A 55,460-nucleotide genomic window follows, 5' to 3' on the forward strand; every position below is an offset into this window, starting at 1 on the left:
AAGATCCGAACTTGTGAGAAACTCACTGTGATCATCCATGGAGCTACTCCGTGAGAAAATACATCTCGAACGGACTCGCAGATCACAAACCTACCGGAAAGGTGGGGTCAAAACACCGCTTACGAACCAATTATATCGAGGTTTCTATTGCTATGAAATTTGCAGGGGTTGTCCTCATCAATCAGGATGCCGCATGCCTCTTGATATGTCCAAGCCCCTTTGGTTCCGTCGCCTTCTACGTGGACGTAGGAATAATCTGCTTCCTTGTACTTTGTGGCGTCTAGGTTGATGAACGCACCAGTTGCCGCCAAAATCGCTGTAGGGCCAGTATTGGCGTACACACTGTGATTGTTCAGGCGACTTCGCAATAGTTCAAAGAAAATCTCCGCAGCATGAAGAAAAAATGGATGCTTGGATGCCCCGCCAATGGGGGTACTCAGAATAGTTAACTTGCCTTTGTCGCTTTTTATCCAAAAAGGATAAAGAACTTTCCCCTTTTACTCGAAAAAACCAATTGAACATCGCGGCTTGTGTATCACAATCAAGATACCATCCGCCGAATTGATACAATAAAGCCGGCGCTTGTGGTTCGATTGAGCCGGCATGATGGTCCTCGTGAAATTTGTATAAAGCAGAGCTACCGCTACTATCCGCTGCAGGTCTCAGGCAAGAGGAGTTCCACCATGCGCAAGACGATCATCCCGGATGCACTCCGGGAAGTCCACGACACGTGGCATTTTGCGCCGGCGGTCGTCGCCAGGGGCATGATTTACTGTTCGGGGATCATCGGCACCAGCCCGGACGGCAAGGCGCCTGGCAAAGCGGCTCTCGAGGGCGCGCGCACTACGCTGGATGATGGGGGCGCAAAACCGGTTGCCGCGCTTCAGGCTGTGCGCGATCCGAAAGCGCAGTTCGAGACCGCCTTTGAAGCGCTGGCTTCGATCCTCGGCGAGGCAGGCGCGGGACTGGCGGATATCATTGAACTGACCAGCTACCATGTCGACTTGGACCGGCATATGGAGACATTCGTGGAGGTCAGAGACGCCTATCTGAGTCCGCCTTGGCCGGCCTGGACCGCCATCGGGGTGAAAGATCTGATTGTGCCGGGCGGACTTGTTGAGCTGCGGGCGGTCGCGCTGGCCCCGGATGGCTGAATTCAGGCGCCTCGCGGTCTCAGAAGCGCCGCGGAGCGCCTTCGCACGGTGCGTTCAGCCGGTTTTCTTCAGACCCATGATCTGCAGTTCAGTGAACAAACCGACTGCGGCGGCTTGAGCGACGACGAAGGCTTGACCGAGGGTGGTCGGGTTGGTCCAGCCGGAAAAGAGAAACAGAATGCTCGCCGCAACCCAGGCGATATTGCAGCCGATGATCAGTCGCGCCGCCTGCCTGTCAGGAACCGGAGGTCGGGCCGTCCAACCGACCAGGATGGCGTATGGTAGAAGCAGCAGGCCGATGAACCTCAGGAAAAACGGGTCGAAACCGAGCAGGTTGGAAAGCGGCGCTGCGCCGAAAGCAAGCATCAGCGCCAAGGCGCCGGACGCCGCCGCGTCCAGATAGAGCGCTCTGTGCAGCAGGGCGCTTCGTTTGATGGCAGTCATGTCGGACCTCTTTGGTTCTATCGATGATGGACGCATCCTCTTCCAGGAGCGATCAACTATTCAATTACCTTGCAGGTAATGGTCACGAGAAAGAGCCGGTGCTATCGATAACGTATGGCCAGATCCGAAACACCCGGCGGGTTCATCCGCGAATGGCGCGCGCGGAGGCGCATGAGCCAGTTCGATCTGGCGCTTGCCGCCGGTGTCTCGCAGCGTCACCTGAGTTTTGTCGAAAGCGGCCGGTCGCGACCGAGCCGCGACCTCGTTCTCAATCTCGGCCGTGAGCTGGCGATTCCGCGACGCGAACAGAACCTGATCCTGAACGCCGCAGGGTTCGCGCCCGTTTTCAGCGCCCGGACAATGGACGATCCGGCCATGGAGACCGTACGAAACGCTGTCGAGCAAGTGCTTGCCGCGCACGAACCCTTTCCGGCGCTCGCAGTCGATCGAAAATGGTCGCTCGTGATGGCGAACAGGTCTGCGCTGGCGCTGGTCACGGCGTCCGTATCGCCGCTTCTCCTGAAACCGCCGGTCAATGTGCTTCGCCTCAGTCTGCATCCGGAAGGGCTGGCGCCGGCAGTGCTGAACGCCGGCGAATGGAAAGCGCATGTTCTTTGGCGTCTCAAGGACCAGATCGCGGCGAGCCACGATCCGGACCTTGTCAAGCTTTACGACGAATTGTCGGCCTATCCGCTTCCGGCGTCGGACACCCGCCCGGACGCGCCAAACAATGTCTTTGTGCCGCTGCGCCTGTCGACGCCGGCGGGAGTCCTGTCCTTCATCAGCACCACAACGGTCTTCGGCACGCCGGTGGACATCACCGTGTCTGAACTGGCGATCGAGGCGTTCTTTCCGGCGGACGGGTCGGATCCGGCGGCGGTGGAATGGCTGAAGGGCCTGGCTTCAAGCTGAAGTCAGTTAAAGTTGGATAGAAACTCAACCTCACCATCTTTGTTCGTAGTAGATGATGGTGCGATACCGCATCCGGAGATATTCACACATCGGATAGCTCAATGCTTGTTGATATCGCATTTGTTTGCATGTTTCTCATCGTTCTGTTGTTCGCCATCATGTTCGCTATTGTCAGACGAAACTTTGACAAGGGCAGCCCTCTTTCGGCCGACGACGTCTGGAAGATGATCAAGGTTACTCTGGAAAAGCGAAATGAGACTCCGTGCTTCAGTATCCGCTCAATGGATTCCAGGGAATTTTTCGAACTGAGCAAGCTCGAAAACGATTACTTTATCATGGTGTCTGGTGAGGAAAACGGAGAGGCTGGGGAGATATTCCAGCCGATTCTGGATCAATACGGTATCAAGGATAAAGGCCAGTATTATCAGAGAGATCCAGATACTTTGCTCGAAATGCCGAAGATCTTTTTCAATCGTCTTTCCGAAAAGCGCATCCGGCTTCGGTTCAAGATCGTAATGCCGATCACCAGAAATTGGGTGCTCCAGGACGAAGAATTCATCAAACCTGACGAGAAATTCCCCAGACGGTCGCTCTCTCCACGCAGAAACTGGTCGGCGCTATTTCTCAAATGAACTGACCTTTGGTCTTATGGTCCTTTGGCGTTGGATAGACCTTACAACGTCGTGCTGGACTTTGTTCCTTGGCCGCGTTTGGGCGTCATTATGGAGGATCTGTTTAGCGAGGCGTTATCCTACGATGCGGCTGACGGGCTCATTCTGGGATAATTGATGCGCGGCTTGCATCCATTTGCGTCGGATACGCCAAGATTTTCCCGATTCCCGTCCAATTTTGGAACAAATGTCTTGGCTGCGCCGATAGGTCGCGAGTAGTTTGCGCTGCATCGCACAAGCAATTATGCCAGTAATTACGCCTATCGGTATCGCGCCTTGAAAAAAAGCGCTCGATCGCGTAAATTTGGATTTGTTTGTGTACAAACAATAAGCTTCGCGGGATTAGTGGATATGGAAGCACGGGTTGCAACCGATATGGATCAACAGACGAACGGAACTCTCGGTAGTGGACAGGTGTTCGAATTGCCGAAAAACGTCTTCGCCGAAAAGGTGGTGGAGGTCCAGCACTATACCGATAGGCTTTTCCGGTTCAGGATCACCCGTCCGGCGAGTTTCCGCTTCCGCTCCGGTGAATTCGTGATGATTGGCCTGCCGAACAGCGACAAGCCCGTGTTCCGCGCCTATTCCATCGCCAGCCCTTCCTGGGACGAAGAGCTCGAGTTCTTTTCCATCAAGGTTCCGGATGGTCCGCTTACCGAGCATCTGCAAAGGATCCAGCCAGGCGACACCGTCCTGATGCGCAAGAAGCCGACGGGAACGCTGGTTCTCGATGCGCTGTTACCGGGCAAGCGCTTGTTTCTGCTTTCCACGGGCACCGGTATCGCCCCATTCGCTTCGGTCGTGCGCGATCCGGAAACCTACGAAAAATTTGAAAAGGTCGTCCTCACCCATACGTGTCGCCAGGTCGCCGAACTGCAATATGGCTACGATCTGACGGATATCGCGAAAAACGACCCGCTGGTCGGCGAGGAAGCCAGCGAGAAGCTCGTACACTTCCCGACGACCACGCAGGAAGATAGCCCCGTCATGGGCCGCATCACCACGCTGATCGAAACAGGCGCCATGGCCGCGAAACTGGGCATGGAACAACTCGATCCGGAAACCGATCGCGTGATGCTGTGCGGATCGATGGCGATGATCCAGGATCTGAAGACGATGCTCGATGCGCGCGGCTTCGACGAGGGATCGAACAATCGCCCGTCCAGCTATGTGGTTGAGCGCGCTTTCGTCGACTGATCTGCATTCACGGCCTGATCAGCGCAGGCCGTCCTCGCCCTTCACATCTTCCGCCGCCAGACCGCCCATGCGATTGTGAACGCGCGGTCCCTTGCTCATGGCGAGCGCGAACAGGATCTCGTCGGCCTTGGGCCCGTCCGGCACGCCGACCTCGATCCCGTCGAAATGACTGCGCACATAGGCGGCGTTGATGTGGCCGAGCGGAATATCGAGCCGCGTTCCGACGCCGCCCACCTTTTTGCAGGAAGGCACGATCGCCTTTGAATCGCCAAGGCGCTCGCGCATGGCGTAGCCGCCCGGAACGTGCCAGAGCGCGCCATGTTCGAGTTCGCCGGCTGCACCGACGATGGCGCCCTTGCCGAAACCATCTATCCCGTCCGGACCACCCAAAGCCTCGATCAGCTTGTCTGTGAGCATAAGTCCCAGCGGCTTCAGATCATCCATAGCGCTCTGCAGCTCCTCGTGGTAGCGCCCCGCAAAGGGGTTCTTCACCAGCGCCATGATCGCGCCGCGCTTGCGCGGCGTGGCGGCGATAGGACCGCCATCGTGATTGATCTCCTCGATGAAGATCATGGTCTTGCGGATCTGGAATTCAGGCATGGGTCATTTCCCCCTCGGTGTGAAAAAGCGATTGTCCGGCCTGCGTCATGCGCAACTGTCCGTCGAGGATCAGGATTGCGCCTCCAATGAGGCCTTTGGAAACCAGAATGTCGGCATAGCGAAGCCCGTTGTCGAGAGCTTCAGTTATTTCCGTTTCGTCCAGAGACGCGACGCCGGTGGTGACAAGCCGTTCTCCGAGATCGCTGTCGGGGGACAGCGCGCAAGCCGGCAGTCGCTCGATCTTTGGATTTGCCGGCAGATCGACGCGGTTTGCAATCATCGTGGCGGCGGCGTCGGCGCGCGCCGCATTGGCGGCGACGACGCTGACGCTGTCGGCGATCCCGAGCGAATGGCTGCGGCCGCGCCAGCCGGACGTGGCGACGCCGCGCCAGGGTTGCCCGGCGTCAATCGCGATTCCGGCGGGATGATCGTTTGCGACGGCGGCGCGTATCGTTTCGCCTTCTGTCAGATGGAAGGCCGTGTCGCCGCCATTGTTGACATAGGCCTTGGAGAATTCGCCGCCATCCAGCATTGCGCCGAGGATTTCGTCGGCGACGGCGCCGGCGACCGCCGCCATTGGCGTTATGAACTCCCGAGCGAAAGGGGCGATCGCTTTCTGCATTCTTGCGGCCACTGCTCCACGGAACCGCCGACCGGCATCCGCCTGACGGCGCAGTTCGGTCAATTCGCTCACTAGTTCGTCAAGCACGGTTTCAAACCGCGCCGCAGCCCTCCGATAGGCGGCCTTTTGGTCCCCGCCAAAGGTTTCAACGATCAGGTCGATCGGCCCGTGATGCAGGTGCATGCGCCGGCCATCGGGCAGCATCGCCGCAGACGCGCGCTGCATCTCAGCGCCTCTGTTTGCCGACAGCCCGAAAATCGTCGCCGTATTCGCCGCCCTTTTCGAGCACGTCGGCAAGCGATCGCGCGGCGTCCGTGTGGCCTCCGAGGGACTGGTATTCTTCCCGTCGCATGGTGAACTCGATGGGCGCCACGAGAGCTGGCGTCGGCACGTATCCGAAGGCGTTGTCGGGCGTGTCCATGACATCGACCATGATGGTGATGCCGCCGCCCGGCCAGACATAGGCGTCGGCGCCGCCGCAGGTAATGGTCGTTGCATGGTCATGGACGGATCGGGTGAGCCGCACCGGATTGCGGGTGACGCCGGATCGCAGCGATCCGCCGGCGCCGCCCATGAACAGGACGGTGCAAAGCGATGGCTCGCAATTCTCCTCGATCAGTTTCACGCTCGGTGCAAGCGTATCGGGCAGGGGCTTGCGTTGCGGTATGAGATCGTCGTCGAGGACGTAATATTCGTACTGCTCGCCGGTGGTGGACACCATAAGCAGGGTCAGTCCCGGCCAGGCGCCCTTCTTCGCATTCCAGGGGCCCAGGATCGTCAGCGGGTCCTCGATATTCGTGCCGCCCCAGCCAAGTCCCGGCTCGGCGACCTGGAAATAGCGACCGGGCGTCGATCGCCGACCGAGAATCTTGACGCCGGTGTCGGGCCAGCCGATGACCTTGCCCGCCTGGTGCTCCGAGACGACGCCGGTGATGTGGTCATCGACGATCACCACTTCGTCGACCAGCCCTTTCCACTGCGAGGCGAACATGCCGATCGTCGCCGACCCGCAACCGACCCGCATGCGCACTTCTTCCTTGCCGTCGACAATAGGCGGTCTGCCTGCCTGAACGATGACCGTCGATCCGTCATCGATGGAAAGCTCCACGGGCAGCTTGTTGCAGAGGTCCATCATCGCCTTGCAGGTCGCGCGGCCTTCCGCCTTCGATCCGCCTGTCAGGTGGTCGACGCCGCCAAGCGACAGCATCTGCGAACCGTATTCGCTGGTGATCACCAGGCCGACGGCCTCGCCTTCGGCGCGCACGATCGCCCCTTCCGCGCCAAGATGTCGGTCGGTGTCGATCTTCACCTTGACGCCGCAGTAGGAGAAGATCGCCTCAGACACCACGGTGACGAAATCGGCGCCCTCCACGGCGCGGCTGACGATGAATGGGGCCGGCTTGTAGTCGGGATAGGTTGTGCCGGCGCCCACGGCAGTGACGGCCACTTCCTCGTCATTGAAAAGTATCCCGTCCCACTCCGATTTCAGGAACGGCTTGATCGGGCCTCCCTCGGCGATTCGCTTGTCGAGGATCGTCAAGGGATCACAGCGCACAATCCGGCCATTGTCGTTGGCATAGCGGTCGCAGGCGCCGGTGCGGCCCTCGGCGATGTAACACATCACCGGGCACGCGTCGCAGCGGATCTTTTCCGGACGGGTCTGGTTTTCGACGATGTCGGCGGGAGCGCTCATTGTGTCGCCTCTTTGGCGCGGATGGCCGCCAGAACACGGTGCGGCAGCGCGGGAAGCCGCGTCAGCCGGGCGCCGCAGGCATGCCGGATTGCATTCAGTATGGCTGGCGCCGTCGGTATCAGCGCGTGTTCGCCGAGGCCTTTAGCTCCCGACGGTCCTTCCGGATCGGGCTTTTCGATGAAGATCGTCTCGATCTCCGGCATGTCGCCGATGGTGGGAATGAGGTAGTCGTGCAGATTTGCGGTGCGGCCAGGCAGATATTCTTCCATCAGGGCCATGCCGAGGCCTTGCGCGACGCCGCCCTCGATCTGGCCTTCGGCGAGCATGGGGTTGATGACGCGGCCGAGATCGTGCGCCGCGACAACGCGTCGGACGTAGACGCGACCGAGCGCGGTGTCGACGTCCACAACCGCCATCTGGGCGCCATAGCCGTAAACAGCGTAGGGTATGCCCTGTCCGTTCTCGTCGAGGCCAACCGTCGGCGGATCGTAGGTCTCCTCTGCCGAAAGGCAGTAGCCCAGGTCGTTCGGCTCCATCTCTGAGACCGCGATCAGCGTCGTTTGGTCATCGACAACGCGGATCACGCCGGAACCGGGATCGATCTCGATCTGTGCGTCGCTCGCCCGGTTGCTGAAGCGCAATATCTTTTCGCGCAGAGCCGCCCCCGCCTTTTCAGCCGCCTTGCCGGTGACATAAGTCTGGCGCGAGGCGGACGTCTTGCCGCAGTCAGGCGTCAGCGCGGTGTCGGGGCCAATCAATTCGAACCGGTCGACCGGAACGCCGAGAGCGTCGGCACAGATCTGGGTGATCACCGTATTGGAGCCCTGGCCGATGTCGGTCGCGCCCTGGTGCAGCTTCAGCCGCCCATCAGCCGTAATGCCCAGACGCACTGTCGACGGATTCGGAAGCCCGGTATTGCCACAGCCGTACCAGCAGGACGCCACGCCCACCCCCCGCTTCATCGTGGTCGAAGCGGCGTTGAAGCTTTCGCATTCCTCCAGCGCCTGTCTCCAGTGCGGGACGAGCGCGTCGAGACACTCGGCAATGCCGGCCCCCTTCATCTCCTGTCCGCAGACAGAATGGTCGCCATCCCGCAACGCATTGATTCGACGCAGCTCCAGACGGTCGAAACCGCCGGTCTCGGCGATGTCGTCGTAGAGCAGTTCCTGGATAAGCGCCGCTTGCGGCACGCCGAAACCGCGGAACGCCCCGCTCACCGGTCCGTGTGTGTGCACGGCCCTCGCCACGGCGTGGTAATTCGGCGTTCGATACGGGCCGGAAGCGTGCACCGGAACGCGCACCGCCACGGTCGGTCCCCAGCTGGAATAGGCGCCGGTGTTGAAGTCGCCGTCGAAACGCATGGCCTGGACACGGCCGTCCGCGTCAGCGCCTATAGACGCCGTCATGATCGAAGGATGGCGCTTTGTCGTCGAGGCCATGGATTCCTGCCGCGTGTAGACCATGCGGCACGGACGCCCGGTCTTGAGCGTCACAAGCCCGATCAGCGGCTGCAGGGAAACGTCGAGCTTTGATCCGAATCCGCCTCCGGCTGCGGCCGGAATGATGCGCAGCGCGCCGTCGGGCAAGCCCAGGACGCGGGAGGTGTCCTGCAGATCCATATGCGGCGCCTGGGTGCAGGCGCGGATCGTCAACACGTTGCCGTCCATCCAGGCCGAGCCCGCCTCAGGCTCGATATAGGCGTGTTCGACATAGCCGGTCGAAAATTCGGCGCTGGCCGTGAAGGCGGCGCCAGACATCGCGGCGTCGGCATCGCCGGTCACGACCTTGCCGGCAATAAGGATATTGCCCTCGCGATCGGCATGAATTCGCGCAGCTGCGGCATCGCGCGCTGCCGCCGGTTCCATCAGCGGCGTTAGCGCTTCCCACTCAACGGGGAAGTCTGAAAGATCGAGATTGCGGATGACTTCGGGCTCGCCTGCGACGATCGCCACCGCCTCGCCGGCAAATCGCGCGCAGGTTTCGGCAAGCGCGGGCTGGTCGGCGAAGGCCGGGATCACGCTGTAGCTGTTTTCACCGGGAATGTCGCTGGCAGTGAACACCGCCTCGACGCCGACCTTCCCGGACGTCCACGTATTGATGTCTCCGAATCGGAAATGCGCATGATCGTGCGGCGATCGGATCGCACGCACCAGAAGACTGCCTGCGGGCCAGTCATCCGCGCCATATTTTTCTGTCCCAGCGACCTTGTCGTGACCGTCGAGCCGTTCCATCCGCGATCCGATGGCGGCCCCGGCGGAAGGCGCCGGCGTCTTTTCCTTCAGCGCATGAGCCTCGCAGACCGCGTCGATTATCTTGCTGTATCCGGTGCAACGGCACAGCACTCCGCCCAGAGCATCCTCCACCTCTTTGCGGTCAGGCTCGGGGTGGTCTTCGAGGAGCGCGGTCGCCGCCATCAGCATGCCTGGCGTACAGATCCCGCACTGGGCGGCGCCATGGCGCAGAAACGATTCCTGCAGGGCTGACAGAGTTTCGGTCCGCAGCCCCTCGACGGTTCGCACCGACTTGCCGGTCATCTGCGCGACCGGGGTCAGACAGGAACAGATCGGTTCGTCTTCAACGAGCACCGTGCACGCGCCGCAGTCGCCGGCGTCGCAGCCGCTCTTCGTGCCGGGCAGGCCCAGTTCTTCGCGCAGAACCTCGCTCAGCCGCGTGGCCGGTGACGAATTCAGGGAACGATCCTCGCCATTCACCGTCAGCCTGATTTGCGCGTGGTGAATGTTCATGCAGCCACCTCCCTTCCCGGCGTTGTGATCGCCGCGATTGCCCTTCGCACCAGTTCGGCTGCCGAATGGCTGCGATAGGCGGCGTCGGCCCGCACGTCATCGATCGGCGACAGGGTTTCGGCGACCAACGCATCGGTGGCGAGAGACGCCAGAGCTGCATCAACCGACGTTCCTCTCAGTCGCGATTCCACGGCGTCGAGACGCCGCGCCACAGGGCTGCAAGCGCCGACGGCGATCGCAGCGTCAGAGACCATGCCGGATTCGATGACAAGTCGCGCCGAGACCATGGCGATCGAGATTACTAGGTATTTGCGGGCGCCCAGCTTGAGGAAGGTTGAGACCCCGCGGGCCGCAGTCTTCGGAACGACGATAGCGCTGACAATTTCGTCCGGCCGGAGCGCGGTCCGTCGCGGTCCCAGTATAAATGCGTCGAGCGGCAGGGGACGCACACCTTCAACGGATGCGAGCTCCACCGACGCGTCGAGGCCGAGAAGGCAGGGCGCGCCGTCTGCGGCGGGCGAGGCGTTGCAGAGGTTTCCGGCAATCGTCGCCGCGTTCTGTATCTGTACAGAGCCTACTTCGCGGGCGGCCAGTTTCAGCGCATCGAATGCAGGCGGCAGGGGATGACGGATGATATCTGTCCAGGTCGTGGCGGCGCCGATGCGCCAGGCGTCCGGCTGTTCCGCAATACCGCGCATTTCATTGATCCCGGTAAGATCAAGCACGGGACCGGAAAGACCTGAATTCGGCGTCGCCGCAAGAAGATCGGTGCATCCGGCCGCAATCGTTCGGGCCTGGCCGACATGGGATGCAAGCCAGGAAAGGGCGTCTTCGGTTGTGTCCGGCCGGTAATAGTCCAAAGCCATTTTCTCCGATCGGCTGCGACAAAATTCATTAGTATACAAATAGATTTTGCGCCCACCGCCTTATAGTGTCAATATGGAGCGGACACGCTCGGCGAATACAGACAAATGCGAACGGGGCGATATGAGCGACACACAACAAAATACCCTCCAGCAGGATTATATTCTGGATGAACAGGTAGGATTCATCCTTCGGCGAGCAAGCCAACGCCATCTGGGCATATTCGCCTCCCGCATTCCCGAACTTACGCCGACGCAATTTGCCGCGCTCGCCAAGCTGTGCGAACTGGGCGCCGCCTCACAAAACGAGCTTGGTCGTCGCACGGCCATGGATGCGGCGACGATAAAAGGCGTGATCGACCGGCTGCGCCGGCGCGGACTTGTCGCAACGGTCAAGGACGCCAATGATCAGCGGCGGCTTTTCGTCAAGGCGACTGCGGCGGGCGAGGAATTGTTCGCCAACTGTGTGGAACAGGCCCGAAAGATCACGGATGAAACACTGGCGCCGCTCAGCGAAAAGGAGCGGTTGATGTTTCTTCAGCTTCTGTCAAAACTGCAGTGACAGGCACGGAAGCTATGACCCTCATGATAGACGACACATCCGCACTTTTGATTATTGACGTCCAGAAGGACTTCTGTCCCGGCGGCGCACTGGCGGTTGAACAGGGACACGAGGTCGCGGCGGTAATAAACGGCATACAGGACCGGTTTCCGCTCCGTGTGCTGACGCAGGACTGGCACCCGGCCGACCACATGTCCTTTGCCGACAATCAGGGCGCCGAACCGTTCAGTGTGACCGAGGCTCATTATGGCGAACAGGTGATGTGGCCGCGCCACTGCGTCCAGGGCAGCGAAGGCGCGGCGTTCCACGAGGATCTCGACACCGACAGGGCCGACCTCGTCATCCGGAAGGGCATGCGGCCCGAGATCGACAGTTATTCCGCCTTCTTCGAGAATGACCGGACAACGCGTACGGGCCTGTGCGGTTACCTGAAGGACAGGGCAATAGAGACGGTCTACGTCACGGGGCTCGCAACCGATTTCTGCGTCTACTATTCGGCGATTGACGCGATCAAGGAAGGCTTCTCCGTCGTCCTCGTCACGGACGCCTGTCGCCATATCGATCTGGATGGCTCGCTGGCGGCGGCGATGGCGGACATGAAGGAAAAGGGCGTCAAATTCGTCACGAGCGACGAACTCTAGACACCCACGTAACGCGTCAGCAGCGAATGGTCGCCGGCGAGGACCTTCGCGTCCACGGTATCCTGAATACGGCCATTCTCGATGAAGACGACCCGATCTGCAATCTCGATCACCGCGTCCACGCGCTGCTCGACGAGGACGATCGCCACGCCGTCCTTCTTCTTTTGCACGACCACATTGCGGATCAGTTCGATCATGGAAGGCTGCAGGCCTTCGGTGGGTTCGTCGAGCAGCAGCACCTTCGGTTCGAGACAGAGCGCCCGCGCGGTCGCAAGCATCTGCTGTTCGCCGCCTGAAAGCGTTTCGGCCCTTTGCGCGAGCCGCTCGCGCAGGCGGGGAAACAGATCAAGCACCGCTTCCCGAGTCTGTTTCGAGGAGCCACGGGTCAGCAGCCCGATCTCGATATTTTCGGCGACCGTGAGTTCCGAAAACAACCGTCGTCCCTGCGGAATATAGCCGATGCCGCGCTTCGGGACCTCGTGCGCGGGCAACCGGCTGAAGTCCTCGCCGTCGAGCACGACGGAACCCTCAGACAGCGGCAGCAGCCCCATGATCGCCTGCATGGTCGTTGTCTTGCCGGCGCCATTGCGGCCGAGCAGACAAACGATCTCGCCGGCTTCGGCGTGAAAGGATACGTCTCGCAGGATCCGGGCGGCTCCGTAGCCGGCGTTGACGCTTTTGAGTTCCAGCATCAGCCCGTCCCCAGATAGGCCGCCTGAACGGCCTTGTTCTGCCGGATCTCTTCGGGCTGACCTTCCGCAAGCACCTCGCCGAAGTTCAGCACCGTGATGGCGTCGGCGATTTCCATCACTACATCCATGTTGTGCTCGATCAGCAGAATCGTCGCCTCCGCGTTCAGTTCGCGCACCAGCGCATTGAACTGGCGGATCTCGCTGTCGGCGAGCCCCTGCGTCGGTTCGTCGAGGATCAGCAGCTTCGGATGCTGGGCAATGCCCATGGCGATTTCGAGAAGCCGCTGGTGTCCATAACTCAAATCCTCGGCCGGCTGGTCGGTGCGTTCCGTCAGGCCGACGCGTTCGAGCGCGCTCGCCACTTCCCGGTCAACGTTTGCCCGGTCGGCGCCGATACGGCGTCGCGCCGCAAGGGCGACGTTCTCGTAGAGGCTGAGGCGCGCGAAGACCGAAGTGATCTGAAACGTATAGGCCATGCCGAGCGCAATCCGCTGGTGAGCGGGAAGATGGCTGATGTCCCGGTCCATGAAGCGCACGCTGCCGGACGACGCGGCGATGCGTCCGCACAGCAGTCCGACGAAGGTGGATTTGCCCGCGCCGTTCGGCCCGATCAGCGCCCGGATCTGCCCCGCCGGCAATTCGAAATCCACGTTTTCCACGGCGCGGATACCGCCGAAGGATCGCGACAGGCCTTTCGTTGAAAGCAGGTTTACGGAAGCCATGGCAGGAGCCTCCGTTTCACTTCGCCCGCCAGCCCCTGCGGCGCGAACAAGGTCAAAAGCACGAGCACCACGCCGGCGACTACCATATAGGCGCTGGTCAGACCGCTGGAGAAGTCGATCAGGTAGAACATGAACAGCGTGCCGATGAACGGTCCGATCACGGTGCCGGCGCCGCCGAGAAGCACCCAAAGCAGCGGCAGGATCGAATATTGCACGGTCGCGAAGGTCGCACCGACATAGCCGAAGAGCAGGCCGTAGACGGCGCCGGCCGTGCCCGACAGGGTGCCCGAAATGATGACGGCGATCAGCTTGTGCCGGAAGACGTCGTAGCCCAGCATGCGCGCCCGTTCCTCGTTTTCGCGGATTGCGACGAGCACGCGGCCGAACGACGAATGGACGAGCCTGAGCGTCAGCAGCAGGCAGACCGCCAGCACCAGGAAGGCGGCGAAATAGCGCACGGTCGGATCGGTAAGATCGAGACCGGCGATCGTCCTGAATACCGGCTGGATGACGAAACCCTCGTCGCCGCGCGTATAGGTTCCGAAATAGAGGATCGCCAGGTAACCGGCTTGGGCCAGCATCAGCGTAACAATCATGAAGGCGACGCCGGTTGTCCTCAGCGCCACCGCGCCGACCACCGCCGACAGTACTAAGGCGGATAGGATGCCGACGGCGATAGCGGCAAGGGCCGATACTCCCAGATGCTGCATGGCGAGTCCCATGCCGTACATGCCGGCCGAGAAGAACAGCGCGTGGCCCAGGCTCAGAAGACCGACATAGCCGAACAGCACGTTGTAGCCCATGGCGAAGACGGCGAGCACCATGATCCGCGACAGGTTGCCGTGATGGAAGGGAGAGACGACAAACTGGACGATCACCAGCAACGCAAGCAGGCCCAGATGCAGGGCGAGTGATTTCGTATCGGGTCTCATGCCGCGCGCTTGCCGAACAGGCCCTGCGGGCGGAAGATCAGAATGAAGGCGACAAGCAGCGTTGACAGGATCTTGGCCAGCGTCGGCGAAAAGAACATCGAGATGACGCCGTCGCTCATGCCGATCAGAACGGCTGCGACCACTGTTCCGGACAGCGACCCGAGGCCGCCGATAATCACGACGATAAACGAAAGAAGCAGCGGGTCGCCGCCCATTAGGTAATGCGCCTGCTGGATCGGCACGATCAGCACTGCGCCGAGGGCAGCCAGTCCGGCGCCGAAACCAAAAACGGACACATAGACACGTTCGACATTAATGCCGAAGGCCTGCGCCATCTGCCGATCGAGCTGGGTCGCGCGCATATAAAGCCCGAGCTTCGTTCTCGACATCAGCGCCCATACGGCGAGAAGGATGGCGATCGCGGCGGCGATGACGAACAGCTTGTAGGATGTGGTGCCGAGCCCCCAGGGCCAGATGATTTCGAAGCCGTTCTCGCCGAACTCGAACCAGGGCAGCGCCAGGCGCTGGTTGAAGGGCGGCTGCACCGGGCGGGCCTCCGGTCCGAAGGTCATCAATGTAACCTGCTGGATGATGTAGAGCAGGCCGATCGTGGCGACGATGGTGCGTTCCGGATCATATTCGACCCGTTTCAGCACGATCATGTCGGCGGCGGAGGCGATCAGGCCGACAAGTATCGGCGCAAGAATGAGGGCGAGCACGAAGCCGATCGCCGGATGGCCGACCGCCCAGGAGGCGACCCACCAGGCAAACACGGCGCCGAGCATGAAGAACTCGCCATGGGCGACATTGACCACCCGCATGACGCCGAACACGATGCTGAGGCCGACGGCGGTCAGCGCCAGAACGGCGGCCATGACGGCGCCTTCCAGACTGGCGAGAAGGAGATAGGGCCCGAAATCCATATATTGTCTGTTGAATATGCGGTTATGAAATGGCCCGGACCGCGGCGGCGGTCCGGGCCGTCATGATCAGAATGGCTGTTTCGTGTAGTCGACCTCGTCCGGATAGTATCCGGCCTCGATCGGGGTCGTGTGAACGACGTTCAGCTTCTTGTCCTGGACCTGCGAAATATACTGGTGACCGAAGGCCTGGTGGGTTTTGCCGTTGAATTCCTTCGTCCCCTGCGGGTGGTCGTCGGACGCCGGCATGTCGGTCATGGCTTCCACGGCCTCGATCAGGGCCGGGCGATCGTCCGGCCCGTTGTAGTCGCAGGTTTCCATACCCTTTTTGATGATGTTGAGGGTTTCCCAGCAACCGAACATGTGGGCGTAAGTGGAAACATCGCTCGGATCGGTGACCGACGATCCCTGATCGTTGACGCCGACGGCCTCACGATAGTTCTTGTCGAACGACGTCTGGTCAGCCTGGGCGTAGCGCGGATTGCCTTCCCAGAAATAGGTGCCTTCCAGAAACTCCAGGCCGGGGCTGTTTATGTCGACGGCTTCCAGGCTGTCGATGTAGCCGAATATTTCCGGTTTGTTGGAGCCGAAGAATTCGCCCATTTCCTTGACGAAGGTCAGAACCGCCGGTCCCACCATGACATGGTAGATCACTTCCGTTTCGCGCCGGATCTTCGGGAAGTACTTGGTGAAGGACGTCTCGGTTGGCGGAATGGCGATCATCTCGATGACTTCGCCGCCCTGTTCCTTGATGGCGGCGGAGAAATAGTCGCGATGGTCGTGGCCGAAGGCGAAGTCCGGGAAGATCATGGTGACCTTCTTGCCGAGATTGTTGGCAACGAACGGCGCCATGGCGATCACCTGGCTCCTGACATCGGTGATGCCGGGCTGCAGCGTGTAACGGTTGAGCATGCCGCTGGCCACGTGGTGGCCTTCCGAAACCACGAAGTAAGGTAGCTTCAGTTCACCCGCCGTCGGCGCCGAGCCGATGACGACGTGGCTGAAAAGCGTGCCGAAGGCCACATCGCAATTCGACTGCTTCGCGAATTTCTCAAGCACCTCGGCGCCGCGTTTCGGGTCGGTGCCGTCATCCTCGATCACGAGTTCGACCGGGCGTCCATTGATGCCGCCCATGTCGTTGATGCGGGCGACAGCGGCGTCGGACGTCCGTTCGTACCAACGGCCATAGGCTGCGCCGATGCCGGTCTTGTGACATTGAAAGCCGATCTTGATCGGCTCGGAACTTTGGGCCTGGGCGTAACGCGTCAGACCCGGCATGGCGCTGGCGCCCGCAAGAGCGCCGGCGCCGACGGCCATTTTCTGCAGCACGCCGCGGCGTGTGTCTAGTAAAGGTTTTTTCGGAAGGTGTGCCATTTCGGTTCCCCTTTTTTTGCTATGGCCAGCCCGTCGCCTTGGCTGTGAAGAGAGTTTGTATGCATACAAACAGTTTGTCCAGAGGATTTTGGCGTATCCGCTGTACTGCGATCATCTGCCTGGCTTGAGGGGTTTTGTGCAAACCCGCACGCCGGACTCCGACCCTCTGATTCTAATGCAAGTTTGACGCTTTGGGAAACCACGACATCTTCCGGAGAAGAGCTATGCGCCCCTCGGCGATGCAAGCAGCCAGAGGCCAAATGTCGTGTAGGCGATCATGAACAACGCCGACGGAATCTGGCTCAACATCGCCTTGCGGTGATCCTTGTACAGATCGAGCGCGACAGCATGTGATACGTAGATCGCCAGAATGTGGCCGATCACGACGGCGCTTGCCTGCGTTACCCAAATCGTGTGCACGCTCGAGAGCGTATTGAAAAATCCGGTGGTCACGTAAAACGTTCCGAGACCCAGATAGTCGTTTCCGTTAGCGAAAGGGTCCGTCGCGGCCGCCAGCGCATATTGTCCGTTGACGAGAAAGGACGTCAGGTAGTGTGCTATGTGGTAACCGAGGGTGATCGGAAGAACCGCGAGCGCAAAGCGCGAAAAGGCGAGCGGAAACGGGACCGTCGAGCGCGCCAATTTTTCGCCGATGGCGATAACGACGGCGAATAGCGCCGGAACGATGATCATGGAAGCGGCGAGCCCGGCAATATTGGCCCCGATAACCGCCGAACGGCCAGGAAATTCCAGCGGATTGACGCCCAGCTTCGCCAACCACCAGAAGGTTTCGTTGAGACCGTCGAAGCTGCCGACGGCGAGAATGAGCAGCGCGAAGATACCGGTTGTTACGCCGGGATTGCGATCGGTGACGATCTGCCAGCCCGGAAGGCCGAGTTGCAGGCGCCCGTCCTTCGCCCGGACTGCGGAAAGCATGGCGAAGGAACGCAAAAGCACAGTGAAGCATTCGCCCCGCGCGAGCCAGGTTGCGGCGCCGAAAAGCACCATGCCGAGAAGCGTGTAGAGTGAATAGGCGGTGACGGCGAAGGCAAGGCGCGCCGGATCGTCCGGAGCGATATCGGCCAGCATGAACGCGGAGAACAGGAAAAATCCGAAAATGGCGGGCCATTTCCCCACCAGCGTCGGCAGACGCAGAAATCCGCTCTCCCCCGCCACGATCTGTCCGAGACCGGCCCATGGATTGATGAAACGCCACAGGTCGCCGAACAGGCCCTGCAGGGTAAGAAACACCATCCACCAGAGCGTCCAGACGACCAGGACCAGTCCATTGGAAAAGGGGTCACGCGGCCCTGTCAGACCAACAATGATCAACACGACAAGGACCAGAAAACCGAGAAGGCTCGTCACGGTCGCAAGCTGTCCGCATCGCGGTGTGTGGAAACCGGTGTTTCGAAAGCTGCTTCGGATCGCGTCGGCCGGCAGGAAGGCAAGTATGACTACCGTCAACGCCACGGCCGCCACGCCCGACATCATGTAGATTTGCGTGGGAAGGAGTAGCACGAAAGCTTGCTCCGATGTGTGGGCGAAGGCCTCGTGGTGTCCCGCGAAAACAAATGCCACAAGTGTGAAAAGGCGCGCGCCGATCTTTCGACCAGTGTGACATTTGGCGAACTTGTCGCCCGGAAACGATTTATGCATAGTCCGCATCAGGCAACGCATGAAAGTGGGCTGGTTTTTTGAAACGTGTTCTCGCAATTGTCGTCATTGTGCTTCTTGCAGGCGGGCTCTGGTGGGGCTGGTCGTCCTGGAACAGGGCGGGCCAGGTTCTGGTTTCGAGCGCCAAAGCCTCCCTCGTCGAAGGCGAAACTGACACGGTTCACATCTATCTGACAATCGAAAACAAGGGTAAACCGGACAGGATCCTATCCGCGTCGTCTTCGGATGCAGAAGAGGTCGTGCTCTACAATCCCGAATCCGAAGCCGGCATTCCGTTGCCGTCAGAGGGGACCGCCTCCTTTGCGGCCGATGGAGCGCATGTCGTATTGAAGGGAGTGCACGGCGATCTGTCCGACGGTCGGCTGTTTCCGGTCGAGGTGGATTTCGAACGGGCGGGACCGGTTACGACGAAGGCGCGGCTTGGCGGAACGCCATCGGCCGGCGAAGCCGATCATGTCGGTCTTTTCGGCGTCGGCGATATCTGTCGGGTGGGCGAGGGCGAACCGGCGCCGAAGGTTTCACTCGACGTCACGCATCTGGACGACGGCAAGGGTTGGAAAATCGATCTCGTTTCGGAAGAATTCCGTTTCGACAAGAGCCTGGTCGACGGGCCGCATGTACCGGGAACCGGTCATGCGCATCTCTATGTCGGCGGCCTCAAGATCAAACGACTCTACGAATCTTCAACCACGATTGGCGAACTGCCGAAAGGCGAACATACGGTCCGCGTGACGCTGAACACGAACGATCACAGGGCCTATGTCGTCGACGATAAACCGGTGACGGCGCAAGCGGTCATCCGGGTGGATTGACAATACCGTCGAATTTAATTCATTTGTATACGAATGAATTTTCAGGAACGGTGATCATGCGCGAGCAAGCTTCTGGACACATTGTCGGTGTCGACGTGGGCGGGACATTCACCGACCTCGTGCTGCTCGACACGAAGTCGGGCGCCGTGCGGCTGGCGAAGGTCCCCAGCACAATCGACAATCAGGCCTATGGCGTTCTGGCGGCGTTGAAGGAAGCGGAAGTCGATCTGAAAGACGTGGATCTCATCATCCATGGCACGACGACCACCACCAACGCCGTTCTGGAACGCAAGCTCTCCAAAACCGGGATGATCACGACAAAAGGGTTCCGCGACGTCCTGGAACTCGGCCGCCGCACCCGTCCCCAGGCCTATGGGATGAAGGGCGCCTTCGAGCCGATTATCCCGCGCAATCTCAGGCTGGAGGCGCCCGAGCGCATGGACTCTTCCGGCAAGGTCCTGACGCCGCTCGATGAGGACGCTGTTCGCGAGGCTGCCCGACGCCTTCTGGACGCCGGGTGCGAATCGCTTGTCATTCACTTCCTGCACGCCTACGCCAATCCTGAACACGAACTGCGCGCCGCTGAAATCGTCTTCGAAATCTGGCCGAACGACTATATCACGACCGGCCATTCGCTGCTGTCGGAAAGCCGTGAATTCGAGCGCGGGGTCACGGCTGCGGTCAACGCTTCGGTCCAGCCGCTGCTCGAGCGCTACATCCACCGCCTCGTCGACGAGTTGAAGACGCAGGGTTACGCCGGTGAACTGCTGGTTATGAACGGCAATGGCGGCATGGTCTCATCCGGCCTGGTGGCGAACGAAGCCGCCAAAACAGTGATGTCCGGTCCAGCCTCTGGCGTAATGGCGGCCGCCTTTACTGGCAAGGGCGCCGGGCTTCGCAATCTGATCAGCTACGACATGGGCGGCACCTCCACGGACGTTGCCCTCATCCGGGACGCCCAACCGTCGGTATCAAGCGAGATCGAGATTGAATACGCCATGCCCATTCATGTGCCGATGGTGGATGTGCGCACCGTCGGCGCCGGCGGCGGTTCAATCGCTCGCGTCAATTCGGCCGGTCTGCTTGAGGTTGGGCCGGAGAGCGCCGGCGCCATGCCCGGACCCATTTGCTACGGCCGCGGCGGCGACCTGCCGACCATATCCGACGCCAACCTGCTGCTCGGCCGCCTCGACCCGTCGAAGCTGAAATCGGTTGAAGGCGGCGTGTCGATCGAAACAATTACGGACATCTTTCAGAAAGAACTCGGCGATCCGCTGGGCCTTGATGCGGTCGACGCCGCGGCGGCGGTCATCCGCATCGCCAATACGCGCATGGCCGGCGCAATCCGCATGGTGTCGGTTTCGCTTGGCATGGATCCGCGCGACTTTACATTGTTCGCCTTCGGCGGGGCCGGGCCGCTGCATGCAGCCGCTCTTGCCCGCGAACTCGCAATTCCCCGCGTGCTCGTTCCAAGCCGACCCGGAATCACCAATGCGCTCGGTTGTCTCGTCGCCGACCTTCGCCATGATTTCACCAACACGATCAACCAGCCGCTCGATCTTGTCGATATCGATGCGCTGCACGCGATCACCGCCGGCCATATAGCAGAGGGCGAGGCCATGGTCGCAAAACAGAATGTCGACATCGGCTCGATCCGGCGTCTCTACAGCGTCGATATGCAGTTCGCCGGCCAAAGCCATCTGATCCGGGTTGACATCGACACGCCGAAACCGGACCGCAAGATGCTGCGCCAATTGTTCGAGGAGGCCTATTACAGGCGTTTCCGGGTTGAGCTCAGCCAGATCAGGGCCAATCTGGTCAACGTCAACACCTCCATTATCGGCGCGCGCGGCGCCGTTGATCTTTCGCGACTGATCGAGCCGGCCGGACGCAAGGCAAGCCTGGAAGAAGCCAGGATGGCGACCCGAACCGCCCGGTTCGACGACGGGTTCCACGACACGCCGGTTTATTGGCGCGACCACCTTCCGGCCGGGTTCAGTCTTGAAGGTCCGGCTATCATCCAGCAGATGGATACGACCGTGCTTATCGAACCCGGCGACCGGGCGGACGGCGATCCGGTCGGCAACATCATCGTCACGGTGAGGCAGGTGCAATGACCCTCGATCCAATCACGCTCGGCGTCATCCAGGCAGGCCTCCAGCAGGTCTGCGACGAAATGGACCTGAGCTTCTCTCGCGCCGCTTTTTCACCGGTCATCGCCGAGGCCAATGACCGGTCCGACGGCATCTACTCGGCCGATGACGGTTCGCTGATCGCCCAAGGCATCGGCGGGCTGCCGGTTTTCGTCGGCGCCATGCAATATTCCACCCGGACGCTGATCGAGTTGATCAGGGAAGGCCGCGCGCTGCCGCCCGAACCCGAAGACGTCTATATCGTCAACGATCCCTACCTCGGCGGCACCCACCTGATGGATGTCCGCTTCGCCAAGCCCTATTACCGCGACGGCGAAATCTTTTGCTGGCTTTCCAATACCGGCCATTGGCCGGATACGGGCGGCTCGGTGCCGGGCGGCTTTTCCGCGTCCGCGACTGCGGTCGAGCAGGAGGGTCTCCGCCTCCCGCCGGTCAAGCTCTTCAAAAAGGGCCGCATGGACGAGGAAATCTACGCGATCATCTGTTCCAATATCCGCGTCGCCGACCAGCGCATCGGCGATGTCAAGGCGCAGGCCGCGGCTCTCGCCAAGGGCGCGGAACGTCTGGATGCATTGCTCGACCGTTACGGCGACGACACAGTGCGTGAAGCGATCGGCGAACTGCGTCATCGCGCCAATACTCAGATGCGAGCCTGTATCGCGATGATTCCCGACGGCGTCTATGAATCGACCGCCTGGGTCGACAGCGACGGCGTGGTGGACGAGCCGCTCGCCATCAACCTTGCCATTACCAAGAGCGGCGACGAACTCGATTTCGACTTTTCGAAATCCAGTCCGCCCTGCATGGGGCCGATGAATTCAGTGCTCGCGACGACGCTGAGCTCCGTCTACCTGGCGATGCGTCACATCTTCCCGGAAGTGCCGATCAGCGCCGGCGCCTTCGAGCCGCTGAAGGTCCGGCGGCCGGAAGGCACGTTCCTGGACGCGCATTATCCGCGACCGGTTTCGGGCTGTGCCGCGGAAGTCTCGCAACGCATCGCGGAAGCTGTGTTCGCGGCGCTCGTGACGGCCCTGCCCGACCGCGTCACCGCGGCGCCGGCCGGCACCAGCGGCAATTTTGCGCTCGGCGGTCACGATCCGGAGCGCGATCGCGACTTCGTCATGTACCAGCTTTCGGGTGGCGGCTATGGCGGAAACGCCGACCATGACGGCCTCGCCAACGGTTGTTCGACCATTGGAATTTCCAAAGCGCCGCCTGTCGAGATCATGGAGCAGGCATTTCCGGTCCTCTATCACCGCTATGCGCTGCGCGAAGGTTCGGGTGGGGCCGGAAAGCACCGCGGCGGCTTCGGTCTCGAATACGAACTGGAGCTTCGACGCGGCGACGCCCGCGCCAGTTTCGTCATGGATCATGGCCGCTACGGTCCGCAAGGCGCGCTTGGCGGCGCCGACGGCGCGCGCAACGAAGTCACGGTCTGGCAGAACGGCCGCGCCCACACGCCGCCGCATCTCTCCAAGGAGCAGGACATTGCCATGGGTGCGGGCGATCACGTGCTGGTGCGCACGCCGGGCGGCGGCGGTTACGGTGATCCGTTCGAGCGCGAGCTGTCGGCTGTACTGAAGGACGTTCTCCTGGAGCGCTACACGCGCGATCAGGCCCGAGATCTCTTCGGTGTGGCTATCTCCGGTGATCCTGGCAAAATCGATGTTGTCGAGACTTCGCGCTTGCGGCAGGTCCGGTAGCGCGTCTTTCGGCTCCGTCATGAGGCGCGTTGGGTCGTGTCCGGGTTCTTCGAACCAAAAATTTCGATCTGTTCGTGCCTGCCGCGCAGGGACGTCGTATCGATCGCGTTCCATGCCGCGAGATCGACGCCTGCCTGATCCAGTAGCTGCTTTGAAGCAAGGATCGGCCAGCCCGTCTCCTTGGTAAGCTCCTCCAGCCGCGCCGCGACATTCACCGTATCGCCGAGCACCGTGTATTCCAGCCGTGTCTCGTCCCCGATCGCGCCGAGAAACACCTCGCCGCGATGGAGGCCGACGCCGATTCTGACAGCCGGATCGCCCGAGCGCTCCCGCTCCTTGCTCCACTCGTCCATTTCCTTCTGAAGAAGGCCGGCGCACCGGACCGCCGCCGCCGCGTCACGGTCGGAAGGGTCGCGAATACCGAAGACAACGAGAACGGCGTCGCCGATGAACTTGTCGATGACGCCGCCGCAATCGACGACAGCTTCGGAGACCCGATGCCTGAACTCCGTCAGGAACGCGCCGATCTCTTCCGGCGTCATCGCCTCGGAACGCGGGGTGAAGCCCCTGATGTCAGTGAACAGGATCGCAACGTCTTGCCGCTTGCCGCGCCGCAGGGCGTCTAGACCGGTTTCCGCCAGCCTGTCGGCGACTTCGCCTGGAAGATAACGCGTCAGATTGGCGCCGCGCCACGTCTCGGTGATGGCGCGCGCCATCAGTGCGCGCGACCGTATGCCGGCGATCACCAGAACCACGCTCGCAAGGCACACCATCGCAAGTCGCATGGCGTTGGGCGGCAGCGCCAGGAAGATGTTGGCCGATTCCGGGGGCGGCGCTGCAAGTTCGTAATCCCAGACATCGACAAAGGCGATAAGCACGAAGCCTGCGACAAGCAGCGCCATGAGATAGGCCTGAAGCGCGGGATTGAACCGCAGGGCGCCAAAGGAAATCGCGACCGGCACCAGCCACATGGAGGGAATGAGCAGCATGTAATTGGCGGGCAGGGCAGTGTTGACCAGGCCGAGCCAGACGCTGACGACGATGAAGAGGCCGTCTCCGGTGGCGGCGGCCCAGGCCATCCAGGAGCGGTAATGTCCGAATCTGACAATAACGACGGAAGCAAGGCCCAGCAGGAAATAGCCGAGCATGGTGGCCGCAGCCGTGAAGAGTTGTCGTTCCAGCACTGTTTCTTCGCGCGGCGCCACTGTCATGACGGCCAAAACGAAGACGAAGCCAAGAGCCAGCGACACCACCATGCGGACGATGCCGACTGTGTGTTCAGCCTGCTTTTCGGCCTCTGCCATCAGGGCGTCGAGTTGGACAACGCGTCTGTTCATTGATCGCCCTTGCAAATATCGGCCACCGGATCTCCGGTTTCTACGGCTGTCAGGCTCCTGGCATGCCGCCGACATGCGACAGCAATTCGGCGACGTTGCTTACATCGAACTTCTTTAAAAGTCTTGCGCGATAGGCCTCGACCGTCCGCGGCGAAATCTCGAGAATACGCGCGATATTCTTGCTTGTTCGACCTTCGCCCAGATGCATGACGATCTGCCTTTCGCGCATGGTCATCTTGATGACGGGTCGTTCGTGCGACAGGTCGGCCATGCTCCAAACGGCATGGGCCAAAGGCTCTTTTCGCGTCAGCGAATTGCCCCGCACGCGGCACCAGAAGAGAGTGCCGTCGCGGCGCGCCATGATTCGCTCATCGCTGTAGCGACCTGTGTCGCGCAGGGGCTGGACGCCGACATTGCCGATCTTCACGAACTCATCGAGCGATGGATAGAGAATGGCGAACGACCGGTCGCGCAATTCGTCGCCCTCGTAGCCGAACATGTGCGCAAAAGCCTTGTTATAGTAGCGGATGACACGGTGTCGGGTCATGACAATACCGACCGGCGCTTCCTCGAAGGCCGTGCTCAGCATCTCATAATCAAGGGCGTCCGTCATCTCCATAGCGTATTTCTACCATCTTGCCCCGATGGCTCCAAGCACGGGATAATACACGCATTGACGGCCGGGAGGAGACCTCAATTTAATCTTTTCGGTCAATGCGTTATCCGGAATGCCCCTGCCGTATGCAGGCGGAGTTGGAGGAGAATATGAAGAAACTGATATCGACACTCGCCATGGCGTCCGCCATGGCCGTGGCAGGTCTTTCCGTCCAGGCCCAGGAAGATCCGGTCAAGATCGCTCTTGTGCATGGTCTTTCGGGCTCGACCTTCGAGGCCTTTTCGAAGCAGGCCCAGACCGGCTTCAAGATGGGGCTGGAATATGCGACCGACGGCACGATGAAAATCAAGGGTCACGACATCGAGATCATCGAGAAGGACACCCAGTTCAAGCCTGACGTCGCGCGCGCCGTGCTGGCCGAAGCTTATGGCGACGACGATGTGCTGATCGCTGTTGGCGGCACCTCTTCGGGCGTGACCAAGGGCATGCTGCCGATTGCGGAAGAATACGAGCGTATCCTGATCGTCGAACCCGCCGTGGCCGACTCGCTGACAGGTCCCGATTCCAATCGCTACGTTTTCAAGACGTCCCGCAATTCGTCGATGGACATGCAGGCCCAGGCGCTTGCCCTGAAACCCGACGAAAATCTGTATGTGGCCACGCTCGCCGAGGACTACGCCTTCGGCAAGGACGGTATCGCCGCGTTCAAGAATGCGCTGGAAGGCTCGGGCGCCACGGTCGTTGCCGAGGAATACGTGCCGCTGAAGACCACCGATTTTACGGCTGCGGCGGAACGCATGTTCAACGCGCTGAAGGACAAGGAAGGCCGCAAGGTCATTCTGATCTACGTTGCCGGCGGCGGCGATCCGATGGGCAAGATCAAGACCATGGAGCCTGAGCGCTACGGCATCGAGATCTCGACCGGCGGACACATTCTGCCTGTGCTGCCGACCTACAAGCGCGTGCCCGGCATGGAGGGCGCTGTCTACTACTATTATGAAAGCCCGGACAATCCGATCAACGACTGGCTGGTCGAAGAGCATGAGAAGCGCTTCGGTTCGCCTCCGGACTTCTTCACGGCCGGCGGCATGGCTGCGGCTTTGGCGGTCGCCAAGGCGCTCGAAAGCACTGACGACTGGTCGACCGAGAGCCTGATCGCCGCCATGGAAGGCATGAAGTGGGACACGCCGAAGGGTGAAATGATGTTCCGTCCCGAGGACCATCAGGCCCTGCAATCCATGTACCACTTCAAGATTAAGGTTGACGATGACGTCGAATGGGCAATTCCCGAGCTTGTGCGCGAAATCAAGCCCGAGGAAATGGACATCCCGATCGGACGCAACAACCAGGAATAAACGTCTCGCGCCTCTCCCGTCGTTGCGGCTCCGGCCGCGCGACGGGCCTTTTTCGAGGCCGCGGACTGTTGTCGAATAATCCTGCAGACAAAGAGAAACCGATCCCATGTCGTCCGCATCACTGCGTACTGACAAGCTGACCCGGCAATTCGGTGGCCATACCGCCGTCAACGCCGTCAGCGCGTCCTTCCACCCTGGCGAACTGACTGTGATCGTCGGCCCGAACGGGGCTGGAAAAACGACCTATTTCAACCTGATCTCGGGGCAGCTCTGGCCGAGTTCGGGCAATATCTTCAAGGGTGAAACCGAGATCACGGGCTTCAGTCCGTCCGCCCGCGCGAAAGCCGGCGTCGGCCGCGCCTTCCAGCTCACCAATCTGTTTCCGCAGCTCTCCGTGCTCGAAAATGTCCGCCTCGCGGTTCAGGCCCAGCACGGTCTCGGGCCTGTCATCTTTCGCACCGCGCGCTCGTTCGGAAAGCTGCGCGACGAAGCCCACGCCTATCTCGAGGCGACCCGGCTCGATCGCGTGGCGCATCTGCCGGTCACAGCGCTGCCGCATGGCGATCAGCGCAAGCTTGAGATCGCGCTTCTTCTGGCGCTGAAACCCGACGTCTTCATGTTCGACGAACCGACGGCGGGTATGTCGGTGGACGAGGCGCCGGTCATCCTCGAACTGATCGAGGAGATCAGGAGGGATGCGTCGAAGACTGTTCTTCTGGTCGAGCACAAGATGGATGTTGTGCGCTCGCTCGCCGACCGCATCATCGTGCTGCACAATGGCGAGCTCGTCGCCGACGGACTTCCGGACGAAGTGATCGCGCTGCCGATCGTGCGCGAAATCTATCTCGGCATTCCGGCGGAGGACGCGGCATGAGCGCGCCGATCCTCAAGCTTGACGACGTCTATACCGACATCGCGCAATATCATGTGCTCCATGGCGTCTCGATGGAAGTTCCCGAAGGCGGCGTCCATGTGCTGCTCGGCCGCAACGGCGCCGGCAAGACGACGACGCTGCGAACGATCATGGGCCTGTGGCAGGCCCGCCAGGGCGCCATCACCTTTCGCGGCGAGGCGATCACCGGTTTGCATACGTCGGATATTGCCCGTCACGGCATTGCCTATGTTCCGGAAAACATGGGTATCTTCGGAGGCCTGACCGTCGAGGAAAACATGCGTCTCGCCTCGACCGACGGCCAGTTCGATTCGGAGCGGCTGAAATGGATATACGCCCTGTTTCCGGCGCTGGAGACCTTCTGGGCCAAATCGGCCTGGTCGCTCTCGGGCGGTCAGAAACAGATGCTGGCGATCGCGCGAGCCATCATCGAAAAGCGCAACCTGATCCTGATCGACGAGCCGACAAAGGGTCTGGCGCCGGCCATCATCCACAACATGATATCGGCTTTTCGCGAAGTCGCGGAGGAAACGACCATCTTGCTGGTCGAGCAGAATTTTCTATTCGCCAAATCGCTGGGTCAGACGGTTGCCGTCATTGATGACGGCCATATCGTCCACACCGGTTCGATGGCGGCGCTGGTCGAGGATCAGGAACTGCAGACGCGTCTGCTGAGCCTGTCGCTCGATTCGCATCAGTAGGAGGCGATCTTGAAATCCCTTGGAGCAACATTTGAGAGGTTCGGTGGAGTCAATCTGCTTCCCGTTCTGATCGCCGTGATCGCGCTTGTGTTGATCGGATCTCCGTCGACCTGGATCACGCTGACCGTCGCCGGTCTCGCCATGGGCATGATGATTTTCCTCATGGCCTCGGGTCTCAGCCTCGTCTTCGGGCTTATGGACGTGCTCAACTTCGGTCATTCGGCCTTTGTATCCTTCGGCGCTTTCGTCGCCGCATCGGTGCTTGCCGGGCTGAGCGCCTGGGTCGCCGCCGACAGCGTCTTTCTGAACGTGCTCGCCCTGCTTGCGGCGATCATCGCCGCCGCGCTCTTCGGGCTGCTCGCGGGCTGGTTCTTCGAACAGGTCATCATCAAGCCGGTCTATCGCGACCACCTGCGCCAGATCCTGATCACCATGGGCGCGCTGATCGTGGCCGAACAGATCATTCTCACCATCTGGGGCGGCTCGCCGATTTCCGTTGCGCGACCGCATTTCCTGGCCGGATCGCTGATCATAGGCGACGTTTCGATCGAGACCTATCGTATCTTCGCCTTTGCGCTCGGCCTGGCCGCCTACGTGGCGTTGTATTTCGTGCTAAACCGGACCCGGATTGGCCTTCTCGTGCGCGCCGGCGTCGAGAATCGCGAGATGGTCGAAGCGTTGGGATTTCGCATTGACCGGCTGTTTATCGGCGTCTTCATGGCGGGTTCGGCGCTGGCCGCTATCGGCGGCGCCATGTGGGCGGGATACCAGACGCTCATCACGCCGGCGATCGGCTCCGAGATGATGATCATCGTCTTTATCGTCATCATAATCGGCGGGCTCGGCTCGATAGAAGGCTCGCTGCTCGGTGCGCTGATGGTCGGGCTGATGGGCAACTACGTCGCCTTTCTCGCACCCAAAATGTCGCTCGCGTCGAACATGCTGCTGATGATGGCGATCCTGCTTTGGCGGCCTTACGGCCTGCGGCCGGCGGTGCAGTGAGGGGACTGATATGACCGACGCGACACTTGCTGCGACCGGCCGTCAGGCAATCGGCAGAACAGGCCGCTTTATCGTCTATGCCATCGTTGCTCTGATCGGCGTCTGCCTTTTCCTGGCCCCGTTTCTGTTTCCGGATGTCAGAAGTCAGGAAGTGGCCTCGCGCATCTGTGTTTTCATCGTGCTGGTGGCGAGCTACGACCTGCTGATCGGCTATACCGGCATCGTATCCTTTGCCCATACGATGTTCTTCGGCATCGGCGCCTATGGCGCGGCGATCGCTCTCAAGCTGATGGGACCGACCTGGACGGCGCTTTTAACCGGAAGCGTCATCGCTCTTGTCGTGTCGCTGTTGCTCGCTGCCCTCGTCGGCATGCTGTCGTTGCGTGTCAAAGCCATTTTCTTCGCCATGGTGACGCTTGCAGCGGCCTCCGTGATGGCGGTGCTCGCCAGTCAGTTGTCTGACTTCACCGGCGGCGAGGACGGCATCATCTACAAGATCCCGAAACTGTTCTCTCCCGCCACCAAATTGCTGACCGACGAGAACGGCAGGGTCTTGAAGATTTTCGGCGTGAGCGCCAACGGCAAGATGGCGCTCTACTATTTCGTCTTCTTCGGTTCGCTGCTGCTCTATCTGGTCATGATGCGCATCGTCGCTTCGCCGCTCGGCACGGTGCTCGAAGCTGTTCGCGAGAACGAGATGCGCGCCGAGGCGCTCGGTTACCGAGTGGTGCTCTACCGCACGGCGATTTTCTGCATCGCGGCGCTGATCGCCACCTGCGCCGGCGTCTTGCGGGCCGTCTGGCTGAAATACACCGGCCCCGACACCTCGCTGTCCTTCGCCATCATGATCGACATTCTGCTGATGGTCGTGATCGGCGGCATGGGAACGATGCTTGGGGCTATCATCGGCGCAACGTTGATGAGCCTGGCGCAGTATTATCTCAAGGACCTGATGGAAATCGCCTCAGAAGCGACAGCCGGGATTCCGCTTCTGCCTGACCTTCTTGCGCCGGACCGCTGGCTCCTCTGGCTCGGCATATTGTTCGTTCTGCTGGTCTATTTCTTTCCAGCGGGGATAGCCGGGACGCTGATGAAGAAAGGCGCGCATTGATGGCGCACAGAACCTCCGCCTATATCCGCTCGCAGGACCTGGAATTGCATGTCAGCGAATGGGGAAACCCTTCTAGCCCCTTCGTCATGATGTGGCATGGCCTTGCCCGCACGGGCCGGGATTTCGACGAAATCGCGGAAGCGCTCTCGGACCAGTATTTCGTCGTTTGCCCGGATACGGTCGGTCGCGGCCTTTCGAGCTGGATGCCATCCGGCTACAATTACTCGATGGCCCTGTATTGCGACACGGTCATGACCATCGTGGATCACTATGGCCCCGCCACGCTGCGCTGGGTCGGCACGTCCATGGGCGGCCTTATCGGCATTCGCATAGCCGCGGAAGCGCTTAAAGGGCGCATTACGCATCTCGTCATCAACGATATCGGTCCGGAGATTCCGGAAGCGGCGCGGCAGCGCATCGCGGACTATGTCGGCAACCCGCCCGAACACGATACGGTCCAAGAAATGGGCGAATGGCTAAGGACGAGCTATGCGCCATTCGGCGACAATCCGGATTCCTTCTGGAGCCGCCTTGTCGACACATCTGTCAGGCGCACCGATAGCGGCCGGTTGACGGCCCACTACGACCCGGCGATCGCCGCGCAGTTCATTGAGCATCCGGACGACTTCGATACATGGCCGCAATATGACGCCGTCGAGGCGAAGACCTTGCTGGTCCGTGGCGCTGAATCCGACGTGCTGGCGAAGTCGGTCGCAGAGGACATGTTGAAGCGCGGTCCGAAACCGCAATTCGCCGAGTTTCACGATACCGGCCACGCCCCGACCTTCGTGGCTCAGGATCAGCAGAACCTGCTCAGGGAATTCCTGGCGTCATAAATGGCGCCTATATACGCTCAGGACGCTGCGACAAGAGCCTTCGGCAATTCTTCTTCGAAAATGTCGATGTCGTCGTCCGGCGCAGCGCTGACGCGTATGCAGCGATTGAGCGGCTCGACCCCCGGCATGCGTACGAAGACGCCGCGTTCGACGAGAGCTGCAAGGACGGCCGCCGCAAACGCCCCGTCGCGGCCACAGTCGATTGTCACGAAATTGGTCGCTGAAGGCAGCGACGCAAGCCCGTTGGCGCGGACGATCGCCGAGATCCGATCCTTTGACGCCTCGATCCGTCCCAACACGTCGACAAGATAGGCCTGGTTGCGCAGCGCCTCGAGCGCCGCGATCTGGGTCAGGATATTCATTCCGAAATGATTGCGCACCTTGTCGAAGGAGGCGATGGTTTCGGGATGGCCGAAGGCGTAGCCGCAGCGCAGGCCGGCCAGCCCGTAGGCTTTGGAAAAGGTGCGCATCCGGACGATGTTCGGCCGGTCGAGGAATGCGTCGGCTGGCGGCAATGCGCTCTTCGGCGCCATCTCGCCATAGGCTTCATCGAGCACGAACAGGCAGTCTTCGGGAAGCGCGGCGGCGAACGCCGCGATCGTCTCGGCGTCGCGCCACGTTCCCATCGGATTGTCTGGATTGGACAGATAGACGATTGCCGCGTTTTCGCGTTTGACAGCGTCGAGCAAAGCATCCGGGTCTTCGCGATCGTTCAGATATGGAACGGTGATCAGTCGTCCGCCATATCCCGCCACGTGGTAGTTGAAGGTCGGATAGGCGCCGAGCGAGCTGACGACAGGCGTTCCTTCGTTCACGACCTGCCGCACGGCAAGGCCGAGCAACGTATCGACGCCGCCGTCGACCACAATTCGTTCGGGCGTCAAGCCCAGGTGATCGGCCAGCGCGGCGCGCAGATCGAAATTCTCTGGATCGGCGTATTTCCAGACATCGCCGGCGGCTTTCCGAATATGCTCCTGCACCGAAGGAGCCGGCCCGAATCCGTTCTCGTTGGCCCCGATGCGCGCCCGGAAGGCCTTGCCGGATTTGCGCTCCTGGGCTTCCGGCCCGACAAAGGGAATCGTCGCCGGAAGCGACTGTACGAGGGGCGTAAAACGCGAAAACCCGGCCATGTATGCATTCCTCCCGCCATCCGCTTTGCGCGGAACAGAGTAAATACGGGCAACCGGTTTGCACGGCAAGGCTGATCGTCCCGTCACAGGAGAAATTATGGCGGTGTTTTTAGCCCATTGCCGATTAAACGGCGTGGCGCGGATGTATTGAAAAATTAGCGCGCGGTCTGCCCCGCATTGCGCGTCAACCAGCCGCCGACGATCAGGATGAGGAACGACACGGCGAACAGAAGGCTCGCCAGCGCGTTGATGCGCGGTCCGATCCCGTCCTTCATGAGGCTCCAGATATACATCGTCAGCGTGCCGCGCTGTCCGGACACGAAATAGGTGATGAGGAACTCGTCCATCGACAGCGTAAAGACGAAAAGAGCGGCGCCCGCGACGCCGGGCGCGATCAGCGGCAGGGTGATGTGCCAGAAGACCCTCAAGGACGACGCGCCCAGATCGCCGCCGGCCGTCTCCAGCAGGTCGACCTCGTCGGAGGTAAATGCAATGATCGCAAGCTGGGGATCGTCGATAACCTTCAGCCCGGGAATCGCCTCTATGCCTTCCTTGTAGCGGGCGATGAGGTCGAGCAGCCGACGGGTCACATCCAGATACCCTTCATGGCCGAGAGCGTGCAGCGTCGCCCATACTCCCGCGACGCCTCCGCCGGGGCGTGTTCCGACGACGGTAGCCATCGCATAAAGGCCGCTCGGCCATTCATTGTAGAAGAAAATAAGATGCTTCGCATGCTCCTGGGAGCGGAAAAAGACTGTGGAAGCAGGTTTCGGCGCGTAGCCGAACTTGTGAAGATCAGCCGAGATCGAAGCCACGCCGGGAACACGGAAATCCCAGACCGGAATCTTTTGACCGAGTTCTTCAGTGAAAGGCAGCATGTAGCCGCCGACGCAGGCGTCGACATGCAGCCACAGATCGTGGCGCAGGGCGACCTCGGAGAGTTCCTCGATTGGATCGACGACCCCATAGGGAAAACAGGGCGCCGAGCCGATGATCATGAAGGTGTTTTCGTCAATGGCCGCTTCCAGCGCGGCGGGATCCGCCCGGAAATCTTTCACCGGGAACTTCCTGATCTCGATATCCATGAGTTCGCATGATTTGCGAAAAGCCGGATGCGCGGTTTCAGCGGCGATGATATTGCCGTGAAACTTGGAATCGCCCCGTTTGTCACGCGCCGAGGTCTTGGCGGTTTTGATAGCGCACAAAATGCTTTCGGTGCCGCCGGTGGTGGCCCCGGATTCCTGCGAGGCTTTGTTCGATCCGAAACGCATGATGATCGCACCGCTGATTTCCAATCAGATGGAAGCGTTCCAGCTGGGTTTGGGAGCGGCGCTCTCGTTCATTATCGCGCTGATCGTGATGGGCGTGATCGCCGTGGCCTGGCGCTACGTGGAGCCGCGCGTCGACGAATAAAGTCGACGCACGGCGTATCAGTAATGCGGAGGCTTGGTGACGGGCGGCGCTTCGCGGACCTGATCCTCCACCGCCACAAACCGTTCGACAAGCTTCTTCTGACGCGTCTGCAGTGTTTCGATCGCCTTCCACTGCTCGTTCAGTTGGTCGGACAGTTCCTCGATTGCGCGCTGTTGATGCGCGACGTGTTCCTCCAGCCGCGCCAGGCGCTCGCCAAGCTCGTCCGTCGACGCAGTCATACGCAGATTTCCTCGAGAGCTGTCCGCCAATCGTCGGGGAGCGGCTTCGGCCGGCGGGTTTCGCGGTCGACATAGACATGGACGAAACGTCCTTGCGCCGCCGCTCCGTCGTCTTCATTGGCGAAGAGCCCCACCTCGTAGGTTACGGAGGAATTGCCCAGCCGGGCGACGCGAATTCCGGCGCTGACGCTGTCCGGAAACATGATCTCGCGAAAATACTGACAGCCGGTTTCCACCACCAGACCGATCGTGTCTCCGTTGCGGATATCGAGCAGTCCGCGATCGATCAGCCAGCCGTTCACCGCCGTGTCGAACAGCAGGTAGTGCACCACATTGTTCATGTGGCCATAGATGTCGTTGTCGGACCAGCGCGTTTGCAGCGGACGAAAGAGCTGGAAGTCGCTGCGCGTATAGGGAGACGGTCGTGTCATGGTCACCAGGCCGCCCGATAGATCGCCAGCGCGTCGGCTTCGCCGACTTCGCGCGGATTGTTGACGAGCAGCCGCGTCTGTTTCATCGCGTCTCGCGCCATCTGCGGCAGCGCCTCCTCGCCGATGCCGACGTCGCGCAGCCGTTTCGGCAGACCAACCGCGGTTGAAAGGTCGGCGAGCCTCTCGATGAAGGCGGCGCAATTGGCCTGCGTGCCGCCATGGTCGGGAAAATCCGCAAAGGCGCATGGCGCCAGTTCAGCATAGCGCGCGGCAGACCCGTTTTGCGTCTCGGCCGCGTTGAAGCGCAGGACCTCCGTCAGAACCAGCGCATTGGAAAGGCCATGCGGAATATGAAATGTCCCGCCGATCGGATAGGCGAGCGCATGCACGGCAGCGACGGGCGAATTCGCGAAGGCCATGCCGGCCAGCGTCGAGCCGAGCAGCATTGCGCTGCGCGCATCGATATCCTCCGGGCGTTCGATCACCGTTTTCATATTGGCGCCGAGCAGTCTGAGCGCCTCTTTCGCCAGCATGCGGGACACCGGATTGTTGTTGGCGTTTTTCGACGCATAGGCCTCGATGGCGTGCACCATGGCGTCGATGCCGGTTGCGGCCGTCGTCGGCGCCGGCAGGGTGAGCGTCAGTTCGGCGTCCAGCACGGCGATATCCGGCAGAATGAGCGGCGACGACACGCCGCGTTTCTCGTCTCCGCCCACCGTGATGATCGATACCGGCGTGACCTCCGACCCTGTGCCGGCAGTTGTCGGCGCAAGGACCAACGGCAGCCGCGGTCCTTTCGCGTTGCCCACGCCCCAGGCTTCGTCGATGTCCTCGCCAGAGCCGGCGATAAGCGCGGTCAGCTTTGCGACGTCCAGCGACGAGCCGCCGCCGAGCGCGAAAACGCCGGTTGCCTCAACCTCACGGGCTACGGCGATGGCCTTTTCAAGCGTCGCCAGACTGGGGTCGGCTTCGACCTCGTCGAAGATCGTGACGGAATGTCCGGACGCCTCCAGCGCGGCCAGGGCTGTGCGTTCCAGGCCCACATTGCGGATGCCCCTGTCCGTGACGAACAGGACGCGTTTGCCAAGGCGCGGGCCGGCGATCTCCGCTATTTGCGCGCAAGCTCCAGGTCTCGCGACAATCTGCGGGGTCGTATTGAATGTGAATGGCGGCATCGTTCCTCCCGGTTTGCGCTGAGTCATCCCTGTGAAAAAACCAATAAATTGGGCTGGTGTCGCATTCAACAGGCGAATACAGTCGTTTTTATACCAGATGATAAAATAAGGTCACGCATGGACAGTCTGGCGATCGAATTGCGAGGTATCGACAAAAGTTTCGGTGCCGTCCACGCCAACAAGAACATCAATCTGCAGGTTAGCAGGGGATCAATTCACGGCATCATCGGGGAAAACGGCGCAGGCAAGTCGACGCTCATGTCGATCCTGTACGGCTTCTACCAGGCGGACGCCGGCGACATCTTCGTCGGAGGCGACAAGATCGTCATCCGCGATCCCAATGTCGCGATCGAAGCGGGGATCGGCATGGTGCACCAGCATTTCATGCTGGTGGAAAACTTCTCCGTTCTTGAAAACGTGATGCTGGGCGCGGAAGAAAACGCCATCCTCAACAAGGGCATCACCCGGGCGCGCGCGGAATTGAAGCGTCTGGAAAAAGAATATTCGCTCGAGGTCAACCCGGACGCCATTATCGAGGAATTGCCGGTCGGCCTGCAGCAAAGGGTGGAAATCCTGAAGGCCCTTTATCGCGGCGCCGACATCCTGATTCTCGATGAGCCGACGGGCGTTCTGACGCCGGCCGAGGCCGATCACCTGTTCCGGATCCTCGAGCAGTTGCGTCAGCAGGGCAAGACGATCATCTTCATCACTCACAAGCTGCGCGAGATCATGGCGATCACAGACGAGGTTTCGGTGATGCGTCGTGGCGAGATGGTGGCGACGCGCAAGACTTCTGAAACTTCGGTCGAGGAACTGGCCGAGCTCATGGTTGGGCGGCGTGTTCTGCTGCGTGTGGTAAAAGGCGAGTCGAAACCCAAGGACGTCCAGCTCTCGGTTGAGAACCTGACCGTCAAGGACGGCCGCGGTGTGACCATGGTCGACAACGTGTCACTCAACGTGCGCGCTGGCGAAATTGTCGGCATCGCCGGCGTTGCGGGCAACGGCCAGTCGGAACTGCTGGAAACGATCACCGGAATCCGCAGCGCAGTAAGCGGCAAGGTCATGCTGTGCGACGAACCGATCGACGTGACCGGCGAAGCCGATCCCGCCGATCTGCGCAAACGAAAAATGGCGCATGTGCCGGAAGACCGTCACCACATGGGCCTGGTGCTGGCCTTCGAGGAGAACGAGAACGCCATTCTCGGCTATCATTACGATCCGGAATATCTGAACGGGCCCATGCTCAATCTTGGCAGTATCCGGAGCCATGCGCAGGAGACCGCGGAGCAATATGACATTCGTCCGCCCGACGTGCGATTGAAGACCGCCAATTTCTCCGGCGGCAACCAGCAGAAGATTGTGCTCGCCCGCGAGATGGAGCGCGATCCGACGGTGCTCGTGATCGGTCAGCCGACCCGCGGCGTCGACGTCGGAGCCATCGAATTCATCCACAAACGCATCATCGAGATGCGCGACGCCGGCAAGGCCGTGCTGCTGGTGTCGGTTGAACTCGACGAAATCCGGTCGCTGTCCGACCGCATCCTCGTCATGTTCGCTGGCCGCATCGTCGGCGAGCGGTCGCCCGACGCATCTGAATCCGAACTGGGGCTGCTGATGGCGGGCGTCGAGGAACCGATGGAGGCGGCTGAATGAGCGCGCCGTTTGGAAAGCTGCCGGGCTGGGTCGAATACGGCCTGATTCCGCTGATCAATCTTGTCTTCGCATTTCTGGTGGCCGGCCTTGTCGTGCTTCTGGTCGGCGAGAGCCCGTTGCGCGCAGCCTCGCTGCTCATTCAGGGCGCGTTCGGGTACGGCGAAGGCATCGGCTTTACGCTCTACTACGCCACGAACTTCATCTTCACCGGGCTTGCCGTGGCGGTGGCGTTCCATTGCGGATTGTTCAATATCGGCGGCGAGGGGCAGGCCTATATCGGCGGTCTTGGCGTCGCCCTGGCTTGTCTGGCCTTCGACGGGATCTTTCCGTGGTATCTGACATTCGTGGTCGCGATCGCCGGCTCGGCTTTTTTCGGCGCCGCCTGGGCTTTCATTCCGGGTTACCTGCAGGCGAAACGCGGCAGCCACATCGTGATCACCACGATCATGTTCAACTTCATTGCTTCCAGCGTGATGGTGTTCATGCTGGTCGATGTGCTCAAACCGGTCGGGTCGATGGCGCCACAGACCCGCACTTTTACAGAGGGCGGGGAATTGCCGAAGCTCGACTGGCTGATGTCGATCTTCGGTCTTGATATCGGCGGCGCGCCGTTCAACGTGTCCTTCCTTTTGGCGCTTGTTTGCTGCGTGCTCGTGTGGCTGCTGATCTGGCGTACGAAATTCGGCTATGAAATGCGCACCATGGGCCACAGCCCCACCGCCGCGCGATACGCCGGCATGAAGGAAGCCCGGATCATCATTATCACCATGATCATCTCCGGAGCGCTTGCGGGCATGATGGCGCTGAACCCGATCATGGGCGACCAGCAGCGCATGCAGCTTGATTTCGTGACCGGCGCCGGTTTCGTCGGCATCGCCGTGGCGCTGATGGGCCGGTCGCACCCGGCCGGCATCATTCCGGCCGCCATCCTCTTCGGCGTGCTCTATCAGGGCGGCGCCGAAATCTCCTTCGAGATGCCGCAGATCTCCCGCGACATGATCACCATCATCCAGGGCCTTGTCATTCTGTTCGCTGGCGCGCTGGAGCATATGTTCCGACCCGCGATCACGGCCTTCTTCGCTACGATGCAAGGCGTCGGCAAGCCGGCTGCAGCGACCGAGGCAGGGGAATAGACGATGGATCAGTCTTTCGGAATCATGCTCGTCACGCTGGAAGGCACGATTCGCCTTTCGGTTCCTCTGATCCTTGCAGCCCTCGCCGGCCTGTTTTCGGAACGTTCGGGCGTTTTCGACATCGGGCTGGAAGGCAAGATGCTGGCGGCCGCTTTTGGCGGAGGCGCCGCCGCCGCGGTGTTCCAGTCTGCTTACCTGGGTCTCGGCGTCGCCATTCTGGTTTCGCTGGCGCTTGCGCTCGTTCACGGCTTCGCGTCGATCACCCAACGGGGCAACCAGATCGTCTCCGGCGTCGCCATCAATTTCATCGCGCTCGGCGCTACGGTCATTCTCGGCCAGGCCTGGTTCCGGCAGGGCGGCCGTACGCCGGCCCTGACCGGGGATTCGCGCTTCCAGGTTGTCGAATTGCCTTTTGCCAAAGCCCTTGCGGACATTCCCTTCCTGGGGCCAATCTACACCAATCTCATATCTGGTCACTTTGTGCTGACCTATTTCGCATTCGCCATGGTGCCGTTCACCTGGTGGGTGCTGCACCGCACCCGGTTCGGCCTTCGCCTGCGCGCAGTCGGTGAAAATCCAGGCGCCGTCGATACGGCCGGCATATCGGTGACCCGGATGCGTTATCTGGCCGTCATCTGTTGCGGAATCCTGTGCGGAATCGCGGGCGCCTATCTCTCCATGGCGGTCGCCGCGGGCTTCGTGAAGGGCATGACGGCAGGCAAGGGATTCATCGCGCTCGCCGCCCTGATCTTCGCCAAGTGGCGGCCGATAAACGTCATGTTCGCCTGCCTCCTGTTCGGTTTCCTCGACGCGCTCGGCATCCTGCTGCAGGGGCAGAGTCTGCCGCTCATCGGCACAGTTCCGGTCCAGTTCATGCAGGCGCTGCCTTACGTGCTGACGGTGATTCTGCTTGCAGGCTTCATCGGCAAAGCCATTCCGCCCAAGGCTGGCGGCGTGCCTTATGTGAAGGAGCGCTAGCATCATGTCCCACGAGCTGTTTCTCGCCGCGCGCGATGCAATGACCAAGTGCTATGCGCGCTACTCGGACTTCCCCGTAGGCGCGGCTATCCGCGCCGAGGATGGAAAAATCTATTCCGGCGCGAATGTCGAAATCGCCTCCTTCCCTGAAGGGTGGTGCGCCGAAACGACCGCCATCGGCCACATGATCATGGGCGGCGCGCGCAAAATTACGGAAGTCGCGGTGATCGCGGAAAAGATGGTCGCCTGCACGCCCTGCGGCGGATGCCGTCAACGGCTTGCCGAATTCTCCGGGTCGGAAACGCCTGTGCATCTCTGCGACGCCAACGGCGTCGTCAAGACGGTCACCATGGCTGAATTGCTGCCGCTGGCCTTCGATGGCGGCGACCTCTGATCATGCCCGCCGCCGCAACGATACGCTCCCGCATCGGGAGCCTTGAACCGAAGACAGCAATCGTGCTCGGTTCCGGCCTCGGCAAACTCGCCGAACGGGTCAGCGATCCGGTTCGGATCCCCTATGGCGATCTTGATGGTTTTCCTGGTTCAGGCGTCTCAGGACATGCGGCGGAACTCGTCGCCGGCGTCATGGGCGCTTGCCCCCTCATCATGCTGTCAGGCCGCGCCCACTATTACGAGCATGGCGACGCGTCGGCCATGCGCGCGCCGCTTGAGACGCTGCACGACCTCGGCGTCGAAAAGCTGTTTCTGACGAACGCCGCCGGATCATTGCATCCCGAGATGCCGGCCGGTTCGGTCATGCAGATCACCGATCACATCAATTTCTCGGGCTCCAACCCGCTTTTTGGCGAAAAGAGCGATCGACGCTTCGTAGGTCTGACGAACGCCTACGATGCGGACATGCGCGCTGCCATGGACGCCGCAGCCGAACAGTGTGGGCATTTTCTGCATCGCGGCGTCTACATGTGGTTTTCCGGTCCGAGCTTCGAAACGCCGGCTGAAATCCGCATGGCCCGAACGATCGGAGCTGACGCTGTCGGCATGTCGACCGTGCCGGAAGTCATTCTCGCGCGCTTCCTCGGCATGCGGGTCGCCGCGGCATCCGTCATCACCAATCTTGCAGCCGGCATGAGCGGCGACGAACTGTCCCATCAGGAAACCAAGGATATGGCGCCCATCGGAGGCGCCCGTCTGGCCGACATCCTGTTCGAGACAGTTCAGACGCTGGTCTGATAACGTAAGGCGCCCCATCACAGGAGCTCGAGGACGCAATGGCGTTTCTGCCCCAGGAAATCATTCGCAGGAAACGGGACCGGCAGACGCTTGAGCCCGGCGAGATCGGCGAGTTCATTCAAGGCGTGACCGATGACCGGGTCAGCGAGGGCCAGATAGCAGCGTTCGCCATGGCCGTTTTCCTCAATGGCATGACGCGCGACGAGGTCGTCGCGCTGACGCTCGCCATGCGGGATTCCGGCGACGTTCTGGCCTGGCCCGGGATAGACAGACCGATCGCCGACAAACATTCGACCGGCGGGGTCGGCGACAATGTCTCCTTGATGCTCGCGCCGATCGTCGCGGCCTGTGGGCTCGCTGTGCCGATGATCTCGGGCCGGGGTCTGGGTCATACGGGCGGCACCCTGGACAAGATGGAATCGATACCTGGTTACTCGGTGACGCCGGACAATGATCTTTTCCGGCGCGTCGTGACCGATATCGGCTGTGCGATTATCGGACAAACCGGAGACCTGGCGCCGGCCGATCGCCGCGTATACGGCGTGCGGGACGTGACCGCGACGGTCGAATCGATCCCTTTGATCACCGCGTCGATCCTGTCGAAAAAACTTGCCGCGGGGCTTCAAACCCTGGTGCTCGACGTCAAGACCGGCAGCGGCGCCTTCATGGGCGCGGACGACGACGCCCGCAGTCTGGCGCGAAGCCTTGTCGAGGTTGCGAATGGCGCCGGGCTGGCGACGGTCGCCCTGGTGACCGACATGAATGAGCCGCTCGCGAGCGCGGCGGGCAATGCCGTCGAGGTGCGCAACGCAGTCGATTTCCTCACCGGCGCGCATCGCGACGGCAGACTGGAGCAAGTGGTTCTGGCGCTTGCCGCAGAGATGCTGTTGTCATCCGGCGTGGCCAGCTCGGCGGAAGCCGCTGACAAGCAGGCGATGGAGGTGCTGGCGTCCGGACAGGCCGCCGAACGATTCGGTCGCATGGCGGCGGCTCTCGGAGGTCCGACCGACTTTATCGAGCAAAGCAGTTCCTATCTGCCTGAGGCGCCCATTATCCGTGACGTCGTGGTTAGCGCAGGGGGCCATGTCGCCCTGGTCGACACCCGCGGCGTCGGGCTCGGCGTCGTCGCGCTCGGAGGCGGCCGCACGCGCCCGCAAGACGATGTCGATCACGCCGTCGGATATTCGGATCTTGCGCCAGTCGGCGCCGTCCTCGAACCGGGCGACCGTATCGGCCGGGTTCACGCCCGCTCGCAAGATGACGCCGACGCCGCGGCTGCGACCCTTCTTGGATGCTATGAAATTGCGCAAAATCCGCCGTCCACGCGACCGGTCATACTCGATCGCATTACGGCCTATGGTGACAAAACAAGCATGTCGTTTTCCACACGGTAGGAGCGGAGCCGCTTCAGATAGCTCATGCCGATCAGCGTATGGGCCAGGCTGTCGTCTGCGATGACCACGGCCTGTACGTCCCTGACGCGAATGGGTCCGAGGTCTATGCGATTGAGCACTACAGGGGCGACGGCGATTGCGCCATTGGCGGTCTGTACCCGGTGTGTGAAATCCGCCGGTTTCAGCCTCACACCCAGTTTTCTCGCCATGGTCTCATTGATTGCAACCGCCGTGGCGCCGGTGTCGATCAGACCGTCCACCTTGCGTCCATTGATCTTGAATTCCGCCGTGAAATGACCGGCGCGGTCGGCGTCGATCCGAACCGTACGGCTTGCGGCGGGCGTTCGCTCGACCGCCGCAAGATCGACGGTTTTTTCTCCGGCGCTTCTGTCGGAAAGCAGCGAAGGAACAGCCAGGGAAAAGCCGATCGCAAGGGCGGCGAATACGAGCACCCGGTGCATGGTCGATCTCCGTTCGAGTATCGCCATGCTATAGCCAACGCCGCCTAATGCGTCCTGAATTCCCGAATTTCAGCGCGATTCACTGAATTCTTGGTAAGCAGCGGGTAAAGACCGTCACTTTGTTCCGTACATGCGATCGCCCGCGTCGCCGAGGCCCGGAACGATGTAGCCAAGCTCGTTCAGGTGGCTGTCGATGGCGGCCGTAAAGACCGGCACGTCCGGATGCGCTTCGCAAAACGCCTTGAGGCCTTCCGGCGCTGCAAGCAAACACAGGAAACGAAGGTTGTGGGAACCCCGCTCCTTGAGTTTCTGGATCGCGGCGATAGCGGAATTGGCGGTGGCGAGCATCGGATCGACGACGATGACGAGGCGATCGCTGATGTCGTCGGGCGCCTTGAAGTAATATTCGATCGCCTCCAGCGTGTCGTGGTCGCGATAGAGGCCGACATGCGCGACGCGAGCAGAAGGCACGAGCTCCAGCATGCCTTCAAGCAACCCGTTGCCGGCGCGGAGAATGGAGGCGAAAACCAGCTTCTTGCCAGCGAGAACAGGGGCGTTCATCTTCGAAAGCGGTGTTTCGATCTCTTCCTCTGTCAGCTCCAGCTCCCGTGTCACCTCATAGCACAACAGCGTCGAAATCTCGCGCAACAGGCGGCGGAAGCTGGCCGTTGATGTGTCCTTCTTGCGCATGATCGTCAGCTTGTGCTGGACGAGGGGATGATCGATGACAGTGACGCCGTGCATCTCGCAGTCTCCTTGTTGTCGGCGCAGCCCGAAAGGCGGCCGCCAGGCCATATTGCCGGTCGAAGTTGCGTGCAGCAACTCCACACAAGCCTCAAAGTCAAGTCTGCGGAGATCTGTTCACAGCTTTGGAGGACGCTTCGTTCACAGAAAGCTTGCGCCATGGCGTCCCGGCGGCAAGCCGAGATGGGCGGCTATGGATTCACCGATATCGGCGAAAGTGTCCCGGACTCCAGCGGAGCCTTGTGTGATGCCGGGACCGAAACACAGCACAGGAACGCGTTCGCGCGTATGATCGCTGCCGCGCCATGTCGGATCGCAACCATGATCGGCGGTGACCAGGATCAGATCGTTGGGCCGCAATTTGCGGGCTATCTCGGGCAGTCGCCGATCGAAGGCCTCAAGCGCCGCCGCATAGCCTGCGACGTCGCGCCGGTGTCCGTATAGCGTGTCGAAATCGACGAAATTCGTGAACACGATGCTGCCGTCGCGCGCATCGTCCATGGCCTTCATCGTTGCGTCGAACAACGCCATGTTGCCATTGGCCTTGCGCACTTCGCTTATTCCCTGATGCGCGAAAATATCGCCGATCTTCCCGACGGCGATGACCGAAAGTCCGGCCCTTGTGGCGCGGTCAAGCAATGTCGGTTCGGGCGGCGGCACCGAAAAGTCCCGGCGATTGCCCGTGCGTTCGAAAGTCGCCGCGGTTTCTCCCGTGAACGGACGCGCGATGACCCTGCCGATATTCAACGGATCCAGCAGTTCCCGAACGATCTCGCAGAGCCTGTAAAGCCGTTCGAGCCCGAAATGTTTTTCATGCGCAGCAATCTGAAACACGCTATCGGCGGACGTATAGAAGATCGGCTTTCCTGTTCGGATATGTTCTTCGCCGAACATTTCGATAATGACGGTTCCGGAAGCATGGCGGTCGCCGAGACTGCCGGGCAGGACCGCCCGTTCATGGATCAGGTCGAGAAGATCCTGCGGAAAGCTGTTTTCAGCGTCAGGGAAGTAACCCCAGTCGTAAGCAACTGGCACGCCGGCGATTTCCCAGTGGCCCGATGGCGTATCCTTGCCGTTCGAGACTTCGCTGGCGCACGCATAGAGTCCGATGGGTCGTGACGCCGAGCCCACGCCCGCCGGAACCGAACCGCAGGCCATTCTCGCCGCCTGCGCCAGACCGAGCGACGCCAGATTCGGAAGTTGAAGCGGTCCCTTGCGAAGGCCCTCCCGGTTGGCGAGGCCCGCCGCGCAATACTCGGCGATATGTCCAAGCGTATTCGAACCGGCGTCGCCGAATGCTTCCGCGTCCGGCGCACCGCCGATACCAAAGGAATCCAGAAGCAGGATGATCGCGCGCGCCATGGATGATTTCGCCCTGGATTGGTTCGTGAAAAGCGGTTTCAGATTGAAACTAAGTCCCCGATAAATCGGGCACAAGCGCTAATCGATAGTGGTCGCATAAAAGGGCGAGGTCAGAACTGTACGTCAACAGTCGCCGCAATCGAGCTGCGAGCCGCGGCGCGGCCGCATATAATAGGTGTCGCGCATGGTCACGGAAGTCTTGTCGGTTCCAAGAAACGGCAGGCTGGTGAGATAATCGTAGGGATTGCTGATCTCCACCCGAACATAATAGGAGTTGGGGATCTTCAGCCCGGCCGGAATGTTAATTTCTGCGCCATCGGTGAAGGCGCGACTGTTGGTCGCGCTCGTCCAGGACCAGTCGATCTTTGCTTTCTTGGATTTGTCTACGGAAATACCCGTATAAACGAGCGTGATGTTCTCGGCGCTGAATGGAGAAAGGATGCTTGCCGCAACATCCGTCATGCCCTTGAGTTCCGACTTCGTGGTCTTCGTGCCTTGCGTGACCAGATCGAGGGTGATGTTGCCTGCCCGCGCCACCTTGGTGTCGACCGTCATCCCGACGCTGATTTCGAGGGACGCAATATAGATTCCCATCAGAACCGGGACGAGAAACGCGAATTCGATCGATCCGACGCCGGAACGGTCCTTCAGGAGTTGACGCAGCTTGATTGCGCATTTTGCGGGCGCCTCCGTACATCCGTTGATTTTGGAAAGCAGAGATCCGGTCATCGGTCATACGCCTCGTTGCGGAATGCGGTCGTGGCCACCATCAGGTAATATTGGGGCAAGGATCCGTCGGTGGTGTCGATGTTGCTGAGATACGGTCGTATGAGGTCGGTCATGACCTGCCATTTGAAATAGGCCCTCATAATATTGACCGATGAGGCCGCGCCGGGCGTAAAATCGAAATCCGACGTATCGAGGTCGCCGCCCTTGGCGTTGCCGACTCGCGGCACGCCAATCGGAATATTGTCGAAATTGTCAAAGCTGCGCACGTCGAGAAACAATCTGGTGCCGAAAGTTCCCTTGCAGTCGATCATCAGGGAAACATTCTCGCAGAAAAGCAGCTTGAATTCGTCTTCCGTGACATCTGTCAACTCACCGGTATTGAACGTGATCTCTCCGGTTCTGAGCTGCCGACCGATTTTGTCGACGCCGTAGTTGAGAAGCTGTTCCGCGCCGAAAGCGATGAAGGTTTCGATGATGGCGAAAACCATGAGAAAAAATGGAATAGCCAGGATCGAAAATTCGATCGCGCTCGCGCCACTCTCGTCTCGACCCAGGCGCGCCAGAGCTGAGCTTACCATTCCTCTGAAAATTTTGTTAATGAACCGCATGGCTCCCCGCGACGATATTGAATGCCGCAGATCTAGCAGGGTTCGGTTGAATTTCGGTTTCTCGGATATCCGAAAATTCGGCGGTCGCGTTTACAAAGCGTTTACCATGCCGTCGCCTACTCCTCGATCAAGGGCTGACAGGCCGGCGTGCAGGACAGGACTTCGCGTTCGGTCTGCCGGTAGACCTGCAGCGTATTGTAGCTTTCGAGCGAAACCAGAACGCGCTCGTCGACCAGCGCCTGCCCCTGCTCGTCAAGGATGACGATATTCGTCGTGCCGAAACTTTTGCCGGTGAGAATGATGGTTTTTGAATCGGCCACTGCGGCGTCGGCGATGTCCGCATTCCCGATGATCACCTTGCTGACCGGCTGGTCGAGCTTGATAACGCGGGCGTAGTCCACTTCAACCCGGATATTGTCATCGGCGGCGGCTTGAGCAGGCGCGAGGCCCGTGAAAAGCGCCACGAGAATGATGGACCACTTTACCTGCGCGGGCATGACAGCCATGGTTGACTCCGGAGTCTGTTGCAACGATCTCAAAATCACCCCGAATGGTGAATGAAGCTTTAAAGCTGACAAGTGCTTCTATATTTCTCCACAAAATTCTGCTGACGTTGCAGATCAGGACGAAGTACGTGGTCAAAACTTGGAACTTGTCTTTATAATACAGGCGCCATTCAGATGTGGTGCAGCCCATATCCATACGAATAAAGTAGTCTCTGAATAAGTTTCAATTGCAGCAAGTATTTTTAAGTTCGCATTCACCAAGAAGCGCCGAAATGGATTGTAAGGATTTGATAACCTTTTTTGTTAAGCTGATCTCAAATCCTGCCGGATAGCTTTCACGCATCCGATCAGCGGAAAACAAGCTGACGGAAGTGCTGAACAAAACTGTAGAGCAAGGAGCTATCCAATGACCAAACTTTTCGCACGTTTCATGAAAGACGAATCCGGTGCAACTGCTATCGAATACGGCCTGATCGCCGCCCTGATCGCGATCGCCGTTATCGCTGGAGCAAGCGCAGTTGGCGGCAGCGTCGGCGACGTATTCGACTCCGCATCCGAAGAAATGGATGATGCGATCTAAGATCGAAGCTTTTCTTGAAGCCCCGGGCTTTCCTCGAAACGCCCGGGGGTTCATTGCCGGTTTGCCGTGATTGATGCGGCAGGTCGCTGCCGCCGTTCGGACGACCGGACGGCATTTTTTGTTTCATGAACTGAGGAACGGCAGATGCTCAGCGCAGCGCTTATTGTAATCTTTCCCCTGTGTCTCGCCTATGCGGCATTGACGGATATGCTTACAATGAAGATCCCGAACAGGGTGCCTTTGCTGCTGCTCGCTTCCTTTGCGATCATCGCCCCGTTGACCGGAATGGGATGGGCCGACGCGGGAAGCCATCTCCTGGCGGGCGTGATCGTGTTCGCGGCTTGTTTCGGTCTCTTTTCATTCGGCGTCATGGGCGGCGGAGACGCCAAACTGTTGACCGTCGCCGCAATCTGGTTCGGAATGTCGATTGAACTCTTCGCATTCCTCACCAATGTCGCTGTCTTCGGCGGATTGCTGACGCTGGGAATCCTGATCATCCGCGGAAACAAGTATTCACCGATCGTCGGACGATTCGGCATGCTGCAGCATTTGACGGATCCGAAACTGGGTATTCCCTATGGCGTCGCCATCGGCATTGCGGGTCTGCTTGAATATCCCAATACCGAATATTTCCGCTTCGCGGTTTCTCACCTGGTGTAGGAAATACTTCGAAATACGTTGCATCCGACGTATGGCCCTCAGCCGCGATTAACGATGCATTAAGCACATTCGCTACGAATTCATTAACCCTAATTACACCATTAGCCGGCATATTTCGGATCACTGCCAGAAGAGTGTTCCGGAGTATCCTGCATGAAACCCGCACGACTTATCGTTACGATCGTTGCCCTGACCGCCGCGGCGGGGGCGGGCTATCTGGCATGGAATTTCTCAAAAGGCGGTGCGAAGAGCGTCGAAACCCAGAGCGCCGTCAGGGAAGTTAGAACGGATCAGGTTCTGGTCGCCTCGGATAGCCTGCCGATCGGCTCGCGGTTGAACAAGAAAAATCTGTATTGGCAGGAATGGCCCGAAGGCGCGGTTGTTGATGGGTTCATTACCCGCTCCACCCAACGCGACGCGATTGAAAAACTGTCGGGATCGGTTGTTCGCCTTCCGATATTCGCCGGCGAGCCGGTGCGTAGCGAAAAGGTTGTCGATTCGGATACACGCATCATGTCGTCGATCCTGCCGGCTGGAAAACGGGCGGTTTCAACGGAAATTTCGGTCGAAACCGGCGCTGGCGGTTTCATTCTGCCCAACGACCGCGTCGACGTCATCATGGTCCGCGGCAGCGACGACGGCAAGTTCATTACCGAAACAATACTCTCCAATATTCGCGTCCTGGCAATCGACCAGCGAATTCAGGAGGATGAAGATGGCAACAAGACCGCAGTGGGAACAACTGCGACGCTTGAACTGACGCCGGACCAGGCTCGCATCATGTCGGTGGCTCAGCAGATGGCGTCGAGGTTGACACTGGCTTTGCGCAGCGTTGCTGACGGACGCGAACCTGACACCGGAGGGGCGGATCACCTGCTCAGCCGGGAAGGTGGACCGGCCATCCAGCTTATTCGTTCCGGGGCGATCACCAATATTGGCGCAGTGAAGTAATACGGGAGCATCTCGGTGCTAATTTCGAAAAAAGCAGTTGGATCACTCGATCGCCTGAGAAAAGCGCGCAACATGGCGTTGGCGCTTGCGGCGATGACGATTCCGGCTGCCGCTCTGGCGGTTGCGCCGGCAACGGCGGAATCCGACACGATCTCCGTGCGAACAACCGGCGCGACATCCGTCAGGGACGTCAAGCTTGGACTCAACAAGGCGGTTGTCGTTGATCTGCCTGCAGACGCTCATGATATTCTCGTCGCCGATCCCGCCGTGGCTGACGCCGTCACCCGGTCGCAACGCCGCATCTATCTGTTCGGAAAAGCTGTCGGCCAGACAAACGTCTTCGTCTTCGGCGCCAATGGGGAACAGATCGTCAGTCTCAATCTGTCCATTGAACGCGACATCAGTGGTCTGGAGGAACAGATCGCCCGGTTCATTCCGGACTCGGACGTGAAGGTTGAGATCATCAGCGACAACATTGTCCTGACAGGCAGGGTTCGCACGCCCCAGGACGCCTCGCGCGCCGCGCAACTGGCCGAGATTTTCCTGAAAGGCGGCGAAGCGACGACCCGCAACATCACGGCTGTCGGCGGCGCCGGCGAGGGAGGCGCAGCGATTTTCGCCGAACAGCGCCAAAGATCGTTGATCGTAAACCTGCTTGATATCGACGGTGACGACCAGGTCACGCTCAAGGTTACGGTTGCCGAAGTCAGCCGGCAAATCCTCAAGCAGCTCGGTTTCAACACCTATCTCAACAGCGGAACGTCCCAGTTTCAGTCGGTCAATCCGGTTGGCCTTGGCAAAATGCTCAGCAGCACGGTGGCTGCCTTTTCCGGCAATATCGGAAGCGTCGACATCAACGCGTACGTCCGCGCGATGGAGCAGGCGGGCGTGATGAAGACGCTGGCTGAACCGAGCCTTACGGCGATTTCCGGCGAAGCCGCCGATTTCTACGTCGGCGGTGAATTCTGGAGGGTTGTGAGCCAGGCGTTTGATGAGAATGGATCGCCTGTCTATGAAAACGAGGAGACGGAATACGGGATCCGCCTCGAATTCACGCCAGTGGTGCTGTCCGCCGGCCGTATCAGCCTGAAGGTCAGGACGGAAGTGTCTGAACCGACCTTCGAGGGCAGCGTAACGCTCAGCGGCGGCGGGAAACTGGGCGGCATAACCGCCAACGGCATCCGTCGGCGCGAGGCGTCCACAGCCGTCGAACTTCCGTCCGGCGGCTCGATCGTGATCGCCGGCCTGGTCCAGGACAATATCAGACAGGTCATGGGCGGATTGCCAGGAGCGTCAAAGATCCCGGTTCTGGGCACGCTTTTCCGCAGTCGCGACTTCGTGCGCAACGAGACCGAACTGGTGATCATCGCCACGCCCTATCTTGTGCGGCCGGTCGCGCGAAACAAGCTTGCGCGTCCCGATGACAATTTCAACGCCGCCAGCGACGGCGCAGGCAATTTCCTCGGACGGGTCAATCGGGTCTACGGCCAGATGGAAACCGATTTGCCGAAAGGGCGCTACTATGGCGTCGTCGGATTTATCTACAAGTAATCATGGGGTTGGACAGGATCATGCGCCGAAATCAGTATCATCCAACCTCTTCCGGTTTTGTTCTTCTGGCCGCCGTCATGGCGGTTTCGATTTCCGGATGCGCGCGGGTTCACAACATCGAGACAGGATCGGTTCCCGACGATTATCGCACCCGTCACCCGATCATCGTGTCGGAGCAGGAATATGCGGTGGACATCGCCGTCGCCCGGCAGGATCGGCATTTGACGCTTGGCTCCGCAGACGCTGTGCGCGGATTTGCCTCGAACTATCGCGAAACCGCCTCCGGCACGGTACAGATCATGACGCCGGTCGGCTCTCCCAATTCGGCTGCCGCCGCAATCGTCGCCAAACAGGTCCGTTCGGTGATGATCGAGGAGAATGTGCCGGCGGACAGGATCTACATTACGAACTATCAGGCGGAAGCAGCCTATGACGCTGCGCCGATCCGGCTCAGTTTCGTCGGCATCCAGGCGTCCACCAACCAGTGCGGCAAATGGCCAGCCGATCTCGTCTACAACACGACGGAAAACAAGAATTGGGAGAATTTTGGCTGTGCGACGCAGAATAACCTCGCCGCGCAGATTTCGGATCCGTCCGATCTGCTAGCGCCGCGCGGGATGACTCCGATCGACGCCCAGCGCCGCGACAAGGTGTTCGAGAACTACAGAGAATACGGGGCGGCCGCCGCCGCGCCGGACGAATAGACCTGCAGGGGAATGACAACGGCTTGAACCAGCGAGAAAAAGAATGAGCGAGAAAGCCTATATCGAAGACGAGGCGCCAAGCCTTATCGATGGTGCGACGCGTAAACCTGAAGCGGTCGACACGGTTCGGCCGTTGCCGCGCATATCCATTCAGGCCTTCTGCGCGTCGGAAGAGTTAATGTCGGTGTTGCGGCGTTCGGCGGAAGACAGGCGTATGGCGCGGGTCCATATGCGCGTCGTATCCGGCGATATCGCGACGGCCACGGAAACCTTCGCCGCCTCGCCCACGCCAAATCTGGTCCTGATCGAGACGCGTGTAAGCCAGGACCGTCTCATGACTCAGCTTGCCGAACTCGCCGAAGTCTGCGATCCATCGACCAAGGTCGTGCTGATAGGGCACAATAATGACGTGCGGCTTTACCGGGAACTGGTTCGCAGGGGCATATCCGAATATTTGATTGCGCCTGTCACGCTGTCGGACGTGATGATGTGCCTGTCGGCAATCTTCGTCGATCCGGACGCCGAGCCGCTCGGACGCTCCATCGCTTTTGTCGGCGCCAAGGGCGGCGTTGGATCATCGACCATCGCGCACAATTGCGCCTGGACGATCTCCGAGCTGTTCGAGACGGAAACCATTCTCGCCGATATGGATCTTGCTTTCGGAACCGCGAACATAGATTTCGACCAGGATCCGCCGCAGGGAATTGCGGAAGCCGTTTATTCTCCCGAAAGGCTCGACGATGTCTTTCTCGACCGCCTCCTGTCGAAATGCGCGTCCCACCTTTCCATGCTCGCCGCGCCTTCGATGCTAGACCGGACATATGATTTCAGTTCGGGCACATTCGAACAGCTGATGGACGTCATGCAACGCAGCGCGCCGCTCATCGTCCTGGACGTGCCGCATGTATGGACCGACTGGTCGCGCAAGGTATTGTCGGAAGCAGATGACATCGTGGTCGTTGCGGCGCCGGATCTGACCAATCTCAGGAATACGAAAAATCTTGTCGACACGCTGATCAAGCTGCGGCCGAACGATCACGCGCCGCGGTTGATTCTCAATCAGGTCGGCATGCCGAAACGACCGGAAATCGATATTGCGGATTTCTGCGAACCGCTGGAAACGGAGCCGGTCGCCATCATTCCCTTCGACGCGCAGCTTTTCGGCAATGCGCTCAACAGCGGTCGGATGATTTCCGAGACTGATCCCAAAGCGCCTGTTTCGGAAATCATCTCGCAGCTCGCGCATGTTCTGACCGGGCGCGTCGAAATGCGAACGAGCCGGAAGTCGGGTCTCAGTCTTCGCGGTCTGCTCGGTCGGCGCGCCGGGCGCGACTGAGGGAAACAGGTTCTAGAGGAACACCATGTTTGGCAAGCGGGGAACAGAAGGATTTGGCGCAAGGACGACCGACAGGCCTGTCATGCCGCCGCCCCAGCCGACGGAAAGTCGCGACAGGACTGGAGCCGCCAGCGCCGTCCAGAGCGAACCTGCGAGCGTTGCGACGTCAAGCAACACACCCCTCGCCCCCGGCAGCGAACGGCCGGAAAAGCGCCGCGCGCCGGCCAAGTCGCAAAGTTACTACGCCACCAAATCCCAGGTGTTTTCCGCGCTTATCGACACGATAGACCTTTCACAGCTTGCCAAGCTCGATCAGGAGAGCGCGCGAGAAGAAATACGCGATATCGTCAACGATATCATCACCATCAAGAATTTCGCGATGTCGATCTCCGAGCAGGAGGAACTGCTGGAGGATATCTGCAACGATGTTCTCGGCTACGGACCTCTCGAGCCCCTGCTTGCGCGCGACGACATCGCCGACATCATGGTCAATGGATCGGGCCGGACCTTCATCGAGGTCGACGGCAAGGTGGAAGAATCCTCGATCCAGTTTCGAGACGAGAGCCAGCTGCTGTCGATCTGCCAGCGCATTGTCAGCCAGGTTGGGCGCCGCGTCGATGAATCAAGTCCGATATGCGACGCGCGTCTGCCGGATGGGTCTCGCGTCAACGTCATAGCGCCGCCTCTCTCCATCGACGGCACCGCGCTGACCATACGCAAGTTCAAGAAGGACAAGCTGACGCTTGATCAGCTCGTCAATTTCGGTTCGATTACGCCGGAAGGCGCCACGCTCCTGAAGATCATCGGGCGTGTGCGCTGCAATGTCGTCATCTCCGGCGGCACCGGTTCCGGCAAGACGACGCTGCTTAATTGCCTGACGCGTTATATCGACACGGATGAGCGCATTATCACCTGTGAAGACTCCGCCGAACTGCAATTGCAGCAGCCCCATGTCGTGAGGCTGGAGACGCGCCCGCCGAATATCGAAGGCGAAGGCGAGGTGACCATGCGCGACCTGGTCAAGAACTGCCTGCGCATGCGGCCGGAACGGATCATCGTCGGCGAGGTGCGCGGACCCGAGGTTTTTGACCTGCTGCAGGCCATGAACACGGGTCACGACGGGTCCATGGGCACCATCCACTCCAACTCGCCGCGCGAGTGCCTGAGCCGCATGGAATCGATGATCGCCATGGGTGGGTTTTCCCTGCCGGCTAAGACCGTGCGCGAGATCATCACCGGGTCGGTCGATATCATAATCCAGGCGACCCGCCTGCGCGACGGTTCACGCCGCATCACCCACATAACCGAGGTTGTCGGGATGGAAGGCGACGTCGTCATTACGCAGGACATCATGAAATTCGAGATGGAGGGTGAAGACGCGAACGGCCGGATCATGGGCAAGCATTGCTCCACCGGCATCGGAAGGCCGCATTTCTGGGAGCGCGCCCGCTACTATAACGAGGACCGTCGCCTTGCAGAGGCGCTGGACAGCATGGAACGGACCGTCGCCTGATAGCGGGTGATTGAAGAAAAGGGGAAAGCGGTGTTCGGACTGGATCTGAAAATCTGGCTCATCATATTGCTCGTCGGCATAGCCGCGGGCTGCCTCGCCTACGCGTTCCTGTTTTCCAACATCGAAACAGAGACCAGGGTCGCCAACCGGATAAAACGAGTGAAAGCAGCCGAGACCGACTGGGACACGGTGGCTGTTACCCGCCAGAAGCTGAATGAAGCCGCCAAACGCCGCAAATCGATCCAGGAATCGTTGAAGACCCTCGAAGAAAAGCAGAAAAAGAATGCAAGTCAAAAATCGCCGTCCCTGAAGATGCAGATCCAGCAGGCCGGATGGAAGATCGGCGTTAGCCATTTCCATATCGTGAGCGTGGCTACGGGTCTTGCGGCAGGCGCCATGATGTTCGTCATGACGGGCAGGCCGTTGCTGGCGCTGGGCCTGGTTTTCGCCGCCGGGCTCGGTCTGCCGCGCTGGATCCTGTCCTTTGCCCGCAAGCGCAGGATGAAGGCGTTTCTTGATGAGTTTCCCAATGCGCTTGACGTCATGGTGCGCGCTATCAAGTCCGGCTTGCCCCTGAATGATTCACTGCATCTCATCGCCGCAGAAGCCCAGGAGCCCCTCAGGACGGAATTCCGGCGGATCGTCGAGGCCCAGCAATTCGGCATGAGCGTTCCCGAAGCCTGTGTTCGGTTGAACGCAAATATCCCCCTGCCGGAAACGAGCTTCTTCGGAATCGTCGTGACCATTCAGGCGCAGGCGGGCGGCAACCTGTCGGAGGCGCTGGGCAATCTGTCGCGCGTTCTGCGCGATCGCAAGAAGATGAAGGCGAAGGTCAACGCGCTCTCCATGGAAGCCAAGGCTTCGGCTGCTATCATCGGCAGCCTGCCTTTCATCATAGTCCTTCTCGTCTATCTCACGACGCCCGACTACATCATTACGCTGTTTACCGAACCGCGCGGAAACATCATTCTCGGCGCGTCTCTCGTCTGGATGACGATCGGGATTTTCGTGATGCGCAACATGACCAATTTCGAGATCTGATCCATGGTCGAGACGCTCTCCAATCCCACCTTCGTGATGGCGGTGCTCGTGAGCATCGCCGTCTTCGCGACTATCTTCACGCTTGTCATGCCGATATTCGACAAGAGCGATCTGAAGGCGCGCATGAACAGGGTCGCCCTTGAAAGGGACGAAATTCGCGCCCGCGAACGCGCCAGGCTGCACACGGAAAGAAACAACGCCCAGAAAGGTCTGCGCTACCAGAAAAACATGTCTGTCGGCAGACTGGTCGAACAGCTCAACCTGCGCCAGGCTCTGGTGGATGAAGCGACCGTCGGCAAACTGAGAATGGCCGGATACCGGTCGCCCAATGCGCTCAACATCTATCTGGTCGCGCGCTTTATCCTGCCGTTTCTTTTCGGCGGTTTCGCCGTCTTCTACATTTTCGGGTTGGATTTGCTCCAGCAATATTCGCTTCTGATGCGTTGCTGCATGTGTATCGGCGCTGCCTACGCCGGCTTCTACGCGCCGATCCTGTTCATCTCCAATCGCACGGCCAAGCGCCAGCAATCGATCCGCACCGCCTGGCCGGACGCCCTCGATCTGCTTCTTATCTGCGTCGAGTCAGGCGTTTCGATCGAGGCTGCCTTTCACAGGGTCGCGGAAGAAATCGCTATGCAGTCGCCGCCGCTGGGCGAAGAACTGGTGCTGACAACGGCAGAGCTCTCCTATCTGCAGGAGCGTCGCAAGGCTTATGAAAATCTCGGCGTCCGGACTGGTCTTGAGCCCGTCAAGTCCGTCACGCAGGCCCTGATCCAGGCCGAGCGCTATGGCACGCCGATCGCCCAGGCGTTGCGGGTGCTGGCGCAGGAAAGCCGCGACCATCGCATGACCGAAGCCGAGAAGAAGGCCGCCGCCCTGCCGCCAAAGCTGACGGTGCCGATGATCCTGTTCTTCCTGCCGGTCATTTTCGCCGTCATCATGGGACCGGCGCTAATGCAGGTCTACGACACGTTCTGAGCCCGACTGACGCCGCATGATTCGTTACGCGGACGCTGAGAGCCAAGGCGCCGCTGCAGAG

Annotated in this window: 56 protein-coding genes; 31 read left to right on the forward strand and 25 right to left on the reverse strand. The window is 60.3% G+C overall.

Features of this window, described 5'->3' with window-relative positions; all coding sequences use genetic code 11:
• Positions 1-683 precede the first annotated feature (683 nt).
• Positions 684-1,154: a Rid family hydrolase gene (locus AAFN47_RS21655; RefSeq protein ID WP_499811347.1), complete on the forward strand. Its 471-nt coding sequence runs from the start codon at positions 684-686 to the stop codon at positions 1,152-1,154.
• Between the two features lie 54 nt (positions 1,155-1,208).
• Here AAFN47_RS21655 and AAFN47_RS21660 read toward each other — a convergent pair whose 3' ends face one another.
• A complete protein-coding gene (locus AAFN47_RS21660) occupies positions 1,209-1,598 on the reverse strand; it encodes a hypothetical protein (protein WP_499811348.1) in 390 nt (129 codons plus the stop codon).
• A gap of 114 nt (positions 1,599-1,712) precedes the next feature.
• Here AAFN47_RS21660 and AAFN47_RS21665 point away from each other — a divergent pair, with 114 nt between their 5' ends.
• From AAFN47_RS21665 to AAFN47_RS21675, 3 genes are all read left to right on the forward strand, one after another.
• Positions 1,713-2,510: an MmyB family transcriptional regulator gene (locus AAFN47_RS21665; protein WP_499811349.1), complete on the forward strand. Its 798-nt coding sequence runs from the start codon at positions 1,713-1,715 to the stop codon at positions 2,508-2,510.
• 101 nt (positions 2,511-2,611) lie between these two features.
• Positions 2,612-3,142, forward strand: a complete 531-nt coding sequence (locus tag AAFN47_RS21670; protein ID WP_499811350.1) for a hypothetical protein — start codon at positions 2,612-2,614, stop codon at positions 3,140-3,142.
• Positions 3,143-3,556: 414 nt separating this feature from the next.
• Complete coding sequence (locus AAFN47_RS21675) at positions 3,557-4,378, forward strand: ferredoxin--NADP reductase (RefSeq protein ID WP_499811459.1); 822 nt, start codon at positions 3,557-3,559, stop codon at positions 4,376-4,378.
• 18 nt (positions 4,379-4,396) lie between these two features.
• On the opposite strand, the gene AAFN47_RS21680 is transcribed toward AAFN47_RS21675, so the two are convergent.
• From AAFN47_RS21680 to AAFN47_RS21700, 5 genes are read right to left on the reverse strand one after another with little or no spacing between them, the layout of a single operon-like run.
• Complete coding sequence (locus tag AAFN47_RS21680) at positions 4,397-4,978, reverse strand: amino acid synthesis family protein (protein WP_499811351.1); 582 nt, start codon at positions 4,976-4,978, stop codon at positions 4,397-4,399.
• A complete protein-coding gene (locus tag AAFN47_RS21685; RefSeq protein WP_499811352.1) occupies positions 4,971-5,825 on the reverse strand; it encodes a UPF0280 family protein in 855 nt (284 codons plus the stop codon). Before AAFN47_RS21685 ends, AAFN47_RS21680 begins: the two co-directional genes overlap by 8 nt.
• A 1-nt stretch (position 5,826) precedes the next feature.
• Positions 5,827-7,293: a 6-hydroxynicotinate reductase gene (locus tag AAFN47_RS21690; protein ID WP_499811353.1), complete on the reverse strand. Its 1,467-nt coding sequence runs from the start codon at positions 7,291-7,293 to the stop codon at positions 5,827-5,829.
• Positions 7,290-10,037, reverse strand: a complete 2,748-nt coding sequence (locus AAFN47_RS21695; protein WP_499811354.1) for a molybdopterin-dependent oxidoreductase — start codon at positions 10,035-10,037, stop codon at positions 7,290-7,292. The genes AAFN47_RS21690 and AAFN47_RS21695 overlap by 4 nt, the downstream gene beginning before the upstream one ends.
• Positions 10,034-10,903 (reverse strand): FAD binding domain-containing protein, encoded by an 870-nt coding sequence (locus AAFN47_RS21700; RefSeq protein WP_499811355.1) that lies wholly within the window; start codon positions 10,901-10,903, stop codon positions 10,034-10,036. The genes AAFN47_RS21695 and AAFN47_RS21700 overlap by 4 nt, the downstream gene beginning before the upstream one ends.
• Positions 10,904-11,024: 121 nt before the next feature.
• Here AAFN47_RS21700 and AAFN47_RS21705 point away from each other — a divergent pair, with 121 nt between their 5' ends.
• Positions 11,025-11,462: a MarR family winged helix-turn-helix transcriptional regulator gene (locus tag AAFN47_RS21705; RefSeq protein ID WP_499811356.1), complete on the forward strand. Its 438-nt coding sequence runs from the start codon at positions 11,025-11,027 to the stop codon at positions 11,460-11,462.
• 14 nt (positions 11,463-11,476) lie between these two features.
• Positions 11,477-12,103 carry a bifunctional nicotinamidase/pyrazinamidase gene (gene pncA, locus AAFN47_RS21710; RefSeq protein WP_499811357.1) on the forward strand — a complete coding sequence of 209 codons (627 nt, stop codon included), beginning with the start codon at positions 11,477-11,479 and terminating at the stop codon, positions 12,101-12,103.
• Here pncA and AAFN47_RS21715 read toward each other — a convergent pair.
• From AAFN47_RS21715 to AAFN47_RS21740, 6 genes are all read right to left on the reverse strand, one after another.
• Complete coding sequence (locus AAFN47_RS21715) at positions 12,100-12,795, reverse strand: ABC transporter ATP-binding protein (protein WP_499811358.1); 696 nt, start codon at positions 12,793-12,795, stop codon at positions 12,100-12,102. The two genes, pncA and AAFN47_RS21715, sit on opposite strands and share 4 nt — an antisense overlap.
• Positions 12,795-13,517 (reverse strand): ABC transporter ATP-binding protein, encoded by a 723-nt coding sequence (locus AAFN47_RS21720; RefSeq protein WP_499811359.1) that lies wholly within the window; start codon positions 13,515-13,517, stop codon positions 12,795-12,797. The genes AAFN47_RS21715 and AAFN47_RS21720 overlap by 1 nt, the downstream gene beginning before the upstream one ends.
• Positions 13,505-14,449, reverse strand: a complete 945-nt coding sequence (locus AAFN47_RS21725) for a branched-chain amino acid ABC transporter permease (protein WP_499811360.1) — start codon at positions 14,447-14,449, stop codon at positions 13,505-13,507. Before AAFN47_RS21725 ends, AAFN47_RS21720 begins: the two co-directional genes overlap by 13 nt.
• The gene (locus AAFN47_RS21730; RefSeq protein ID WP_499811361.1) at positions 14,446-15,372 is read right to left on the reverse strand and encodes a branched-chain amino acid ABC transporter permease; all 927 of its coding nucleotides are present in this window, start codon (positions 15,370-15,372) and stop codon (positions 14,446-14,448) included. Before AAFN47_RS21730 ends, AAFN47_RS21725 begins: the two co-directional genes overlap by 4 nt.
• Positions 15,373-15,438: 66 nt before the next feature.
• Positions 15,439-16,743, reverse strand: a complete 1,305-nt coding sequence (locus AAFN47_RS21735) for an ABC transporter substrate-binding protein (protein ID WP_499811362.1) — start codon at positions 16,741-16,743, stop codon at positions 15,439-15,441.
• A 222-nt stretch (positions 16,744-16,965) separates the two neighbouring features.
• Positions 16,966-18,264, reverse strand: a complete 1,299-nt coding sequence (locus AAFN47_RS21740) for a hypothetical protein (RefSeq protein WP_499811363.1) — start codon at positions 18,262-18,264, stop codon at positions 16,966-16,968.
• 176 nt (positions 18,265-18,440) lie between these two features.
• Here AAFN47_RS21740 and AAFN47_RS21745 point away from each other — a divergent pair, with 176 nt between their 5' ends.
• Genes AAFN47_RS21745 through AAFN47_RS21755 form a run of 3 tightly spaced genes read left to right on the forward strand, consistent with a single transcriptional unit; the run spans position 18,441 to position 23,088 of the window.
• The gene (locus AAFN47_RS21745) at positions 18,441-19,232 is read left to right on the forward strand and encodes a copper chaperone PCu(A)C domain-containing protein (RefSeq protein ID WP_499811364.1); all 792 of its coding nucleotides are present in this window, start codon (positions 18,441-18,443) and stop codon (positions 19,230-19,232) included.
• A gap of 56 nt (positions 19,233-19,288) precedes the next feature.
• A complete protein-coding gene (locus AAFN47_RS21750) occupies positions 19,289-21,349 on the forward strand; it encodes a hydantoinase/oxoprolinase family protein (protein WP_499811365.1) in 2,061 nt (686 codons plus the stop codon).
• A complete protein-coding gene (locus AAFN47_RS21755; RefSeq protein ID WP_499811366.1) occupies positions 21,346-23,088 on the forward strand; it encodes a hydantoinase B/oxoprolinase family protein in 1,743 nt (580 codons plus the stop codon). Before AAFN47_RS21750 ends, AAFN47_RS21755 begins: the two co-directional genes overlap by 4 nt.
• Positions 23,089-23,105: 17 nt before the next feature.
• Here AAFN47_RS21755 and AAFN47_RS21760 read toward each other — a convergent pair whose 3' ends face one another.
• Both AAFN47_RS21760 and AAFN47_RS21765 read right to left on the reverse strand, forming a co-directional pair.
• Complete coding sequence (locus tag AAFN47_RS21760; RefSeq protein WP_499811367.1) at positions 23,106-24,425, reverse strand: adenylate/guanylate cyclase domain-containing protein; 1,320 nt, start codon at positions 24,423-24,425, stop codon at positions 23,106-23,108.
• Between the two features lie 49 nt (positions 24,426-24,474).
• Positions 24,475-25,038, reverse strand: coding sequence for a LuxR C-terminal-related transcriptional regulator (locus tag AAFN47_RS21765; RefSeq protein WP_499811368.1), 564 nt, complete (start codon positions 25,036-25,038; stop codon positions 24,475-24,477).
• Between the two features lie 152 nt (positions 25,039-25,190).
• On the opposite strand from AAFN47_RS21765, the gene AAFN47_RS21770 reads away from it, so the two are divergent.
• From AAFN47_RS21770 to AAFN47_RS21795, 6 genes are all read left to right on the forward strand, one after another.
• A complete protein-coding gene (locus AAFN47_RS21770; protein WP_499811369.1) occupies positions 25,191-26,396 on the forward strand; it encodes a substrate-binding domain-containing protein in 1,206 nt (401 codons plus the stop codon).
• A 106-nt stretch (positions 26,397-26,502) separates the two neighbouring features.
• Positions 26,503-27,270 (forward strand): ABC transporter ATP-binding protein, encoded by a 768-nt coding sequence (locus AAFN47_RS21775; RefSeq protein WP_499811370.1) that lies wholly within the window; start codon positions 26,503-26,505, stop codon positions 27,268-27,270.
• Positions 27,267-27,989 (forward strand): ABC transporter ATP-binding protein, encoded by a 723-nt coding sequence (locus AAFN47_RS21780; protein ID WP_499811371.1) that lies wholly within the window; start codon positions 27,267-27,269, stop codon positions 27,987-27,989. Before AAFN47_RS21775 ends, AAFN47_RS21780 begins: the two co-directional genes overlap by 4 nt.
• 9 nt (positions 27,990-27,998) lie before the next feature.
• The gene (locus AAFN47_RS21785; RefSeq protein ID WP_499811372.1) at positions 27,999-28,991 is read left to right on the forward strand and encodes a branched-chain amino acid ABC transporter permease; all 993 of its coding nucleotides are present in this window, start codon (positions 27,999-28,001) and stop codon (positions 28,989-28,991) included.
• A 10-nt stretch (positions 28,992-29,001) separates the two neighbouring features.
• Positions 29,002-30,102 (forward strand): branched-chain amino acid ABC transporter permease, encoded by a 1,101-nt coding sequence (locus tag AAFN47_RS21790; RefSeq protein WP_499811373.1) that lies wholly within the window; start codon positions 29,002-29,004, stop codon positions 30,100-30,102.
• Positions 30,102-30,938: an alpha/beta fold hydrolase gene (locus AAFN47_RS21795; protein ID WP_499811374.1), complete on the forward strand. Its 837-nt coding sequence runs from the start codon at positions 30,102-30,104 to the stop codon at positions 30,936-30,938. The genes AAFN47_RS21790 and AAFN47_RS21795 overlap by 1 nt, the downstream gene beginning before the upstream one ends.
• Before the next feature lie 17 nt (positions 30,939-30,955).
• On the opposite strand, the gene AAFN47_RS21800 is transcribed toward AAFN47_RS21795, so the two are convergent.
• Both AAFN47_RS21800 and AAFN47_RS21805 read right to left on the reverse strand, forming a co-directional pair.
• Positions 30,956-32,068: a pyridoxal phosphate-dependent aminotransferase gene (locus tag AAFN47_RS21800; protein WP_499811375.1), complete on the reverse strand. Its 1,113-nt coding sequence runs from the start codon at positions 32,066-32,068 to the stop codon at positions 30,956-30,958.
• 155 nt (positions 32,069-32,223) lie between these two features.
• Positions 32,224-33,273 (reverse strand): aminotransferase class I/II-fold pyridoxal phosphate-dependent enzyme, encoded by a 1,050-nt coding sequence (locus tag AAFN47_RS21805; RefSeq protein WP_499811376.1) that lies wholly within the window; start codon positions 33,271-33,273, stop codon positions 32,224-32,226.
• 1 nt (position 33,274) lies between these two features.
• On the opposite strand from AAFN47_RS21805, the gene AAFN47_RS21810 reads away from it, so the two are divergent.
• Complete coding sequence (locus AAFN47_RS21810; protein ID WP_499811377.1) at positions 33,275-33,481, forward strand: hypothetical protein; 207 nt, start codon at positions 33,275-33,277, stop codon at positions 33,479-33,481.
• A gap of 17 nt (positions 33,482-33,498) precedes the next feature.
• On the opposite strand, the gene AAFN47_RS21815 is transcribed toward AAFN47_RS21810, so the two are convergent.
• The 3 genes from AAFN47_RS21815 to AAFN47_RS21825 are packed head-to-tail and all read right to left on the reverse strand — an operon-like array spanning position 33,499 to position 35,326.
• Positions 33,499-33,720 carry a SlyX family protein gene (locus tag AAFN47_RS21815; protein WP_499811378.1) on the reverse strand — a complete coding sequence of 74 codons (222 nt, stop codon included), beginning with the start codon at positions 33,718-33,720 and terminating at the stop codon, positions 33,499-33,501.
• The gene (locus tag AAFN47_RS21820) at positions 33,717-34,151 is read right to left on the reverse strand and encodes an acyl-CoA thioesterase (protein ID WP_499811379.1); all 435 of its coding nucleotides are present in this window, start codon (positions 34,149-34,151) and stop codon (positions 33,717-33,719) included. Before AAFN47_RS21820 ends, AAFN47_RS21815 begins: the two co-directional genes overlap by 4 nt.
• Positions 34,152-34,153: 2 nt before the next feature.
• Positions 34,154-35,326, reverse strand: coding sequence for an iron-containing alcohol dehydrogenase (locus AAFN47_RS21825; protein WP_499811380.1), 1,173 nt, complete (start codon positions 35,324-35,326; stop codon positions 34,154-34,156).
• 117 nt (positions 35,327-35,443) lie between these two features.
• Here AAFN47_RS21825 and AAFN47_RS21830 point away from each other — a divergent pair, with 117 nt between their 5' ends.
• Genes AAFN47_RS21830 through deoA form a run of 6 tightly spaced genes read left to right on the forward strand, consistent with a single transcriptional unit; the run spans position 35,444 to position 41,675 of the window.
• On the forward strand, positions 35,444-36,979 hold the full coding sequence (locus AAFN47_RS21830) for an ABC transporter ATP-binding protein (protein ID WP_499811381.1): 1,536 nt from the start codon (positions 35,444-35,446) through the stop codon (positions 36,977-36,979).
• Positions 36,976-38,112, forward strand: coding sequence for an ABC transporter permease (locus AAFN47_RS21835; RefSeq protein ID WP_499811382.1), 1,137 nt, complete (start codon positions 36,976-36,978; stop codon positions 38,110-38,112). Before AAFN47_RS21830 ends, AAFN47_RS21835 begins: the two co-directional genes overlap by 4 nt.
• A gap of 3 nt (positions 38,113-38,115) precedes the next feature.
• Positions 38,116-39,090 (forward strand): ABC transporter permease, encoded by a 975-nt coding sequence (locus tag AAFN47_RS21840; RefSeq protein WP_499811383.1) that lies wholly within the window; start codon positions 38,116-38,118, stop codon positions 39,088-39,090.
• A gap of 4 nt (positions 39,091-39,094) precedes the next feature.
• Positions 39,095-39,484, forward strand: coding sequence for a cytidine deaminase (gene cdd / locus AAFN47_RS21845; protein WP_499811384.1), 390 nt, complete (start codon positions 39,095-39,097; stop codon positions 39,482-39,484).
• Between the two features lie 2 nt (positions 39,485-39,486).
• On the forward strand, positions 39,487-40,281 hold the full coding sequence (locus tag AAFN47_RS21850; protein WP_499811385.1) for a purine-nucleoside phosphorylase: 795 nt from the start codon (positions 39,487-39,489) through the stop codon (positions 40,279-40,281).
• A gap of 38 nt (positions 40,282-40,319) precedes the next feature.
• Entirely contained in the window at positions 40,320-41,675 is a 1,356-nt protein-coding gene (gene deoA / locus AAFN47_RS21855) for a thymidine phosphorylase (protein WP_499811386.1), read from the forward strand.
• On the opposite strand, the gene AAFN47_RS21860 is transcribed toward deoA, so the two are convergent.
• The 6 genes from AAFN47_RS21860 to AAFN47_RS21885 form a co-directional block, all read right to left on the reverse strand.
• Complete coding sequence (locus AAFN47_RS21860; RefSeq protein WP_499811387.1) at positions 41,636-42,163, reverse strand: retropepsin-like aspartic protease family protein; 528 nt, start codon at positions 42,161-42,163, stop codon at positions 41,636-41,638. The genes deoA and AAFN47_RS21860 overlap by 40 nt on opposite strands.
• Before the next feature lie 87 nt (positions 42,164-42,250).
• Complete coding sequence (upp, locus tag AAFN47_RS21865; protein ID WP_499811388.1) at positions 42,251-42,880, reverse strand: uracil phosphoribosyltransferase; 630 nt, start codon at positions 42,878-42,880, stop codon at positions 42,251-42,253.
• Between the two features lie 141 nt (positions 42,881-43,021).
• On the reverse strand, positions 43,022-44,242 hold the full coding sequence (locus AAFN47_RS21870) for a phosphopentomutase (RefSeq protein WP_499811389.1): 1,221 nt from the start codon (positions 44,240-44,242) through the stop codon (positions 43,022-43,024).
• Between the two features lie 123 nt (positions 44,243-44,365).
• On the reverse strand, positions 44,366-44,971 hold the full coding sequence (locus AAFN47_RS21875) for a TadE/TadG family type IV pilus assembly protein (RefSeq protein ID WP_499811390.1): 606 nt from the start codon (positions 44,969-44,971) through the stop codon (positions 44,366-44,368).
• A complete protein-coding gene (locus AAFN47_RS21880; RefSeq protein ID WP_499811391.1) occupies positions 44,968-45,549 on the reverse strand; it encodes a TadE/TadG family type IV pilus assembly protein in 582 nt (193 codons plus the stop codon). The genes AAFN47_RS21875 and AAFN47_RS21880 overlap by 4 nt, the downstream gene beginning before the upstream one ends.
• A 146-nt stretch (positions 45,550-45,695) precedes the next feature.
• Positions 45,696-46,076, reverse strand: coding sequence for a pilus assembly protein N-terminal domain-containing protein (locus AAFN47_RS21885; protein ID WP_499811460.1), 381 nt, complete (start codon positions 46,074-46,076; stop codon positions 45,696-45,698).
• Between the two features lie 415 nt (positions 46,077-46,491).
• Between AAFN47_RS21885 and AAFN47_RS21890 the strand changes: the two genes are divergently transcribed.
• The 9 genes from AAFN47_RS21890 (at position 46,492) to AAFN47_RS21930 (ending at position 55,399) form a co-directional block, all read left to right on the forward strand.
• On the forward strand, positions 46,492-46,665 hold the full coding sequence (locus AAFN47_RS21890) for a Flp family type IVb pilin (RefSeq protein ID WP_499811392.1): 174 nt from the start codon (positions 46,492-46,494) through the stop codon (positions 46,663-46,665).
• A gap of 144 nt (positions 46,666-46,809) precedes the next feature.
• On the forward strand, positions 46,810-47,325 hold the full coding sequence (locus AAFN47_RS21895) for an A24 family peptidase (protein ID WP_499811393.1): 516 nt from the start codon (positions 46,810-46,812) through the stop codon (positions 47,323-47,325).
• A 153-nt stretch (positions 47,326-47,478) separates the two neighbouring features.
• Positions 47,479-48,276 (forward strand): Flp pilus assembly protein CpaB, encoded by a 798-nt coding sequence (gene cpaB / locus AAFN47_RS21900; protein WP_499811394.1) that lies wholly within the window; start codon positions 47,479-47,481, stop codon positions 48,274-48,276.
• 72 nt (positions 48,277-48,348) lie between these two features.
• A complete protein-coding gene (locus AAFN47_RS21905; protein ID WP_499811461.1) occupies positions 48,349-49,827 on the forward strand; it encodes a type II and III secretion system protein family protein in 1,479 nt (492 codons plus the stop codon).
• A gap of 20 nt (positions 49,828-49,847) precedes the next feature.
• Positions 49,848-50,531, forward strand: a complete 684-nt coding sequence (locus AAFN47_RS21910; protein WP_499811396.1) for a CpaD family pilus assembly protein — start codon at positions 49,848-49,850, stop codon at positions 50,529-50,531.
• A 43-nt stretch (positions 50,532-50,574) separates the two neighbouring features.
• A complete protein-coding gene (locus AAFN47_RS21915; protein ID WP_499811397.1) occupies positions 50,575-51,867 on the forward strand; it encodes a CpaE/TadZ family protein in 1,293 nt (430 codons plus the stop codon).
• 25 nt (positions 51,868-51,892) lie between these two features.
• Entirely contained in the window at positions 51,893-53,380 is a 1,488-nt protein-coding gene (locus AAFN47_RS21920) for a TadA family conjugal transfer-associated ATPase (protein WP_499811398.1), read from the forward strand.
• A gap of 30 nt (positions 53,381-53,410) precedes the next feature.
• Entirely contained in the window at positions 53,411-54,421 is a 1,011-nt protein-coding gene (locus AAFN47_RS21925; protein ID WP_499811462.1) for a type II secretion system F family protein, read from the forward strand.
• Between the two features lie 3 nt (positions 54,422-54,424).
• Positions 54,425-55,399 (forward strand): type II secretion system F family protein, encoded by a 975-nt coding sequence (locus AAFN47_RS21930; RefSeq protein WP_499811399.1) that lies wholly within the window; start codon positions 54,425-54,427, stop codon positions 55,397-55,399.
• Positions 55,400-55,460: the final 61 nt, after the last annotated feature.

The sequence above is a fragment of the Hoeflea sp. CAU 1731 genome, from assembly GCF_039888615.1.
In the GTDB taxonomy this organism is placed as follows: Bacteria; Pseudomonadota; Alphaproteobacteria; order Rhizobiales; family Rhizobiaceae; genus Flavimaribacter.

Excerpts from the sequence above, each read along its gene's own strand:
- AAFN47_RS21800 (WP_499811375.1), bottom strand. The coding sequence starts at position 32,068 with ATGGCCGGGTTTTCGCGTTTTACGCCCCTCGTACAGTCGCTTCCGGCG.
- AAFN47_RS21840 (WP_499811383.1), top strand. The coding sequence starts at position 38,116 with ATGGATCAGTCTTTCGGAATCATGCTCGTCACGCTGGAAGGCACGATT.
- AAFN47_RS21665 (WP_499811349.1), top strand. The coding sequence starts at position 1,713 with ATGGCCAGATCCGAAACACCCGGCGGGTTCATCCGCGAATGGCGCGCG.
- AAFN47_RS21875 (WP_499811390.1), bottom strand. The coding sequence starts at position 44,971 with ATGACCGGATCTCTGCTTTCCAAAATCAACGGATGTACGGAGGCGCCC.
- AAFN47_RS21830 (WP_499811381.1), top strand. The coding sequence starts at position 35,444 with ATGGACAGTCTGGCGATCGAATTGCGAGGTATCGACAAAAGTTTCGGT.
- AAFN47_RS21725 (WP_499811360.1), bottom strand. The coding sequence starts at position 14,449 with ATGAGACCCGATACGAAATCACTCGCCCTGCATCTGGGCCTGCTTGCG.
- AAFN47_RS21835 (WP_499811382.1), top strand. The coding sequence starts at position 36,976 with ATGAGCGCGCCGTTTGGAAAGCTGCCGGGCTGGGTCGAATACGGCCTG.
- AAFN47_RS21905 (WP_499811461.1), top strand. The coding sequence starts at position 48,349 with ATGGCGTTGGCGCTTGCGGCGATGACGATTCCGGCTGCCGCTCTGGCG.
- AAFN47_RS21795 (WP_499811374.1), top strand. The coding sequence starts at position 30,102 with ATGGCGCACAGAACCTCCGCCTATATCCGCTCGCAGGACCTGGAATTG.
- AAFN47_RS21770 (WP_499811369.1), top strand. The coding sequence starts at position 25,191 with ATGAAGAAACTGATATCGACACTCGCCATGGCGTCCGCCATGGCCGTG.
- AAFN47_RS21780 (WP_499811371.1), top strand. The coding sequence starts at position 27,267 with ATGAGCGCGCCGATCCTCAAGCTTGACGACGTCTATACCGACATCGCG.
- AAFN47_RS21860 (WP_499811387.1), bottom strand. The coding sequence starts at position 42,163 with ATGGCGATACTCGAACGGAGATCGACCATGCACCGGGTGCTCGTATTC.
- AAFN47_RS21705 (WP_499811356.1), top strand. The coding sequence starts at position 11,025 with ATGAGCGACACACAACAAAATACCCTCCAGCAGGATTATATTCTGGAT.
- cpaB (WP_499811394.1), top strand. The coding sequence starts at position 47,479 with ATGAAACCCGCACGACTTATCGTTACGATCGTTGCCCTGACCGCCGCG.
- AAFN47_RS21765 (WP_499811368.1), bottom strand. The coding sequence starts at position 25,038 with ATGACGGACGCCCTTGATTATGAGATGCTGAGCACGGCCTTCGAGGAA.
- AAFN47_RS21825 (WP_499811380.1), bottom strand. The coding sequence starts at position 35,326 with ATGCCGCCATTCACATTCAATACGACCCCGCAGATTGTCGCGAGACCT.
- AAFN47_RS21750 (WP_499811365.1), top strand. The coding sequence starts at position 19,289 with ATGCGCGAGCAAGCTTCTGGACACATTGTCGGTGTCGACGTGGGCGGG.
- AAFN47_RS21695 (WP_499811354.1), bottom strand. The coding sequence starts at position 10,037 with ATGAACATTCACCACGCGCAAATCAGGCTGACGGTGAATGGCGAGGAT.
- pncA (WP_499811357.1), top strand. The coding sequence starts at position 11,477 with ATGACCCTCATGATAGACGACACATCCGCACTTTTGATTATTGACGTC.
- AAFN47_RS21775 (WP_499811370.1), top strand. The coding sequence starts at position 26,503 with ATGTCGTCCGCATCACTGCGTACTGACAAGCTGACCCGGCAATTCGGT.
- AAFN47_RS21760 (WP_499811367.1), bottom strand. The coding sequence starts at position 24,425 with ATGAACAGACGCGTTGTCCAACTCGACGCCCTGATGGCAGAGGCCGAA.
- AAFN47_RS21670 (WP_499811350.1), top strand. The coding sequence starts at position 2,612 with ATGCTTGTTGATATCGCATTTGTTTGCATGTTTCTCATCGTTCTGTTG.
- AAFN47_RS21810 (WP_499811377.1), top strand. The coding sequence starts at position 33,275 with ATGCTTTCGGTGCCGCCGGTGGTGGCCCCGGATTCCTGCGAGGCTTTG.
- AAFN47_RS21880 (WP_499811391.1), bottom strand. The coding sequence starts at position 45,549 with ATGGTAAGCTCAGCTCTGGCGCGCCTGGGTCGAGACGAGAGTGGCGCG.
- AAFN47_RS21720 (WP_499811359.1), bottom strand. The coding sequence starts at position 13,517 with ATGGCTTCCGTAAACCTGCTTTCAACGAAAGGCCTGTCGCGATCCTTC.
- AAFN47_RS21735 (WP_499811362.1), bottom strand. The coding sequence starts at position 16,743 with ATGGCACACCTTCCGAAAAAACCTTTACTAGACACACGCCGCGGCGTG.
- AAFN47_RS21675 (WP_499811459.1), top strand. The coding sequence starts at position 3,557 with ATGGATCAACAGACGAACGGAACTCTCGGTAGTGGACAGGTGTTCGAA.
- AAFN47_RS21915 (WP_499811397.1), top strand. The coding sequence starts at position 50,575 with ATGAGCGAGAAAGCCTATATCGAAGACGAGGCGCCAAGCCTTATCGAT.
- upp (WP_499811388.1), bottom strand. The coding sequence starts at position 42,880 with ATGCACGGCGTCACTGTCATCGATCATCCCCTCGTCCAGCACAAGCTG.
- AAFN47_RS21690 (WP_499811353.1), bottom strand. The coding sequence starts at position 7,293 with ATGAGCGCTCCCGCCGACATCGTCGAAAACCAGACCCGTCCGGAAAAG.
- deoA (WP_499811386.1), top strand. The coding sequence starts at position 40,320 with ATGGCGTTTCTGCCCCAGGAAATCATTCGCAGGAAACGGGACCGGCAG.
- AAFN47_RS21680 (WP_499811351.1), bottom strand. The coding sequence starts at position 4,978 with ATGCCTGAATTCCAGATCCGCAAGACCATGATCTTCATCGAGGAGATC.
- AAFN47_RS21815 (WP_499811378.1), bottom strand. The coding sequence starts at position 33,720 with ATGACTGCGTCGACGGACGAGCTTGGCGAGCGCCTGGCGCGGCTGGAG.
- AAFN47_RS21700 (WP_499811355.1), bottom strand. The coding sequence starts at position 10,903 with ATGGCTTTGGACTATTACCGGCCGGACACAACCGAAGACGCCCTTTCC.
- AAFN47_RS21730 (WP_499811361.1), bottom strand. The coding sequence starts at position 15,372 with ATGGATTTCGGGCCCTATCTCCTTCTCGCCAGTCTGGAAGGCGCCGTC.
- AAFN47_RS21885 (WP_499811460.1), bottom strand. The coding sequence starts at position 46,076 with ATGCCCGCGCAGGTAAAGTGGTCCATCATTCTCGTGGCGCTTTTCACG.
- AAFN47_RS21685 (WP_499811352.1), bottom strand. The coding sequence starts at position 5,825 with ATGCAGCGCGCGTCTGCGGCGATGCTGCCCGATGGCCGGCGCATGCAC.
- AAFN47_RS21755 (WP_499811366.1), top strand. The coding sequence starts at position 21,346 with ATGACCCTCGATCCAATCACGCTCGGCGTCATCCAGGCAGGCCTCCAG.
- AAFN47_RS21850 (WP_499811385.1), top strand. The coding sequence starts at position 39,487 with ATGCCCGCCGCCGCAACGATACGCTCCCGCATCGGGAGCCTTGAACCG.
- AAFN47_RS21890 (WP_499811392.1), top strand. The coding sequence starts at position 46,492 with ATGACCAAACTTTTCGCACGTTTCATGAAAGACGAATCCGGTGCAACT.
- AAFN47_RS21655 (WP_499811347.1), top strand. The coding sequence starts at position 684 with ATGCGCAAGACGATCATCCCGGATGCACTCCGGGAAGTCCACGACACG.
- AAFN47_RS21910 (WP_499811396.1), top strand. The coding sequence starts at position 49,848 with ATGCGCCGAAATCAGTATCATCCAACCTCTTCCGGTTTTGTTCTTCTG.
- cdd (WP_499811384.1), top strand. The coding sequence starts at position 39,095 with ATGTCCCACGAGCTGTTTCTCGCCGCGCGCGATGCAATGACCAAGTGC.
- AAFN47_RS21930 (WP_499811399.1), top strand. The coding sequence starts at position 54,425 with ATGGTCGAGACGCTCTCCAATCCCACCTTCGTGATGGCGGTGCTCGTG.
- AAFN47_RS21715 (WP_499811358.1), bottom strand. The coding sequence starts at position 12,795 with ATGCTGGAACTCAAAAGCGTCAACGCCGGCTACGGAGCCGCCCGGATC.
- AAFN47_RS21790 (WP_499811373.1), top strand. The coding sequence starts at position 29,002 with ATGACCGACGCGACACTTGCTGCGACCGGCCGTCAGGCAATCGGCAGA.
- AAFN47_RS21820 (WP_499811379.1), bottom strand. The coding sequence starts at position 34,151 with ATGACACGACCGTCTCCCTATACGCGCAGCGACTTCCAGCTCTTTCGT.
- AAFN47_RS21660 (WP_499811348.1), bottom strand. The coding sequence starts at position 1,598 with ATGACTGCCATCAAACGAAGCGCCCTGCTGCACAGAGCGCTCTATCTG.
- AAFN47_RS21920 (WP_499811398.1), top strand. The coding sequence starts at position 51,893 with ATGTTTGGCAAGCGGGGAACAGAAGGATTTGGCGCAAGGACGACCGAC.
- AAFN47_RS21895 (WP_499811393.1), top strand. The coding sequence starts at position 46,810 with ATGCTCAGCGCAGCGCTTATTGTAATCTTTCCCCTGTGTCTCGCCTAT.
- AAFN47_RS21870 (WP_499811389.1), bottom strand. The coding sequence starts at position 44,242 with ATGGCGCGCGCGATCATCCTGCTTCTGGATTCCTTTGGTATCGGCGGT.